Raw genomic sequence first — 57671 nt, 5'->3', positions numbered from 1 at the left:
ACGCCCCTCCTCCATGGCATGCCGCGCAGTGAAGTACGGCAAGCTGCCAATACCCACATGCTGCAACACCGCATCCAGCCGCACCCCGGTATGGTTCGCCGCGTAACGCCCACGCACCCCTACGGTCACGGTTTTGCTGCCCTGGCGGAATTTCCAGCGGGAATCTCCCGGGGTCTCACCCAGGTAAATGCAACTGTGCTCCAGCAAATCATGGGGATGCAGGGGCGTACCCTGCTCGGCCAAATAGTCCGGCGTCGCACACAACAAATGCTCGATGGGCAACAACTGCCGGCCCACCAGGCCCGGCGGCGGGCTGTCGGTGATGCGGATGCTCAGGTCGACGTTGTCATCAATCAGGTCGACATGCCGATCCTCCAGGATCAGTTGCACATCCACTTTGGGGTAGCGTCGCAAAAACTCCGGCATGTGCGGATGCACCACAAACCGCCCCACCGCCTTCGGCACGCTGACCCGCACCAGGCCCTCGGCTTCATGGGTGAATTGACCGCTGATTTCCATCACCGAACGCGCCGCGCTCACCATCTCGCGGCAGCGCTTGAACACTTCCTCGCCCCCCTCGCTCAAGCGCAACTTGCGTGTGGTGCGTTGCAACAGCCGAGTGGCCAGGGCTTGTTCCAGGCGCGAGATGCTGCGGCTCACTGCCGAGGGTGAAACGCTCAGTTGCCGCGCGGCCTCGGAGAAGCTGCCGGTTTCCACCACCTTGACGAAAATCGCCATTTCACCCAGCAGCGGCAAAGGAAGATTGATGCTCATGACGCACAGGTCCATTGATATTTGAACGGATTATCACCCATCTACGCACTATTTATACTGCCGTTAGAACCCTGATGCGGATGTAACCCGATGACCGAGCGCCTGTTCTTTACCCACGACCACCTGACAGCCGAACTTGAAGTGCTCGCCTGCACACCGCACGAGGATCGGTTCGCAGTCACCTTGCATTCGACGATCTTTCATCCCCAAGGTGGCGGGCAGCCCTCCGACACCGGTTGGCTCGGTGAAAGCAACGTACTGCATGTGACCCAGGAAGCCGACCGCCTCGTTCACTACGTGGACAAGCCAGTTGCGCTGGGGACCGTCACCGCACGGGTCGACGAACGACGCCGCGCCCTCTACACCCGCCTGCATTCTGCCGGGCACCTGATCGGTAATGCCGGGGAAAACCTGGGCTGGATGCCGATCAAGGCGCATCACTGGCCGGGCGAAGGCAAAATCACATTTATCCGCGGGGAAACAGCACAAGCCATAGATGCCGGGCTAATTCAGCAGCAGATCGATCAATGGGTCGCCGCTGACTATTCGCGTTACATGACGTTGGAAGACGGTAAGCGGGAGGTCGGGTTCGGCGCGTTGCCGGCGTATGCCTGCGGCGGCACACACGTGCAATGGCTGAGCGAATTGGGCCAGGTAACGATCCTGGCCCTGTCGGAGAAAAAAGGCACGCTGTCGGTGCGCTACAGCCTGGATTAAACCGCACTCGCCCCCGCTCGCCCCGCCGCCACCACAAATGTCTTGAGGGTCGATACCGTGGCGGTGGGGTCTCGCGGGTCGCTAATCACCCGGAAGCTCGTCAACATCTTCTGCTCCTCCAGCGCCACCGACACGTAGCCGCGCTGACGGCTGTCGAAGAACTTCACATGGGGGTTGAGCGGCAGGATCTGGGTGAAGGCGTCAAACGGCGGGCCATCGGACGTCACTGAAGTGCCGACGAATTCGGTCGCGACAACGGGTGAGTCCAGGTCACTGGCGTCAGCGTGCAGATCCGTGGTCCAGAACGAGTGGATATCGCCGCCCCAGAACACCGGGTTTTTCACCTGTCGATGCTGGATCGACGCCAGCATGCGCTCGCGGTTGGCCATATAGCCGTCCCACCCATCGGTCCAGCGCCCAGGCTTGTGGTTGGTCAGATCGCGTTGAGTCAGCGGTGCCACTAACAGGTCCTGGGCGATGACATTCCACTGCGCCTTTGATTCGGCGAACCCCCGGTCCAGCCAGGCCTCCTGCTCCCAGCCGAGCATCGTGCGGTTGGGCGCGCGCAAGTCGGTGCAGGTAGTGTCGGCGACATGCCCCTGGTGACTGCCGTTGGGGAGAATGCACGGCTGTTCCGAGCGATATTGGCGCCCGTCCAGTACATGGAAGCGCGCCAGTCGGCCGTAGTCCAGGCGCCGATAGATGCGCATATCCGGTCCTCTCGGCACGCTGCCCGCGCGCAGTGGCATATGCTCGTAAAAGGCTTGGTAGGCTGCCGCCCGTTGCTGCAGGAATTGCTTCACCGATACTTTCGGGTCCTGGGACCAGCGATTGGCGTAGTCGTTCTGTACCTCGTGGTCATCCCAGGTCGCCACGCTGGGCGCGGCGGCGTGCAAGGCCTGCAGGTCCGGGTCGGTTTTGTACAACGCGTAACGGTTGCGATAGTCGCTCAGGCTCACTGCGTTGCCACTGCCGTGCGGGCGAATGATCTTGCCGGAGTCAGCCGCGTAGGAACTGTCGTAGATGTAGTCGCCAAGGAAAAACACCAAGTCGGGCTGCTCTGCCGCAAGGTGACGGTAGGCGCTGAAATACCCGCGCTCCCAATGCGAGCACGATACAAACCCCACCCTCGCCGATGCCATTGCATGCAATGGCGGCGCGGTGCATACCCGCCCCACCGGGCTCTGTGCCCCGAGCCCTTCGAACTGGTACCAATATGGCCTGCCTGAATCCAGCCCGGCCACCTCGATATGCACCGAATGGGCAAACCGTTCGGTCGCCATCACCTCGCCTTGCTTGACGATGCGCGTCATCGCCGCATCACTGGCCACCCGCCAACGCACTGGCACCGTACGGCTCAACCCACCGCCTCCATCCACGGCGTTGAACAGCGGCGCCAGGCGCGTCCAGATCACAAAACCATCCGGCAATGGGTCGCCCGATGCCACACCGAGGGTAAACGGATAATCCACACCGGCACTGCGCGCAAAAGGGCTGAGGATCGAAAACGCCGTCGCTACCGCAATGCCGGAGAGCACCCGACGGCGGCCATGGTCCACTGCGCCGCTCACAACCGGCGCGCCCAGTCGTCACGCACCGTGGCAAACCCGAGCAAGTCCTCATACACGCCATTTTTGAGAAACGCCTGACGCAGGCAGCCTTCATAACGCAGGCCGATTTTTTCCATGACCCGTGCCGATTCCTTGTTGCGACCAAAACACTGGCTGCCCACCCGCTGCAACCCCAGTTCGGTGAAGCCGAAGTCCGTCATTGCGCTCGCTGCTTCAGCGGCATAACCCTGATTGCGACAGTGCGCCGCCACCCAACCGCCAAGGTGGCCGTAGTGATGTCGAGCGTTGAGACGCAGGCTGATGATCCCCACCAATTCGCCGGTTGCATGCACATGCATGCCCAGGCTCAGCAACTCGCCTGCACGATATTTTTCTGCGATGGCGGCAATAAAAACCTGCGCCGTTTCCAAGGTGTAGGGCTCTGGAATATTGGCGGTGTTATCTGCGATTTTCGGCCCGTTGGCGAGTGTAAAGAGTACCTCGGCCTGGTCCGGCTCCAGTGCCCGCAGCAGTAAACGCGGTGTGGACAAGTGAGGCAGTTCAGTCGACATGCGGGGCGGCTCTCAAAATAAATGCATCAAGAGTGTACGGCCTTCGTGTCAATTTCATTACGTCATGAAAATGCACGGCACCCCTTCTGAAAGATGCGTCCTAGAGCCTTTAAACCGTAAATTATTCTTAACCAATCGGTCATTTTTGGTTGGTAGCGTGTCGCCCCTAATTCAATGACGGGGCAACAGAATGAGAACCTGGGATGAACCCAAGAAACGCAAGGCACACATCGAGTTGATTCCGATGATCGACGTGATGATGTTCCTCCTGGTGTTTTTCGTACTGGTGAGTCTGAACGTGATTCCGGCACTCGGCATGAAGACACAGTTGCCCAGCGCCAGCACCTCGCAACAGCTCAAGCCGCAGAACAAATTCATCCTGACGCTGGGCCTGGAAGGCCAGTTGCAGCTCGACGGTAAAGACCTCACGGTCGACGCCTTGGTACCCACCCTGAAGGCTGCGGAAAAGCCCGACACCAAGTCGACAATCATCGTCAACAGCGACAAAGGCGTTGAGGTTTCGCGCCTGGTGGAAGTGATGGACACCCTGCGCCAGGGTGGCTTTACCTCCGTCTCCATCGCCACGCGTAAGTCCTGACCATGTATGTATTGTTTCGTACCCGTCAGCTGCTGGGCAGTGTCCCGGCCCTGATCGCCCTGGTGCTGATTGCCCTGGGTATCCAGTCCCAGCCGCTGAAAATCCAGCCTCAGTACGATGAGTCGGCGGTTGAACTTGCCTTAGTCGAACCAGAGCCCGAAGTGGTGCCTGACCCCGTAGTGGAACAAGAGCCGCCACCGCCGGTGATTGAGGATGAAGAGGCCGAGCCGGCCCCTCCGCCACCGCCGCCCAAGCCGCTGCCCAAACCTGAACCCAAGCCCAAGCCGGTGCCCAAACCCAAACCCGTGGTAGCCGCCAAGCCGACACCTGCACCCGCGCCAGTGGCCCCCGTCGCCGCCAAGCCGGTGCAGGCCGCCGTCGCCCCGACACCCGCACCGCCCGCGCCACCGGCACCGCCCAAAGTGGATGGCCAGGCGCTGGAGGGCGGTTACCTCAAAGGTCTGCGCAACGAACTGGACACTTACAAGCAATACCCCACCGGGCGCCAGGCGTCCCTCGAGCGCCCCAGTGGCGAGGTGGTGGTCTGGTTGATGGTGGATCGACAAGGCCGTGTCCTCGACTCCGGGATCCAGACCCCGGCGCCGAGCATGCTGCTCAATCGGGCCGCTACCAATAGCCTGCGCCGCATCAAGCAGGTCAAGCCGTTCCCCGAACAAGCCTTCGGTGGACGCAACGAGCAACGCTTCACCGCCACCTTCAACTACAGCGTGCAATAAGCACCCCGACACCAGGACGACAGTGATGAGGTTCACACGGATTCATCTGGCACTCGTTGCCGCGACGAGCATGACTCAAGGAATGGTCATGGCAGCTTCCAGCGACAGTGACGTCGGGACGATTGGCGTACAGGGCAAGGCGACCTCCGGGGGCGGTTACATGGTCCCGGAAGAAAGCATCAAGGGCCGCTCGACCATCACCAAGGAAGCGTTGGACAAGCAGACCGCTACCGGCAATGCCATCGACAAGCTCAAGTACACGCCGGGGTTGAATATCTCCAGCGAGGACAACACCGGGCTCTCGGGTTTCCGCTTCACCCTGCGCGGCATGAACTCCGACCAGGTCGGTATGTCAGTAGACGGCATGCCGATCAACGACTCCGGCAACTACGCGCTGTACTCCAACCTGCTGGGCGACCCGGAAAACATCGATCAGATCTTCGTCACCCAGGGTTCCTCGGAAGCGGACGGCCCGCATATCGGTTCCAGCGGCGGCAACATCGGTATCGTGACGATCCGCCCGACCAAGGAGACCGGTGCGTTCGTCAAACAGGTGGTGGGCAGCAACGCCACGCGCAAGACCTTCGCCCGCCTCAATACAGGTGAGGTCAATGGCCTGAGCAACTGGCTCTCGGTGTCCCACACCGAAGGTGATATGTGGCGTGGCTCGGGTGCCGTGCGTGCCGACAAAGTGGAGTGGAACAGCTTCTTCGACGCCGGTAACGGCAACACCGCGAACCTGATCCTCAAGTACCACGAGCAGGACAACAACAGTTACAGCCAACTGACCAAGGCGCAGTTCCAGCAGTACGGCCGCAAATACGACCCGTATGCCGCGACGCCGGCCCTGGACAACAACGGCAAGGTCAACAACTACTACGCCCTGGCGCAGAACCCGTTTCAGACCTTCACCGGCGTACTCAATACCCAGTTCAAGCTGGCCGACAACCTGTCGCTTTCAGTCATCCCGTATTACTACTGGGGTAACGGCAGCGGTGTAGGTTCCTCTTCGTACGCGCTGAACCGTGGTTCCAACCAGGGCGGCATTTTCGATTTGGGTAACCTGCCGACCGCCGCCCAGTACAACGCCGACGGTTCCTCGACCACCGGCGTGTACTACCGCCCTTCGCGCACCCAGACCTGGCGTCCGGGCATCACCACCAAGCTGAACTGGGACCTGGGCGACCACAGCCTGCAATTCGGCTACTGGTACGAACGCGCGCGCCAGAGCCAGACCCAACCGTTCATTGCCCTCAAGAACAACGGCAAGCCGAGCGACACCTGGCCGGACGGCACGTCCGTGGTCGACGCCAACGGCAACACCGTGCAGGGCCGCGACCGCTTCACCGTGACCCCGGCACAAAAAGTCTGGGCCCAGGACACCTGGTTCATCAATTCGGACTGGACCCTGGTGGCCGGCCTGGCCTACATGAACGTCGAGCGCGACGGCACCAACAACGGCAGCCTCACCGAGCAACCGGAAAAGCGTAACCAGACCTACAACAAGCTGCTGCCCAACGCGGGCCTGAAATACCAGCTCGATGAGCGTGACCAGTTGTTCTACAGCCTGTCGCGCAACATGCGCGTGCCGCAGAACTACGTGCTGTACGACAAAGGTGCCAACTCGATCGACTCCAAGCCGGAAACCAGCTGGAACCATGAGCTGGGCTGGCGCTACACCGCCGACGACATGACCCTGGCCGCCACCCTGTTCTACATGGAGTTCAAGAACCGCCAGGTGTCGTCCAAGGACATCAACGGCGACTTCGCCGACATCAACGCCGGTACCGTCACCAACAAGGGTCTGGAATTGGAATGGAGCGGCCTGCTGCCTAACCATTTCAACTACTACACCTCCTACACCTACACCAAGGCCGAGCAACAAGATGACCTGACCGTCTACAACGCCGGCAAAGCCATCGTGCTGCCCACCAGCGGCAAGCAGTTCGCCAACGTGCCGAAAAACATGCTGGCCGCCAACATCGGCTATGACGACGGGCGCTTCTACGGCACCTTCGGCGGCAAATACACCAGCCGCTTGTTCGGCGACCTGACCAACGACGAAGCCATCTCCGGCCGCACCGTGTTCAACCTCGGCGCCGGTATCTACCTGCCGGTGGACAAGAAAGTGGTCAAGGACGCGACCCTGCGCCTGAACGTCGACAACCTGTTCGACAAGAAGTACCTGGACGGTGTGTACACCACCAAGACCAACGCGGCGAGCTACAGCGGCTTCCGCGATGGCGACCCGGCCTACATCGTTGGCCTGGACCGTACCGTCACGGTTTCCCTGGAAGCGAATTTCTAACTGCGAGGCTATAGATCATGGACATGAACCTGCTTCACGCCATCACCTTTTATGTGATGTACGCCGCCATGGCGATTGCGATCTTTATCGCCATCGAACGCGGCATTTACTTCGCCTATGTGCGTCGCCAGGCACGCGCCTTGACCGAAGTGCTGGGTGCCAATGTGCACAGCGAACGTGACCTGCCTGAGGCCCTGACCCGCCGCGACAGCCTGCCGCTGAACATGGTGCTGCCGATCCTGGCGCAGAAAGCCGCCCATGGTTCGCGCAAGGACCTGGATGACGAAATCGACACCCAGTACCTCAAGACCCGCGCGCCGCTGTCCCGCAGCCTGTGGATCATCGAGACCATCACCACCGCCGCGCCGTTGCTGGGCCTGCTGGGTACCATCCTCGGCATCATTGACACCTTCAAGGCCCTGGCGTCGGCCGGCGTATCCGACCCAGGCCAGATCTCCGGTGGTATCGGTACGGCCTTGTTCGCTACCGGCCTGGGTATCGCCATTGCGCTGTTTTGCGTGGTATTCCACAACTTCTTCCAGGACAGCCTGGAGCGCATCAACGACCAGTTGAAGATCCTGCTGATCCGCGCCGCTACCGGCGCCCGTGTTCAGGGTGAAGTACCGCATTTGGTACCGACACCGCTGCACACCCGCACAGCATGACTTTCAGGGCGGACGCTGGATGCGTCCGCTGTTTTTTTGCCCGATGAGACGCCCATGCACCTATCAATGAAATTGCGTATCGCAGGCCTCGCCGGTTTGCTCCTCAGTCCGCTTGCCCAAGCGGACTTTTCAATTCCAGGGTTTGAACTGGTGCACACCGTACCGGTGGATACCACGTTGGGCACTGCTGATTTGCGTCAGCCTGGCCCGGTCTGGATAGAGTTGTTCGACGGTGCCACAAGCACCATTGATATCGGCCAGTTCTACGCCGCCGACCATCCCGGCTCGGTGATGGAGCAAGTGATCCAGCACCTGGAAGCCGCCGGCAAACGCGGTGTGAAGATTCGCTTCCTGCTCGAAGAAAAAGGCATCAAGTTGTCGGAGGCGTCCACCCTGGAGCGCTTGCGCGCCATCCCCAACCTGACCTTCCGCGTGTTGCCCTATGGGCAATTGAGCGGCGGCATCATCCACGCCAAATACCTGGTGGTCGATGGTAAACAGGCGTTTGTCGGCAGCCAGAATTTCGATTGGCGCTCCCTGGAACATATCCACGAAACAGGCCTGCGCATCAGCGACTCGACCGTGGTGAGCCAGGTCCAGGCGATCTTCAACCAGGACTGGACAGCCCAGGCGGCCCTCACCGACAACAAACCCGTGCCGCTGCCCGTCACCGGCCAGGCGCCTGCGCGCACCGGCAACTATCTGGTGGCCAGCCCGCAGCGCTACAACCCGCCGGGCGTGGGTGACTCCCAACTGGAGCTGCCGCGCCTGCTGGGCGAGGCAAAAAAGCAAGTGCGCGTGCAACTGCTGGACTATGCGCCGCTGTCCTACGGCCCGGATCGCACTCGCCCTTACTACGCGGTGATTGACAACGCTGTACGCGCCGCCGCTGCACGTGGGGTGTCAATCAAATTGATGGTGTCCAACTGGAACACCGACACACTGGAACTGCCCTACCTGAAAAGCCTGGCCGTACTGCCGAACGTTGAGATCAGGATCGTCACCCTGCCCGAAGCCAAACAAGGCTTTATCCCCTATGCACGAGTGATCCACAGCAAGACGATGGAAATCGACGGGCAGGTGGCGTGGGTGGGTACCAGCAACTGGCTCGGTGGCTATTTCGACAATTCGCGCAACCTGGAAGTGGTGATGCACGACAACGCGATGGCCAAGCGTATCGGCGAGTTGCATGAGCAGTTGTGGGATGGGCCGTATGCCAAGGCGCTCGATGCAGCGGCACAGTACCCAGACCCGCACCCTGGCAAGCCTTGACCTGAAATGTGATTCAACACCCAAAACAAATCCCCTGCGGGAGGGGGCAAGCCCCCTCCCGCATTTGAGTCTTTATTGTCCTGACACCTGAGTACGATATTTCCCACACCAAGGCCTCCCTATAGCAACCTTGGTGATGGTAGTGTGTAGAAATGTTTCTGACTTATTGATCAGAAACCTCTTACTCACTATCTGCAAAGGAATGCCTCTAACAATGCACTTCCCACTCAAAAAACTGGCTGCCGCCACGCTGTTCGCCGCCAGCCTCTGCGCCGTCGCCAGCCCGGCATTCGCCAACCTCAGCGCCGAACAGAGCGCGACGATCATCAAGCATTTCAACGAAGCGCCGACCACCGATTTCCGTGGTTTCCTCGGCACCCTGTCCAAGGGTGACCTGGCGAAAACCGATGATGTCGGCCCAGCCATTGATACGTTCCTGGCCAACAAACCCCTGAGCGCCGACCAGCAGAACGAGATCAATCGTCTGCTCGGCATTTACACGCGGGTGAAGTACGGCAAGGCCGCCCTGGAAACCCTGCGCGAGCTGGTGGAAATCCCGACGTTCAATGTGGATGGCCTGCCGCAGTACAAGAACCCGGAATTCCTCAAGATCGCCGACAAGATCCAAAGCCTGGCCAAAGCGTTCAATCTGAACTTCCGTAACGTCGACAACCGCGTCTATGAAATCACCCTGGAAGGCAGCGGTGACGAAGTGGTGGGCATCCACGCCCACGCCGACGTGGTGCCCGTAACGCCGGAAAACTGGGTGCTCAAGGACGGCACCAAGCTCGACCCATTCAAGGTCACGCTGATCGGCGACCGCATGTATGGTCGTGGCACCGAGGATGACAAGAACGGCATCGTAGTGGCGATGTACGCCATGAAGGTGATCAAGGAAGAAAAGCTGCCGCTGGCGCGTCACTTCAAGTTGTTGGTGGACACCACCGAGGAGACCTCTGGCGACGCAATTCCTTACTACTTCGAACACAACCCAACCCCGCAATACAACCTGGCGCTGGATGGCGGCTACCCGGTAGTGATTGCCGAGAAAGGCTACGGCACGGTGATGGCGACCTTCCCGGTACGCAAAGGTGAAGGCAAAGGCGCGGAAATCGTTTCGATGACCGGTGGCATGGCCACCAACCAGATTCCTTCGGTATCGGTGGCCACTCTGGTCAGCGACAAACCGGCAGAACTGGCGGCCAGCCTGGAAAAAGCCGGCGTTGAATACGCCAAGCAGAATGGCGGTGACTTCGAAGTGGCCGCCAAAGTGGTCGGCAACGAGGTCAAGCTGACGGTGACCGGCGTTTCCGCTCACTCCTCTGAACCGGAATCCGGTGTGAACCCGGTGGCGCGCATGCTGGTGCTGATCCACAGCCTGGACGGCAAGATTGCCCTCAAACACAACCACATTACCGACGCTGCACGGTATGCCGCCGACAACTGGGGCCTGGATTACCTGGGCGGCAAATTGGGCGTGGGCTTCTCCGACGCCTTCATGGGGCCGCTGACCACCTCGCTGACATTTGTCGGCCAGGATGCCAAAGCCTTCAAACTGGCGGTGAACCTGCGCGTGCCGAAGGGCAAGACCCCGGAAGTGCTCAAAGCCGAAATCGCCGACAAGCTCAGCGCCTGGGATAAGCAATCCAAGGTCAAGGTGGACTTTACCTACTCGGTGGCCGAGCCGATGTACCGCAACCCTGAAGGCGAATGGGTGAAAGCCTTGCTTGCCGTGGCCAGCGAAAACCTGGGCATGGAACACAAGTTCGGCACTTCGGCCGGCGCAACCTCCGTGCACGAATTGCCTAATGGCGTGCAATTCGGCCTGGCGCGCCCGGAAGTCAAATACACCGGGCACACGGACGGCGAGTTCAAGAGCGTCGACCAGTTCCTGCTCGACCTGCAGATCGTCACCGAAATGATGGGCCGCGTCGGGCAACTGCCCAAGCTCTGAGGCGATTTGAGCCCGCCGCAACGGCGGGCTCAACGCATCAGGATATCTTCGAAGAACCCACCGATTGGCAGCGTGGGATGACAGAGCTGGATCTCCAGTACCCACACCATTTCGCTGGGCGTGATCGCCAGGTCAGCCAGTTCCTTGTTCCCGAACAACGCATGGGGAAAATCCGCAATGCGGTGGCCTGCCAGGTTACGTGATAGCCGCCAGCCTTTCGCCACGGCGCGGTCTTCGGCAAAGTCATACAGTTCAACACCGGTCATGCCTCGCAGCCAGGCTTCGCGGGTTTCATCGAAGACTTCATGCAGCACCTTACGGCAGTCCAGGTGCAAGGGTGCCTCGCCGAAGACGAAAGTATCGCCGTAGTCCCCTTCGTAGCCGTCCCAGACCGGGCCAAGGTCCACTACCACAATGTCGTTGGGGCGTAATGTACGTGACGGATCGATCCCTTCCCGCGGCGGACGCACCGTATCATCGCCAAAGCGGATGTAGGTGGGGTGCCAGGTATGTGAGGCGCCCATGGCCTGCAATTGCCGGGCGGCCATTTCGAGGGCGGCCCCTGTGGTCATGCCAACCTTCAGTTGGCTGGCAATCGATGCCAGCGCACGTACGCTTTTCTCACGTGCCGCCAGCATGCCATCGAGCGAATACCGCGGCCCGACTTTTTCCCAGGTTTCATCCAATGAGTTAAGCAATGTGTCGACGCTCGACGGGCCACTGGGCACAAAAGCTTCCGCGACAAAACGATGGGCCGGCAAGCCCGCCTCGAGGCAACCCGCGCGCGCCTGGTTGATCATCCCGCCGTTGCCGCAGGCATACACCTGCGCCTCTTCCCAGCGGTGCCCATGGCTCAGCGCAACGTCCTGCACCCTGCCCTCCGATGCCAGCACCGGGTGCCAGTGGAAACGGGGACAGTCGATGACCGATTGGTCCAGGAAGGCGCGGTCGTAAAAATCTGCCGCCTGTGCGCCACCCCAGTAAAACGTCACCTCGACACCACGTTTCAAGGCGGTCAGCAGGATCGGCTTGATCCCCGCATAGCCAGTGCCGGTGGCGAACAAGACGACAGGCGCCACGTCATCGTCCTGCCAGGTGCAGGCACCAAAAGGCCCTTCCACGTGCAATAGATCGCCGACGTCAAGGTCGCCGAGCAGGGTTTCGGAAAACAGCCCGCCGCTCACCCGACGAATCTGAAACACCAGGCGTCCATCGCCATCGGCCGGCAGGTTGGCGATCGAAAAGCAGCGCGAGTCACCGTCGACCAGACGGAACTTGAGGTACTGGCCCGCCCGCGCCACCAAAGGCATATCCGGCATCACGACCAACTCGATGATGTCGGGGCTGAGTGCGCGCTTGCTCAGCACTGTCGCCTCAACAACCAACGCGGGCGCGTCCAGCGACCAGCCGGGAATCTCCAAGCGCATATCGGCACAGGCATGGCTCTGGCACAGCAGCATTTCATTGGCCGCCAGGGGATAGCTGGGAGAAGGAGTGCCCGGCGCCAGGCGCTTGGCACGGTACTGCCCCTGGGCGACCACGACCTTGCACGAACCGCACGCTCCACGCCGGCAGGAGAACGGCACAGGCAGGCCGCTGGCGAGCATCGCGTCGAGCAACAGTTCGTCACCGGCTTCAAAGGTTTTCCCCGATGGGGAGAGTTCGATGACATGGCGTGTGTTCATAAGGACCTCGGGGGGAGTGAGGCTTGATTGTTGCGCTAGACTAGGCCCATTAAAACCTCCAGTTTTGGATAGTTCAGATGGTCCAGATGCGCAAATGGCGCCCGTTGCTCAAATTGGATGAGAGCACTCAACAAGCTTCCTATCGCAAGATCGCCGACGGCCTCGTGGCTGCGATCGTCGAGGGGCGCCTGCCTCCAGGCACACTGTTGCCGGGCACGCGGGAAATGGCGCAGATACTCAACGTCAACCGCAAGACGGTCATCCTGGCCTACGAAGAAGCCCTGACCAAAGGCTGGCTGATCAGCGAGCCGCGACGCGGGACGTTCGTCAATGCGCAACTGGCGCCCACTCCAGCGCCCAATCGCGCACAACAGTCCTTTGCCCCGCCATTGCTGGCGCAGGCGGTCGTCCCGTATTTCACCCAGAACGCCCAGGTGATCGCCCTGCAACATCGGCATGACGCACTGTTTTTCGATAACGGCGCCTGCGACCACCGCTTGCTGCCGCAAGCTGTGTTGCATCGCTACTACCGCAACGCCCTGCGCAACAGCTTTGCATCCAATTCGGTGCGTTATGGTAGCGAGGGCACCGGCTATGAATTGCGGTGCGCGCTGGCGGAAATGCTGCGCAACAACCGTGGGCTGACGGCAAACGCGGAGAATATCTGCCTGACCCCAGGCACACAGGTGTCCCTGTTCCTGACCGCCAGCCTGCTGATCAAACCCGGTGACGTGGTGCTGGTGGAACGCCTGAGCTACCCACCGGCGTGGGAGATTTTCCGCAAGCTGGGTGCGCAATTAGTCATGGTCGATATGGATGAGGAAGGCTGTCGCACGGACCACATCGAACGGTTATGCCATAGGCACGACGTCAGAATGATTTACCTCACGCCGCACCATCAGTTCCCCACCACCGTGAGCCTGCACGCAGCGCGCAGACAGCACCTGCTGGCGCTGGCGGAGCTGCACGACTTTTGCGTGATCGAAGAAGACTACGACCACGAATACCATTTCAACGGGCGACCATACCTGCCGCTGGCCAGTGATAACGCGCAACGGCACGTGATCTATATTGGCTCGTTATCCAAGGCACTGGGCTCAACCTTTCGTTGCAGCTATGTGGTTGCCCCCGCCAGCGTGATTGAAGTGCTCCAGAGGAGCGCGGCGTTGGTGGTGGGGGACAGCGACGCGGTCGCGCAGAAGATGCTGGCGGACCTGATCAATCAGGGGGAATTGAAGAAACACCTGCGCCGCGTTTCAAAAGAATACGCAGCGCGTCGGGAAGTGCTGCAGAGCTGCCTGCAACAGTCATTTGGTGATCGGATCCGGGTACGCGAGCCTGAAGGTGGCCTGGCGCTCTGGGTGCGTTTCCAGGATGAAACCGATGTGGATCAACTGGTAAAGGCCGCTCAAGGCCAGGGCGTGATAGTACGCAGCGCGCGTCAGTTTTCGCCGATGAACCTGCCAGAAAATGCCTTGCGCCTTGGTTTTGCCTCACTTGATCGGGATGAGATCCGTCAGGCCACGCTGCGCCTGGCACGGGCGCTGAACACACACAAATAAAAACGCCGATCATCACTGATCGGCGTTTTTTCAGAGGGGAAGCAGGAAACGCGACATCTTTTCCACCCGGGCCAGTTCAGGAAACTCAAGCAGCAACGCCCGGTTTCCCCGGCCAATGTGCGCCATCACCGCCCGGGTGATGTACTCACGCACCATGCCGGTCGAGACGTAATACATGGCCCAGGCTTGTTCAGGCGTACAGAGGCCAATCTGTTCTTCAATTTCCTTGTAGGCGTTGTCCTCGTCCGATTTCACATCGTCCGCGTAATCACGTTGGCCCATGATTCCTCCCCTTCTCCGCAGCTTCCGTGCAAAGCCCCTTGGTCAATCAACCGATCACGTACCGCTTTTCACCTTGGTCCACACACGCGTGCGAATTCGCTCCAACTTCAATGGCAGTGGTTCAAGGGGAACCAGCGTGGCGATGGTCTCTTTGGAAGGATAAATCCAGGGATCGTCACGCAGTTTCTGCTCCACAAGGTGAGTCGCGTCCTTGTTGGCGTTCGGATACAACGTGTGGTTTGAGCTTTTAGCAATCACGTCGGGCTCAAGCATGTAGTTGATGAATTCCAGCCCTTGCTTGGCGTGGGGCGCATCCTTGAGCAACACAAAATTTTCCGACCATACCAGCCCGCCCTCACGCGGCAGGCTGTAGGCAATTTTGCGACCGGTGTTGTTTTTCTCGTTGATGGCCTTGGCAGTCAGCGCGCCACTCGCCCAACTCACCACCACACAAATATTGCCGTCGGCAAAGTCGGCATCGGTTCTGGAGGAGTCGAAGTAAAGAACGTAAGGGCGGATCTTCAGCAGCAGCGCCTGGGCCTTCTGGTAGTCCTCAGGGTTCTGGCTGTTGCTCGGCAGCCCGAGGTAATGCAAAGCGATGGAAATAATTTCGCTTGGCGAGTCCATCATCGCCACGCCACACGACTTCAGCTTGCTGATGTTTTCTTCTTTGAAGATCAGATCCCAACTGTCCACCGGGGCGTCATCACCCAGTGCAGCCTTGACTTTATCGACGTCGTAGCCGATGCCGGTAGTGCCCCACAGATAAGGCACGGCGTATTGATTACCCGGATCATTCGTTGCGAGAAGCGCCAGCATCTCCGGGTCGATATGGGCAAAGTTGCTCAACTGGCTGCGGTCCAGCGGCGCGAGGACGCCCGCCTGGATCAGGCTCGGCAGTACATTGGAGGTGGCAACGACGACGTCGTAGCCGGTGCGCCCGGCCATGACTTTGCTCTGCATGATCTCGGCGCTGTCGAAGGCATCCAGGTGCATCTTGATGCCGGTCTTCTGCTCGAACTCCTTCGGCGTTTGCGGTGCGATCAGCCCGAACCAGTTGTACAGGTTGACCCGCGCTTCAGCCGCTGCCGCTGGCATGTTCGCCCCCATGCAGACCAGCGAGGCCAGGAATATGGCGCGCAAATGTGATTGACTCATTTAACTATCCTTGTCAAAACGACAGGCCCTCATGGCCTTCATCCGCTGGGGGTGAATATACCCGGCACCCTTGATTAGTAAATACCTACAAATACTTAGCGCTGACCCTCGAACGCCTAACCCTAAAGGGGTAGACCATGTCACTCGATCTTCACAACCTGGCCTGGCACCGGTCGGCTGGGAAACTGATCATGCAACTCAATCGTCCAGCGTTCTGGAGTTCGCTGGTTCGCGTATTGAATGAATACGTGCAAATCGACAATTGGGTTGTACTCGTGTTCGGTGACCAACAAGTCCAGGTCATCAGCGTGCCGGAGGTGGCCGATGCGGAAGAGGTCGACGCCCTGACACAACGTTATGTGAAGGGTTTGTTCCTGCTGGACCCGTTTTATATCGCCAACCGTGAAAATCCGCAGAGCGGTTTTTTTCATTTGTCAGACATTGCGCCAGAGCATTTCCTGACCACCGAGTACTACCACCGCTATTTCGAGCAATACATTTCCGTGGACGAAGCGCAGTACAACGTCCAGTTGGATGCGGACAGAACACTCTGTATTTCATTGGGCAGTCATGTCCGGTTTGGACCGGAGCAAATAACCACACTGGATATCATCAAGCCTTGGGTGATGGCCTTGATGCATCAACGCATGTGCTTTGAGACTGAGCTTGAAAAGAATCTCAGCGAACCACCGCCTTGGTCGGAAGCGATTATTCAGCTGGGGACGCAAATCACAACACGGGAGAAGGACGTACTTACATTGCTGCTGAGTGGTTTCTCCAATAAGGAGATCGCCGGGAAACTGGCCCTGTCGGCAGAAACCATCAAGGTGCACCGGCGCAACCTCTACAACAAATTGAACATCAAATCGCAATCCGAACTCTTCGCACGGTTCTTCATGCCAAAGCAGGAGCACCATGCGGCGAACTCAAGCTTGCTGCTTCCGATTGCCGAAAAATAAAACGCGCACACAAAAACGCCGATCATCACTGATCGGCGTTTTCATTAAATATGGAGCGGGAAACGAGACTCGAACTCGCGACCCCGACCTTGGCAAGGTCGTGCTCTACCAACTGAGCTATTCCCGCAAATGGCGTCCCCTAGGGGACTCGAACCCCTGTTACCGCCGTGAAAGGGCGGTGTCCTAGGCCACTAGACGAAGGGGACACGCTACTGAAACACATGGTGTGTATTCCAGTGCCCAGAGGCCTTGTCCGTAGACTGGCCCTGGTTTCACTCAATGCCGCCCTAAGGCAACACTGCTTAAATTGGAGCGGGAAACGAGACTCGAACTCGCGACCCCGACCTTGGCAAGGTCGTGCTCTACCAACTGAGCTATTCCCGCAAATGGCGTCCCCTAGGGGACTCGAACCCCTGTTACCGCCGTGAAAGGGCGGTGTCCTAGGCCACTAGACGAAGGGGACACGCTACTGAAACACATGGTGTGTATTCCAGTGCCCAGAGGCTTTGTCCGCAGACTTGGCCCTGGTTTCACTCAATGCCGCCCGAAGGCAGCACTGCTTAAAATCTGGAGCGGGAAACGAGACTCGAACTCGCGACCCCGACCTTGGCAAGGTCGTGCTCTACCAACTGAGCTATTCCCGCAATGGCGTCCCCTAGGGGACTCGAACCCCTGTTACCGCCGTGAAAGGGCGGTGTCCTAGGCCACTAGACGAAGGGGACACACGTACAACATTCACTCCCTAGCGCGTTTCGCAGTGTGCTTTACGCGTTAAGTGGCGCGCATTCTATGGATGGATTGAAAGGTCGTCAACCCCCAAGGATAAATTTATTAAAATCAATGACTTCGCCCTGCTTTCCAGGCCTGCAGGCGGATTTTGCTCGTCTGGGTCTTGGCGCCTATATTCTGGCGCCCGACAAGACGTTATAGTTCGCCCCAGCAGATGATAGCAATGTGCATCTATGCAAAAACATTTTACCTATATAGAAGCATCTACCCGAGCAACTGGTCGATCAGTCCTATCCGCCAGATAGCGCAGTCACTACACTCCATTAAGTAAACCCAATAAAGAGGCCACACCGGTGACACCACTCATGATCACCCTGCTGGTAATAGCCGGGATCGTAATACTGATCGCCATTGGCTACATGAACCATGTGGTGGAAAACAACAAGCTGGAAAAGAAGCGCACCGAGATCGAGCTCAATGATCGGTTGCGTCGCTGCGGTGAAATCACCGAGACCTTCCCTGGCCAGTTGATGACCCCGGCGCTTAAATTGTTGCTGACCCGCCTGGAACTCAACGTCAACCAGCGCCTGCTGCACCTCAACAAATCCAGCGCACCGATCAAGGCACGCATCACCGAGCTGAATGCGCTGATCGCCCAGGGGGAATCGATCCCCGTGACCAACCCGCCCGCGCCGATCCAGACCGAAGCCAAGGCCAAGGACGTGCGGTTCCTGCTTGAAGCCTTGCACGGTCAAGTCACCCGTGCCGCCCAGGACGGTTTCCTGCCCACCAATGAAGCCAAGCACTGGATCAAGGAAATTCGCCATATCCTGGTGCTGCTGCATATCGAGTTTTTCAACAACCTGGGCCAGCACGCCCTGCAGCAAGGCCAGCCCGGCCAAGCGCGCCTGGCGTTCGAGCGCGGCGTGCAATACCTGCGCAAGCAGCCGGAACCGGTGATCTACAGTGCACAGTTGCAACTGCTGGAATCGCAGTTGGCCCGTGCCAACTCCACAGTGCTCACCAATAGCCAACCCGCCGAAGACGAGGTCAATGAATTGACCGAAGGCCTGAAAGTCGTCGACGCCGACGCCGAGTGGAAAAAGAAAGCCATCTACGACTGATGGTCTTCCAAGTGGGTGAGCCTGTAGTGAGCAGGCTTGCCCGGCTCACTGCGATAATTCCTCCTACTCACGGCCTCCAGTAGCCCCACCGTCATCGAATGCCATCAATTTGCACCTATCCCCCTACTCCCGACTAGCGTAAAAAAGCCCTCCTCACTCCACGAAATGAGAGGCTCGCTATGCCCGTTGCCGTGATTGATGGACAACCGCTGCACTATCTCGACCAAGGCACCGGCCCGGCTGTCCTGCTGGGCTCCAGTTACCTGTGGGACCGTCACATGTGGGCGCCGCAGATCGAGGCCCTATCGCAACAGTACCGTGTGATCGTCCCTGAGCTGTGGGGTCATGGTGAATCGGGGCCGTTACCGGCTCACACCCACTCTCTGGATGATTTGGCGCGCCAGGCCCTGGCCCTGCTGGACCAGTTGGACATCGACCAGATCAACCTGATAGGCCTGTCGGTCGGCGGCATGTGGGGCGCACGCCTGGCATTGAGCGCACCGGCGCGGGTCAACAGCCTGATGCTGATGGACACCTACCTGGGTGCAGAGCCCGAGGCCACGCGCCAGTATTATTTCTCGCTGTTCAAGATGATCGAAGACGCTGGCGCCATCCCTGAGCCATTGCTGGATGTGATCGCACCGATCTTCTTCCGTCCGGGTATCGACCGGGAATCAGCGCTGTATCAGGATTTTCGCCAGGCGCTGAAGGGGTTTTCCAAGGAGCGCCTGCTGCAAAGCATTGTGCCTCTGGGCCGGCAGATCTTCAGTCGCACCGACCTGCTGGAGCAACTGCCACAGTTGGACGCCGACACGACCTTGATCCTGTGCGGCGAGCAGGACAAACCCCGACCACCTGCAGAGTCTCGGGAAATGGCTGGGCTGATCGGGTGCGACCTGATCCTGATTCCAGACGCCGGGCATATCTCTGCCCGGGAAAATCCGGACTTTGTCAACGAGGCACTGCTGACCTTCCTCGCCAACAACGCCTGATCGCCCTCCTCCTTGATCGCGGCCTTCGCGCTGCGATCAAAGGCGGAAATGCCCGACCATCCCCTTGAGTTCCGCACCCAATTGCGCCAGCTGAATGCTGGAAGCTGCGCTGCCTTGCATGCTCAGCGCCGATTGATCGGCACTGGCGCGGATACTGGTGACACTACGGTTGATCTCTTCAGCGACCGAACTCTGCTCCTCGGCGGCGGCGGCAATCTGCTGGTTCATCTGCTGAATCAATGACACCGCCACGGCGATACTCCCCAGCGCACTTTCAGTTTCCAGGGCATCGCTGACGGCCAGCTTCACCAGCTCGCCGCTCTGCTGGATCTGCTGCACCGACGACTGCGCCGCGTTGCGCAGCGTGCTGACCAGCCGCTCGATTTCCTCGGTCGATTGCTGAGTGCGCTTGGCCAATGCCCGTACTTCATCGGCCACCACCGCGAAGCCACGGCCCTGCTCACCCGCGCGTGCCGCTTCGATAGCGGCGTTGAGGGCAAGCAAATTGGTTTGCTCGGCGACACTTTTGATCACACTCAATACGGTGCCGATATTCTGGATTTCGGTGCTCAGGCTTTCGATGCTGGCGCTGGCACTGGTGCTGGAGGCGGCGAGCAACTCGATACGCTGCAAGCTCTGGCGTACCACCTGCTGGCCGCTGTCGACCTTGTCATCCGCCGTCTGCGCCGCTTGAGCGGCCTCTTCGGCGTTGCGAGCCACATCGTGTACCGTGGCGGTCATCTGGTTCATCGCCGTGGCAACCTGCTCGGTCTCCTCTTTTTGACTGCTGACTTCGACATTGGTCTGTTCCGTCACGCTGGACAGTGAATGCGCCGAGCTGGCCAGCTGTTCGATACCTGCCTGCAGGCCGCTGACCATATGGCTCAAGCCACTGCCCATCTGCTGCATGGCTTGCATCAGTTGGCCCATTTCATCACGGCGGCTGACCTCCATGCGCCCGCTCAGATCGCCAGAGGCAATCTGCTGCGCCACCGCGATCACACTGCGCAGCGGCGCAACAATCAGGCGCGTAATGACCCAGGCCGCAATCAAGCCCACCAACAGCGCCAGCGCCGACGAGCCGATAATCAGCATTGCGCTTTTCTTCAATTGCTCCTGCATCGACTGGTCTTCGGCGGCATATGCCTGGTTGACCCGGCTGACCACTTGGTCGGCCCTGTCGTGCAACTGCTTATAGACCAGCTTTTCCTGGGCCAGCAGGCCGGTGTATTCGCCGAGCTTCTCGCTGAACGCGGCGATATGCCCGGACACTTCGTTGAGGACGGTCTGATAACCCGCATCCTTGACCGCAGTTTTCAGTTGTTCGACCTGAGCCAGGGCCTGGTCCGCCTGTTCGATCTTGCCCTGTTCGGCATTGTCGGCATCCGCCCTGCGGCTTTGGTCCAGGCGCACCCGCGCTTCGTTCATGGCTTGCAGCATCAACCTGGACACTTGGCTGACCTGACCCGCCTGCTCGATAAACTCGGCGCCTTCCTTGCCTTGGCTTTCCTTGAGGCCATAGGTACCGTCGTCCGTCAGTCCCGACTGCAATACATCAAGGTTATTGGCCACACTGGAGACCGACCAACTGGCCATTTCCAGGGCCAGATCCTTGGTCTGGGTCAGCTCGACAAATTCATCGAACGCCTTGCGATAAGCGGCCAACGCCTGCTCGACGTCAGTCATCTCCGGCACATTGGCAGCGGAGCCGGCTTTGAGGGCGGCCGCCTGGGCCGTCAAGGCGTCGACACTTTCATGCAGGGCGTCGACTGCCTTGGGGTCGGCGTGCAGTGCGTAGTCCTGTTCGATCAGGCGCACCTTTAACAAGCCGCTATTGAGCGAAGACATCGCCTTGAGGCCCTCGAAACGCTGACCCACGGTTTGCAGGGACCACACACCAATTGCCGCCACGAGCGCAGTCAGCAGTAGCACCAAGGTGAAACCCAAGCCCAGTTTTTTTGCCATACCGAGGTTGGCGAAACGTCGTTGCACGGCCGAAATCATCGCACTTGAGTCCTCTTGCAATGGCAGATGCCATCAAGCGTGGTTTTCATGCGGCGAGATTCGCAACCACTCGCCAACGACACAAGATGCTGGCGTCGGAATAATGGCAAAAAGCTACACGCTCGTCGTTTTCAGAATGGTCGAGGTCGATCTGGCACCCACGGCACGGAACAACGCCAGCGCCCGCTGATCTGCAGCATAGGCCACATTGATGCGCAGCCAGTCACTGTGCTCACCGCCCGGGTTGAACAACGCTCCCGGAGACAGGAGCACACCGAGGCGTCGCGCGCAGGCCTGCAGATGGGAATGATCCGTCGCGCCTGGCCGTGCCCACAGGAACATACCGCCGGAGGGCACGGCAAACACCTGCCATTCTTCGTCTTCCAATACCTGCAAGGTTGAGGCCATCTGCGTGTTCAGGCGCTTGCGCAGGCGTTGCACCCACTTACGATACGTACCGTTGGCCAGCAGCGTGGCAACCACTGTTTCAGCAAACCGCGACGTGCCGATGCCGGTCAGCGTCTTGAGGCTGGCTAATTGTGCAATAACCGTAGCGCTGGCACTGAGATAGCCCACTCGCAGGGCACTGCTCAGGGTCTTGGAAAAACTTGAAACGTAGATCACCCGGTCATCATGGGGCAGCGCCGCAAGCCGTGTGCAACTGGCGTGCTGCAGGTCGCCATAGATGTCTTCCTCGATGATCAGGAAATCGCCGCTGCACGCCAATTGCAGCAAGCGCTCGGCAACCTCACGGCACAGGCTGGTACCGGTAGGATTGTGATACAGGCTGTTGATGAACAGGCACTTGGGCCGATGGTTACGCAGCAGCGCTTCCAGCACCGGGATATCCGGGCCGCCGTGGGTGCGTGGCACTTCCAGCAGCGTAACGCCATGGAACGCCAACTGACGATAAAGGTTGCCATAACCCGGCGTCTCGACCACCACCGTATCACCCGCCTTCAACAAGGTGCGTATGAGCAGGTCCTGGGCATGGCTGGCACCATCGGTGGTGAGAATACGGTCAAGGCTGCTGGCGACCTGGATCCGGGTCAGGCGCTTGAGCAGTTGCTCACGCAGCGCCGGCAGCCCCAGGGGCGGGGTGTGATTGAACAGGCCATGGGTGTCGATACGGCTGACTTCACGTACCGCATAAGTGATGTCATCGCTTTCGCGCCAGGTGTCCGGTAGCCAGCCACACCCCAGTTTCAACTCACCCAGCGGTCCGTCGGTAAAGGCGCCCCAGCCTAGCTCCGCACCTTCATACCAATGGTTTTCATGCAAGACCGCAGGCGGGGCCACCACGAATCCCGAGCCCTGCTTCGAGACCAACAGCCCCTGGGCCACCAGCCGATCGAATGCCTCGACCACGCTGGACTGGCTCAGCAGATTATCGAGGGCCAACTGCCGGATAGACGGTAATCGAGTGCCGGGCGTTACTCCACTTCTGCGAATCCATTCCGTCACCGCGCTGACGATTTGCTGCACCACCGGTACAAGGGCTTGTCGATCGATCCCTAAATCCATGCGCCACTCACTTCAACTGTCTGTTATTCAACCCAAAACAGTTAAGCACAGAAGCCCTCTTTGCCTTGCCATGCATTCTTATTAAAGTATTGATTTTATTGACTTATTTACCTTATGACACACATTCAGCCAAGGCCATTTGCCAGCCCTGGAAAAACCTCACACCCCATCAAACCTTTTCGAGTACCGGCTCGCATGGATTCCTAGATTGCGGTTGCACCACCGTCCACCGCCAATGCCTGGCCCGTGGTGAAGGCAGCACCGTCGCTGCATAGGTACAACACCGCGCTGGCGATTTCCTCGACCTTGCCAATGCGCCCGACCGGGTGCATGGCGGCAGCGAACTCTGCCTTACGCGGGTCCGCTTCGTAGGCACGGCGGAACATGTCGGTATCGATCACCGCCGGGCACACGGCGTTGACGCGGATTTTCTTTTTCGCATACTCGATCGCGGCCGACTTGGTCAGGCCGATGACCGCATGCTTGGACGCGGCATAGATGCTCATCTTAGGGGCCGCCCCCAACCCCGCGACCGATGCAGTGTTGACGATCGCCCCGCCGCCCTGCGCCAGCAACAACGGCAATTGATACTTCATGCACAGCCAGACGCCCTTGACGTTGACCCCCATGATGGCGTCGAACTCGTCCAGACTGCCGTCCGCCAGCTTGCCCTTCTCGATCTCGATCCCGGCGTTGTTGAAGGCATAATCCAGGCGGCCATAGGCGGCGACGGTCTCTGCCATCAATTGCTGCACATCGGTTTCCAGGGTGACGTTGCAACGCACGAACAGCGCCTCGCCACCGGCCTGACGGATCAACGCGACGGTGCCCTCACCGCCGTCCACGTCGAGGTCCGCAACCACGACTTTCAAGCCTTCGGCGGCGAACGCCAGTGCGGTGGCGCGGCCAATACCGGCGGCGGCGCCGGTCACCAGGGCGACTTGGCCGGAAAACGTCATGCTCATGAGGATGTCCTTTGGGAGAAATAGCGGTGGCTCGAGTCTAGCCAACGCCCTGTGCGACGCGTCAGCACTATCAGAAGGCCGGTTGGCGCTGCATGAATGACAGTGATACTTGACCCAGGCTGACTATCAGCCATGCCTATCGCCGTGCATTCGCGCCACTCGGACAACCTTGCTCACTGGCCATTGAGGGTCTATCACTCAAGGTTCATTTCTAAAGAGTGCTTGTCATGACTGCCCAGACCAACCGCCAATTCCTGCTCGCCAAACGTCCGGTCGGTGCCGCCACGCGAGACACCTTCACCTACCAGGAAGTGCCAGTAGGCACGCCTGAAGACGGGCAAGTGTTGGTGCGCAATGAGTACCTGTCCCTGGACCCGGCGATGCGTGGCTGGATGAACGAAGGCAAGTCCTACATTCCGCCCGTCGGTATCGGCGAAGTAATGCGGGCGCTGGGCGTAGGCAAGGTGACTGCTTCGAACAACCCGAAATTCGCGGTGGGGGACTACGTGAATGGTGCCCTGGGGGTGCAGGATTATTTCCTTGGCGAACCGCGTGGCTTCTACAAAGTCGATCCGACACTCGCCCCTCTGCCCCGCTACCTCTCGGCCCTCGGCATGACCGGCATGACCGCCTACTTCGCCTTGCTGGACACCGGCGCGCCCAAGGCCGGCGAAACGGTGGTGATCTCCGGCGCGGCCGGTGCGGTTGGCAGCATTGCCGGGCAGATTGCCAAGCTCAAAGGCTGTCGCGTGGTAGGCATTGCCGGCGGTGCCGACAAGTGCAAATTCCTGGTGGATGAACTGAGCTTCGACGCAGCAATCGACTACAAAAACGAAGACGTGCCCGCCGCGCTCAAGCGCGAGTGCCCCAAAGGGGTGGATGTGTATTTCGATAACGTTGGCGGCGACATTCTCGACGCCGTGCTCAGCCGCCTGGCATTGAAGGCCCGCGTGGTGATCTGCGGTGCGATCAGCCAGTACAACAACAAGGAAGCGGTGAAAGGCCCGGCCAATTACCTGTCATTGCTGGTCAACCGCGCGCGCATGGAGGGTTTTGTGGTGATGGATCACGCGGCCAACTTTGCCGCCGCCGGACAAGAAATGGGCGGTTGGATGGCGCAGGGCAAGCTCAAGAGCAAGGAAGATATCGTGGAGGGGCTGGAGACGTTCCCGGAGACGCTGATGAAGCTGTTCAACGGTGAGAACTTTGGGAAGTTGGTACTGAAGGTGTAGGAGCCAGCTTGCTCGCGAAAAACGCAAAGGCACTGCGTTCATCAGAAGGCCCGCGTTATCGTCAGCGGCCTTCGCGAGCAAGCTTGCTCCTGCAGGGGTCTATCAGGCGATCTCGGCAACCACCGCCGCCAACGCCTTGGCCGGATCAGCCGCCTGGCTGATCGGACGACCGATCACCAAGTAGTCGGAACCCGCATCCAGAGCCTGACGTGGGGTCAGGATACGGCGCTGGTCGTCCTGGGCACTGCCCGCCGGGCGAATCCCTGGAGTGACCAGTTGCAGCGATGGGTGCGCGGTCTTCAGGGCCTGGGCTTCCAGCGCCGAACAGACCAGACCGTCCAGGCCAGCCTTCTGCGCCAAGGCGGCCAGACGCAGAACCTGCTCCTGAGGCTCGATATCCAGGCCGATACCGGCTAGGTCTTCGCGCTCCATGCTGGTCAGCACGGTCACACCGATCAACAGTGGCTTGGGGCCGCTGCGCTGTTCCAGCACTTCACGGCAGGCCGTCATCATGCGCAGGCCGCCGGAGCAGTGCACATTGACCATCCACACGCCCATTTCCGCAGCGGCCTTGACCGCCATCGCGGTCGTGTTGGGGATGTCGTGGAATTTCAGGTCGAGGAACACTTCGAACCCTTTGTCACGCAGTGTGCCGACAATTTCCGCGGCGCAACTGGTGAACAGCTCCTTGCCGACCTTGACCCGGCAAAGCTTCGGGTCCAACTGGTCAGCCAGCTTCAGTGCGGCGTCACGGGTGGGGTAATCCAGGGCGACGATGATAGGAGTCTGGCAGACGGACATTGGAATGGGCTCTCAGGCAAGTCGAAATCGGCGCGGATTGTAGCGCAAGCGGCGCCTTTGCGGGATCCGATGATCGGTAAATACTGATCAGCCGTCCATTTCCCGGCATTCGGCGTGATTATGTCGAACCCGATACATTCCCGACATGCCCCCTACACGCCCCACGACTAGCCTCGCCCACATGACCGCCCGTCCAGCACTTCCAGCCATGGAGCTGGGCGCCTATGCTGACAGCACTAACCAGGCAGATGATCGCACCCATGCATACCCCTACCGTCTCTGTAAATGAAGAGCAAAAAGGCGCGGTGATCGCCGAAGACAAGCGCTGGAGCACCCGTGCGCTGATCGTCGATGATGACGTGCCGATTCGTGAACTGCTGATCGATTACCTGGCGCGCTTCAATATTCTCGCCATCGGCGTGACCGACGGCAGTGCCATGCGCCAGGCCATGCAGGCCGAAACCTTTGACGTGGTCGTGCTCGACCTGATGCTGCCGGGTGAAGACGGCCTGTCGCTGTGTCGCTGGCTGCGCGCCGAATCGGATATCCCGATCCTGATGCTCACTGCTCGCTGCGAGCCTACCGACCGCATCATCGGCCTGGAACTGGGCGCCGACGACTATATGTCCAAACCGTTCGAGCCGCGGGAACTGGTGGCGCGCATCCAGACCATCCTGCGTCGTGTACGGGATGACCGCACCGAGCAACGCGCCAACATCCGCTTTGACAATTGGCGACTGAACAGCGTGTTGCGGCAACTGGTGGCCGACGATGGCTTGGTGGTGCCACTGTCCAACGCCGAGTTCCGGCTGCTGTGGGTATTTATCGAACGCCCGCGCCGTGTGCTCAGCCGCGAACAATTGCTGGACGCCGCCCGCGGACGTTCCATCGAAGCCTTTGACCGCAGCATCGACCTGCTGGTCTCGCGCCTGCGGCAAAAACTCGGGGATGACCCGAAAGCCCCGCAACTGATCAAAACCGTACGGGGCGAAGGTTATCTCTTCGACGCTCGGGATATCGGTTGATGCGCGCCACCTTCAATACGTTGTTCGGCAGGCTGTTCGGTGTATTGCTGGTGGCTATTGTACTGGCGCATGTGCTGGCCTTCTTCTGGTTTCACCACTACGGCCCGCCGCCACCGCCGCCCCAGGAAACCTTCGTCGAACAGCCGGACGGCACGATGAAGCCTCTGCCCAAACACCATCGCCCCTGGTTCGGTGGCCCGGTGGTGCCGCTGACGTTCCAGTTCATCTCGCTGATCATTGCCGCCTGGTACGGTGCCAAGCTGCTGAGCCGGCCGATCCAGCGCCTGAGCGCGGCGGCCGAACGCTTGAGCGTCGACCTCGACAGCCCGCCTCTCAACGAGTCCGGGCCACGCGAGGCACGCCAGGCCGCATCGACCTTCAACATGATGCAAAAACGCATCCGCGAGCAGGTCAGTCAACGCGCGCGCATGCTCGCTGCGGTCTCCCATGACCTGCGCACCCCGTTGTCACGCCTCAAACTGCGCCTGGAACAGATCGAAGACACCAAACTGCAAGGTCAGATGCGCCAGGACCTGGACGACATGATCGGCATGCTCGACGCCACCCTGAGCTACCTGCACGAACAACGTACCAGCGAAACCCGGCATTGGCTCGACGTCCAGGCACTGGTCGAATCCCTCAGCGAAAACGCCCAGGATCAAGGCTCCGACGTGCAGTTCGCCGGCACCTGTGCGCCCTTGCAGGTACAGCCAATGGCCCTGCGTTCATGCCTCAACAACCTGATCGACAACGCCCTGCGCTATGCCGGCACCGCACGCGTGGAGTTGGCGGACAGCCGCGAGGCCCTGGTGATCCGTGTGATCGACCACGGCCCCGGGATTGCAGCCGATAAGCGCGAGGCGGTATTCGAACCGTTCTTTCGCCTGGAGGGCTCACGCAACCGCAACTCCGGCGGGGTCGGCCTGGGTATGACGATTGCCAGGGAAGCGGTGGAACGTCTCGGCGGCCACCTCAGCCTGGAAGACACGCCAGGCGGTGGCTTGACCGCCGTGATGTGGTTGCCGAGGGTTTAAAGCCGGTTATCTTCACGGCGCCCCTGAGCCTGGGTCGCGCTCCAATCCGTCAGCAGGCTGTAGGCCACCGCCAATAAGGTCGGGCCGATAAACAAACCGATGAAACCAAACGCAATCAAGCCGCCGAAAACACCCAGCAGCACGATCACCAGCGGCAGGTTGCCACCCCGGCTGATCAGGTACGGCTTGAGTACGTTGTCTACGCCGCTGATGATGAACGTGCCCCACACACCGAGGAACACCGCGTAGGTGTAATCGCCCTTCCAGGCCAGCCAGGCCGTAGCCGGAATCCACACCAACGGCGGCCCCATGGGAATCAGGCTGAGCAGGAACGTGACGATGCCCAGCACCAGTGCTCCAGGCACGCCGGCGATCAGGAAACCGATCAGTGCCAGCAGGGCCTGGGCCGCCGCGGTACCGATCACGCCGTTGACCACCCGTTGCACGGTGCCCGCCACCAGTTCGATGTAGTAGCCGGCCCGCTCGCCGATCAAACGTTCCAACAGACGATGCACGAACACCGCCAACCGTGGCCCATCACGGTAAAAGAAGAACACGAACACCAGGCTCAGGGTCAGCTCAAGGATGCCGCCGCCGATCTGCGCGCTGCGCGCCAGCAGCCAGTTGCCGACCTGGCCCAGGTAAGGCTTGATGCTGACCATCAGCGCCGCACCCTGCTGGTCGATACTGTCCCACGTCGTCACCAGGCGCTCGCCGACAAAGGGGATCGAACTCAGCCAAGTCGGCGCAGCCGGCAGGCCATCGACCTGGATATCCTTGATCAGGCCCACGGCATCACGCACATGATCGGCCAGATTGAAACCCAACCATACCAGCGGCACCGCCACCAGCAGCATCCAGCCCAAGGTCAGGATGCCCGCGGCCAGGGATTCCCGCCCTCCCAGCCAGCGGGTGAGCAAACGCATCAGCGGCCAACTGGCAAACGCCAGCACCGCGCCCCAGAACAGCGCCGACCAGAATGGCGCCATCACCCAGAAGCTGGCACCAAACAGCACCAGCAGCAGGATTTGCACCAGCAGGCGATCATTATTGGGCATTGGGTATCTCGAAAATAAGGCTGTAGGAAGAGAGCTTAGGCGAACGGCGCGGGTCCGTTCGCCTGGTTACGGTCAGCGTATCAGATGCAGGTGCAAACCCTTGGCGTCACCGCTGCCGGTTTCCATGCGCGCGGCGCGCACACCGCTGTCGATCAGGCCCTGACGCCAGGCTTCGGCCGTGGGCCCGGTCAGACTGACACGCAACGTGGCGTCCAGGTTCAAGCCACGGGAGATCAAGGTCATCCAGGCGGGATCGGGATCCCCGCCCAAGGCCGGGAAATCCAACTCGCCGGTGCTTTTCAGTTCGCGAAGCAAGGTCGCCGACGTGGGCAGCAAGTCACCCAGGGGAGCGTTGGCATCCAACTGTTCCACATGCAGGTAGGCACGGCGGTTGCCACGGGTGATGCCGTAAAGCGCCACCAGGGAATTGTCCTGCGGCGCGGCCAGACGCAACAACAGGTATTCCTGCTGGCCATCGGCACCGACCAGCTTGGCGTTGCCGAATACTTCATTGGCCCACAGGCTGCTTTCGCCGCAATCACGGGCCTGGCACCAGAACAACAGCTGCGCGCCTTTGGCCTGCAACGCTTCGCGGGTCGCGGTAAACGCGGCGCTGGACGTGTGCTCGGCGGGCAACTCATAGGTAATCGCAGTGGCTTGGCCGCGCGCTGTGGCTTGGCCCTCGTAGCGCAACTGGCCGCTGATCTTGCGGATTGCCCCCATGGGGTAGATGCGCTCCTTGGCTTCAGCGGGGCGGTAATCGACGATCTGCGCGTCGACCTGGCGGGACACTGCTGGCAGATCCTGACTGCCCGGCACATCGGCGGCGAACACCAAAGGGCTGAAACAGCACAGCCCGAGGGCACGTATACAGCCTTCACGCAGGCTCATCGGATGATTGAGCCCTGGCCATTGGAGGTTGCAGCAGTTTCAAGATGGTTCATGGTTGACTCCCTTTCAATCCGCCCAGCCTCGGCAGTTGACCCCGCCAAGTCAAGGCGTGGAGAAGAACCGATTGAAACAGTCTGCAACAAGAACAGCGCCGGGCTCGTCATTCAGGTGTAAATGATGGCCGCCGGGCAGCGTGGTCACTGTGAAGGGTAGCTGAGAAAGCAATTCGGAATGTTTCGCCAACATGCCATCCGCCGCGACCACCAGCTGTGTAGGACACGCCACACGCCGCACAAAAGCCATCGCCTGTTCATCGGTCAGGCGAATCGGTGAGGCCAGGGTCAGTCGACTGTCGGTGCGCCAGGTGTAACCGTCCGGCACGGGCATCAAACCGCGCTGGGCCAGCAGTTCGGCGGCTTCGCGACTGACCGCGACCACACCTTTCATCCGCGCTTCCACCGCTCGATCAAGGGTGCTGTAGACCGGCTTGCGCTTGTCCTGCAGGTTCAATTGCGCCTGCAAGGCCATGCCCAATCGCTCGGCGGCGCTCTCACCGGCGGCGGTCGGCGGGATCACACCGTCGATCAATCCAAGGTGAGTCACCCGCTCCGGCAAAGCGCCCGCCAACACCAGCGAGACGATCGCGCCGAGGGAATGGCCAAGTAATGCAAAACGTTTCCAACCCAGTTGTTCGGCGACTTGCAGCACATCGAAGACGTAATCCCACAAGGCATAACCGGCCCCCGCAGGACGATGCGCCGAATGCCCATGCCCCGCCATATCCAGCGCGACCATGCGTACGCCCTGCAGTTTCGGCGCCAGCCGCGCAAAGCTGTTGGCGTTGTCCAGCCAGCCATGCAGGGCGATCACCGGCAGGCCGTCTTCGGGCCCGGAAAGGTGCGCCGCCAACTCGATGTGCGGCAAGCTGAGGCGCACTTCTTCGACCGGCGTACTCATGCGCAGCTGCGCTCGCGAGCTTCCCAGCGGGAGAACAGGTTCTTGATCAAGGTCGCGGTGTCCTGCGGACGTTCAAGGGGAAACATATGCCCGCCGGGCATCGTGAGCATTTCGCCCATAGGCAGGCGGCCTACGCCGCTGGCATGGTGCCGCATCACTACCCGGCTCTGGCGCCCACGTACCACCGCCAGCGGCACTTTCAACTGCCGCACCTGGCCCGGGCTGGTGTGCGGTACGCCACGATAAATACTGATTTCGGTGGCAGGGTCGAAGCGCAGGCGCAGGCGATCGCCTACCTGTTGCAGGCCATGTTGCAGATAAGCATCAAAACATTCGGGGTCGAACCCGCGAAACAGGGTTTTGCCGGCGAAGTAGCTCCGCGCGGCCTCCAGGTCGGCGAACTCTTCACGCCGGCCCAGGGTGCGCCCGGCCGGGGTCAGGCGGTCGATAAAACCAAAGCGTTTGGCGGCGCGGATCACCCAGCGGTCGGCACGGGTCAGCACCGGCGAATCCAGCATCACCACACCGCGATATAACTGCGGACAACGCATGGCCGCGTGCAGATGCAACACGCCACCGAGGGAGTGCCCGACGCCCCACACCGGCTCCGACTGCAGCTCCAGATGGTGGATCAACTCATCCACCAGGTTGCGCCAATTATCATCCACCGGAAACCGCGGGTCGTGACCGTGCTGCGGCAAATGAGCCACCTCGTATTCCGGGGCCAGCGCGGCAAACAACTTGCCGTAGGTGGCCGAAGGGAAGCCATTGGCGTGGGCAAAAAATACGTGTTGCGACATACCGGACTCATCTACAGAAACAGAGGTGGATTGTCACCAGCCCCACGCCGTACAGCAATGACTGTAACTGCCAGGAATGATGACACTCACGCCATGCCTATCGCACGGGCGGGTTCTCGCCCAGCGGCACCACAGCCATGGTCAGGCGCGAGACGCAGTTGGTCTTGCCGTCATCGGCAGTCAGGCGGATGTCCCATACCTGAGTGGTACGGCCGATATGGATCGCCCGCGCCACCGCCGTCACGCGCCCGCTGCGCACGCCACGCAAGTGGTTGGCATTGATCTCCAGGCCCACGCAATAGAATTTGCTCGGATCGATGCACAGGTACGCCGCCATGGAACCGATACTCTCCGCCAGCACCACCGATGCGCCGCCGTGCAGCAGACCATAAGGCTGATGAGTCCGGTGATCGACCACCATGCTGGCAGTGAGTGACTCGTCGTCGAAACTTTCGAAACGAATATCCAGCAATTCACCGATGGTGTTTTTCTGAATGGCGTTGAGTTGCTCGATATTGGGTTGGGTGCGCCACAAGCTCATGGGGGTATCCTTATTGATTTTATTACGCCCCTAATCCTGCCACAGAATGGACTCACTGCGCTCGCTCCAGGCATGCAGTTGAGCGCCATAGGTCGATTCGATCACATTGCGTTTTATCTTCAGGGTCGGGGTCAGAAAACCGTTTTCTACCGCCCAACTGTCTTTGACCACCACCAGCTGGCGCAGACGCTCATGCTTATCCAGCGCCTGGTTGACCTGTTCCAGCCAGCACTCCAGATCTCCCCTCAGTGCCTGCCGGTCCTCGCCCGCCGCCAGCACGCATAAACCTATCGGCGCGCTCAGCCCTTCGCCGACCACGCACACCTGCTCGATGCGCGCATGTTCGGCCAGGCGGTTTTCAATCGGCGCCGGGGCCACGTACTTGCCCTTGCTGGTCTTGAAGATTTCCTTGAGCCGCCCGGTCAGGCGCAGGCGGCCGGCCGCATCCTGTAACCCCTTGTCACCCGTGCGCAGGAACCCGTCATCGGTGAGGGTCTCAGCGGTTTTCTGCGGGTCCTTGAAGTAGCCGAGCATGGTCGCGCCGCTGCGCACCTGCACTTCGCCCAACGGGTCGATGCGCACTTCCACCCCCGGGCATGGCAGGCCGATCCAGCCAAGCGTCTGTTGCCCGGGGCGGCACACATGGGAATAGCCACAGCTTTCAGTCATGCCATACACCTCCAGCACATCCAGCCCCAGACGCTGATACCAGCGCAGCAGGGCCTCAGGCACCGGCGCTGCGCCGGATAACGCAATACGCAGCGCGTCCAGGCCCAACCCCGCGAGCACCTTGCGGCCCACATGCCGACCAATAAACGGCAGGCGCAACAGCCTGTCCAGGCGCTTTTGCGAGACCTTTGCGTACACGCCCATCTGCAGTTTGGTCCAGATCCGTGGGACCCCGAACAACGCCGTCGGCCGCGCCCGGCGCAGGTCAGTCAGAAAGGTATCGAGGCTTTCAGCGAAAAACACCGTTTGCCCGGTATAGATCGACGCCAGCTCGACGAACATCCGCTCTGCCACATGGCACAACGGCAGGTACGACAGCAGCCGGTCGCCCTCCCCCAGGCCAAACAACTCGGTGCCTCGGGTGGCGGCAAAGCCCAGGGCGCCGAATGTTTGCATCACGCCCTTGGGCAACCCAGTGGTGCCGGAGGTGTAGACGATAGTGGCCAGGCTGGAGGCTTCGGCCTCGGGGTTATCCTGAATGGGTGAGCAGGCCTGCAGGTCGGCCCAAGTGAAATCGAAGTCGCCGGCCGGGCCCAGCGGCAGACGGATGGTCGACAACCCGGCCGGGATGCCGGGCGCCATGGCCGGCCAGTCATCCAACTTGCCGATCAGCGCCAGCGCCGCCTCGGAATGGGTCAGCACATGGGCAACGGAGTCGGCGGTGAGGTTGGGGTATAACGGGACCGAGACATGCCCGGCCATCCAGATCGCCAGGTCGGCGATGATCCAGTGCGCACAGTTTTTCGAGATCAGCGCGATATGCGAGCCCGGGGGCAGTTGCCGAGCACGCAGCCACTGCGCGGCGCAACGGGCCTGATGGCCGACGTCGCCCCAGGTGAGGGTCTGCACCTCGCCCCCACCGATGGGCTGCACAAGAAAGGGTTTGCGCGGATGCCGCGCTTCACGTTCGAAGAAGACCTGCAACGGCAAACGAAAAGCGACGGGCATGGGACGCGCTCCTTTATGTGATCCGATGATAGCCAACCAAGCACTTGCTTGGTTGGCTATATAGCACACACAGCAGCGATCACTTTTCCTACGGGTTCTTCACGCTGACCAGGCTCATCAGCCCCGCCAGCGGAAAATCACCCTCCAGCTCCGCCAGGCTGGCGGTGTGCATCGGTTGCGGTTGGCGCTGATGGCCATGCTGCAAAAAGCTGATCAGGCAACCCACCAAAGGCTGGTGACTGACCAGCAGCACGTTGTCCTCGGTGTCGAGTTTTTCCAACACCTGCAGCGGGTTGCCTTCGGGTGTCAGCCACGGCACCGTGCGGATATCGGGCGTGAAACCCAACGCGTCGCGAACCAGCAGCGCTGTCTGCTGCGCCCGCACATAAGGGCTGGCGATGATCGCGCCGAGGGGCTGGCCGATCAGGTGCGCAGCGCTGCGCAACACTTCGGCGCGACCATGCTCGGTGAGGTTGCGCTCGGCGTCGGTGCGCGCAAACCCTTCGGCCTCACCGTGCCGCAAGATCCACAGTTTCACAGTTTGGGCTCTTCATCACGCACCGGATGCGGCGCCGGCGGCACGCTGTGGGCGGCCTCGCCTTCCGGAGCGCGCGGCGTCGGCCAATCAGCGAATGGCCAGGGCTTCTGCTCGGTATGGAAGCTGCCGAAACGGCCGATCTGCGCCAGGAACTGACTGAGGCTGTCACCGAAGTTCATCAGGCCCAGGTTCGGCGCGCTGTAGACCAGGCGATAGATCAGTTGCACCAGCACCAGCGCGCCGAGCAGGAATTGCGCCACCTGCCACACCAGGGCAAACACCAGCATCCACACAATACGCAGGACGATGGACTCGTACTTGGGCACTTCTTTCGGATCGTTCATGACGCGTTCCTCAGTTGAAACCACTGGTGGAAATAAAGTCGACATCGGTTTTCGGCTCAGCCCGCATCAGCAGCTCGATCACCTGGTTCAAGGTGCGCCCTTCAAACAGGATCGCATGCAGCCCCGCGACCAGCGGCATGTACACGCCGACTTCCTGGGCCTTGGCCTTCAGCACTTTGAGCGTGTTGACGCCCTCGGCCACTTCGCCCAGGCGCGTAACGGCATCCTCCAGGCTCAGGCCCTGGCCCAAGGCAAAACCGACCTGATAGTTACGGCTTTTGGGCGACGAGCAGGTGACGATCAAGTCCCCTACGCCGGCCAGGCCCAGGAACGTCATCGGGTTGGCGCCCTGGTTCACCGCGAAGCGGGTCATCTCGGCCAGTGCACGGGTAATCAGCATGCTTTTGGTGTTCTCGCCCATGCCCAAAGCGACCGCCATGCCTGCGATAATCGCGTAGACGTTTTTAAGCGCACCGCCCAGCTCGACGCCAAAGCGATCGCCACTGGCATAAACGCGGAACGTACGGCCATGCAGCACGGCCTGCACGCGCTCGCACAACGCTTCGTCTTCACTGGCGACCACGGTGGCGGTCAGCGCATGCTCGGCGACTTCCCGCGCCAGGTTCGGCCCGGACAGCACGCCGATGCGCGCCTGGGGAGCGATCTCTTCGAGGATTTCGCTCATCAGCTTGAAGGTGTGCGCCTCGATACCCTTGGTCAAGCTGACCAGCAGCTTGCCCGCCAAGCGTTCGGCATGGGGTGCCAGTACCGAGCGCAAGGCGCTCGAGGGCAGCGCGACGAAGCACAGGTCGCAGGCGGTGAGGGTTTCCAGCAGGTCCGTGACCGGCTCCACCGCCGGATGAATCTTGATGCCTTTAAGGTAACGGGGGTTTTCCCGATGCACGCGAATAGCTTCGGCCTGCTCGGGATCGCGCATCCACTGGCGCACCGCATGGCCGTTTTCAGCCAGCAGGTTAGCCACGGCGGTACCAAAACTTCCGCCTCCCAGGACCGCAATAGGGCGCTGTTCAGTCATATGCAATCCGTTAATCCATACCAGTGGCGATAGCGGCATTATACGGAGCGACCCGCTTGCGGCCAGCCCCCGCGTCAATTCACATGCTTGTCGGAAAATGCCACATGTACGTGAAGTAATTGCGAGTTCGACGACTGGCAAATGGCCCCACCTCAGTTAACATGGGCGGCTATTCGTCATTATCAAGGCCGTGCCGTGTATCTGGGCCCTCCTCCTCGCTCATCCCTGTTGTTGATGCTGTTGTGCAGCGCCCCTGCGCTGGCCGACGATCTATTCCTGGACAGCCAGCCGCTGCCGCAGGTATTGACCGCCACGCGCCTTAAACAATCAGCCGCCGCCGTACCCGGCAGCATGACGGTGATCGACAGCGAGCTGATCAAGGCCAGCGGTGCACGGGACCTCGCCGAATTGCTGCGTCTGGTACCCGGGATGATGGTCGGCTATACCACCGGCAACCAGGCGGCGGTGAACTACCACGGCACCAGCGCCCGTGATGCACGGCGCATGCAGGTGTTGATCGACGGGCGTTCGGTGTACCGCGCCGGCCTTGCCACCGTGGACTGGAGCGATATCCCGGTAGCGATGGAAGACATCGAGCGTATCGAGGTGTTCCGCGGCCCCAACACCGTCAGCTATGGTGCCAATGCGCTGATGGCCGTGGTCAACATCCTCACGCGCTCACCGGCCAACAGCCACGGTTCACGGGTGAAAGTCATCCGAGGCGCACGCGGGATCGACGATTTCTACGCCAGCCAGGGCGTCGGATGGGAGACCGGCGACCTGCGCCTGTCGTTGTCCGGGCAACAGGATAATGGATTTGACAGCGATGCCGCCGGTGCCGATCGCCGTGACAGCCGCCGCCTCAGCCGCTTCAGCCTGGCCGTGAGCCAGACCCTGAACGCCCAGCAAAGCATCGACTGGCAATTGAATGCCAAGGAAGGGACCAACCAGCGTCCCTATACCTACGCCCCGGTATTCGCCGGGATTACTGAAGGCGGTACCAATTCCGACGTCACAGCCAAGGACTACGCCACCTCATTGCGCTGGAACTTCGATTTCAATCCCGAACACAGCCTGTACATCCAGGGATCCGCCCAGCAGTGGGACCGCCAGCAGATCTGGAAGGCCTGCGATGCCAAGGTGTCGTTCAGCCCTGAGCTGACCCAGCTATGGCAGCTCAACCCCGACTATGCCGAACTCTTGGCGCGGCACATGGACACTTTCAGCCAGGGCACTGCGCCACCTGGCAGCGCTGCCGAACAAGCCTTGGGCAATCAGGTGCTGGACCAGTGGCGCAATGGCGCCAACCAGAGCGTGTGCGGGGATATCGACCAGAGCACCCGGGAAAGCCGCTATGACCTGGAGATTCAGGACACCTTGAGCCTGTCCGACACCCTGCGCCTGGTCAGCGGCATCAACTATCGCTACGACCGTGCCGACTCCGACACCTATTTCAACGGCACCCTGGACGACACCACCTGGCGCCTGTTCGGTCATCTGGAGTGGCGCGCCAGCGAACACTGGCTGCTGCAAGGTGGAGCAATGTATGAAGACACTCACTTGAGCGGCAACTCGCTGACGCCCCGGGTGGCGGTCAACTACCTGATCAACCCGCGCCACGGCCTGCGAGCGGTGTACTCCGAAGCGATCCGCTCGCCGGACATGTTCGAGAACAACGTCAACTGGAGCTACCGCGTCACCAACCTGAGCGCCCCGGCCTATGGGCAGAATTCCGGGCAATATTTTGTGGTGACGCGCGGCCCGGGCAACCTCGATAAAGAGTTGATGCGCTCGCGAGAGCTGGGCTACAACGGCTTCTTTGCCGACCTCGGGCTGAATGTCGACGTGAAACTGTTCTACGACGAAATCACTGACATGATCAGCTCACCGCTGCGCAATAACCAGTACATTGCCAGCAACGCCAACAGCTCGCGGTTCACCGGTGCCGAGTCACAGTTCGATTGGCGCATGAGCAACGCCGACCGCCTGCGGCTCACCTATGCTTACGTCGACGCCAGCGCCAGCAACCCCTCCGACGAGGCACAAACCGCACGTAACAGCGGCTCGGCCGGCTGGCTGCGTGAATGGGGCCACGGCTGGTCCAGCGCGCTGTTCTACTATGGCGACGACGCACTCAACCGATATCGCTTTGAACGGGTCGACCTGCGTGTGGCCAAGCGCATTGCCCTGGGCAAAGCCAACGTGGAGCTGGCTGGCATGCTGCAACAACGCCTCGATAACCAGCCCACCACCTGGGCCGATAACAACTACGACAGTCGCCATGTCCTCTACTTCAGCGCGGAGCTGGAGTTCTGACATGGCCGACCAGTCACGGATGACCCTCTTCTTCTCACGGCTGAGGCGACGCGGCCTGGGCCTGCTGCTGGCGTGCCTGCTGCTGACAACGCCGGCCTGGAGCGCCGACATCCTGCTGACCGCCGCCGAAGACAGTGCCGGGGTTCAAGCGTTCGCCCAGGCTCTGGCGCGGCAACGCCCTGAAGACAACGTGACCTTCACCCCGCTCAAAGACATGCCGGCGCCGAACCTGCTGCCCGCCGCAACTCGCTTGATCCTGCTTGACCTGCCTGGCCTCGACTGGCGCCTCAAGGACACCCAGGGCCCTTCCACCCTGGTACTGCGTATCAGCCGCCTGCAAGCCCGGCAGCGCCTGGGCACCACTCACCCGGCCAAAATTAGCCTGTTGTGGAGCGACCCACCCCTGGAGCGCCAGTTGAATCTGATCGCCCATATTTTGCCCCAGGCACGACGTATCGGCGTGCTCTACGGCATCGACAGCGAATTCCTGCTCCGCGAATTGGCCCAGTACGCAGCGCCCATGGGCCTGGAGATCGTGCCGCAGCTCTGGGACAACATTAATGACAGCCGGCCACTGCAGAACCTGTTCAAGAACAGCGATGTACTGCTGGGTCTCGACGACCCGCAACTGTACAACCCGAAAACCGTGAAAAACCTGTTGCTCAGCAGCTATGCCCAGCAACTGCCGCTGGTGGGGCCCAACGCCGGCTTCGTCAAGGCCGGCAGCCTGGCCAGCACCTACAGCGACCAGAGCGACTGGCTGGATGTACTTGACCGATTGCTGGACCACTCACCGGCCAACTGGCCGCGTTCGCTGTATCCGGAACACTTCAAAGTCGTGGGCAACCCGCAAGTCGCGCGCTCACTGGGCATCGAACAGGTTGACGAAGCCGACGTCGCCGCCCGATTGGCCGAAGGAGAAAAACGCCCATGACCTTGCGTCGTCGCTGGGATATCCATACCCGCACCCAGCTCATCACCTTGGGCCCGGCATTGCTGCTGACCTTGCTGTTGATCAGTTTCTTTACCTTCGTGCGTATCCAGGACCTGCGTCAGGAACTGGACCATACCGGCCAACTGATCGCCAACCAGCTCGCGCCGGCGACCGAGTACGGGGTGATTTCCGGCAACAACGACGTGCTCGACAGCCTGCTGCGCGCCACCTTGGCCACGCCCCATGTGCGTTTCCTGGAGATTCAGGACAGTGCCGAAAACATCCTGGTATACGTTGAGCAGCCGACGGAAAAACACGACCGCTCGCTGTCGGTGAAGGTGTTCCAGGCGCCGATCCGCCTGCAGCATATCCAGCTGGGCACTGACTTTTTCCAGGACAACCTCAACGAACCCAAGGCGCCACGGGCGGATTACCTTGGCCGGGTGATCGTCGGCATGTCCAACGATGCCTTCAGCCAGCGTCAGCAGGAGATCCTGTTCAAGGCCGGCATCCTCGCCCTCTTCGCCCTGCTGTTTACCTTCCTGCTTGCGCGACGCCTGGCCGCCAGTCTGTCGCAGCCGATCAGTGCCATGGGCCACGCGGTCAAAGCCATCCAGCAAGGTGAATACAAGACCCCCCTGCCGATTGTCGATGATTCCGAGCTGGGCGACCTGTCACGCCATATCAACAACCTCGCCGAAGGCCTCAACCAGGCCAGCCGCGAACAACAGCAGGCCATGGCGCAGTTGATCCAGACCCGCGAAGAGGCCGAGCGTGCGAACAACGCCAAATCGGACTTCCTGGCGATGATGAGCCACGAATTGCGCACCCCCATGAACGGTGTGCTGGGCATGCTGCAACTGCTGGAAACCACCGAAATGACCGAGGAGCAGACCGAGTATGCGGCGCTGGCCTCCGAGTCCACCGAGCACCTGCTCAAGGTGATCAACGACATCCTCGACTTCTCGCGCATTGAACGCGCCGCGCTGGAGCTGGAACATATCCCGTTCAACCTGGCAGACCTGATCAGCAGTTGCGCACAGGCCTTCCAGCACAGCGCCCAGCAGCGCGGCCTGGCATTGGAGCTGCCGATCCCTGCGGGCATGGACTCGCTGCGGGTGCAGGGTGACCCGACGCGCATCCGGCAAATCCTGGTGAACCTGATCGGCAACGCGCTGAAATTCACCGAACACGGCACCGTGACCGTCGAACCCCATTGGCAGACCCTTGATCATGAATTGGTGTGGTTCACCTGCACCGTGCGCGACAGCGGCATCGGGATCTCACCCGAGCGTCTGGAAATGATGTTCGACGCGTTCCAGCAAGCCGACAGTTCCATTTCAAGGCGTTACGGCGGCACCGGCCTTGGCTTGCCTATCGCCCGTACGCTGGCCGAACGGATGGGTGGCACCTTGCGCGCCCAGAGTGAGGAAGGCCGAGGCTCGGTGTTTACCCTGGAAATTCCATTGGCCATCGATCAGAAAAGCCTGCCGGCGATCACCCCTGACGCCAACGGCAAAGCCAGCGCCGGGGACGGACAACATGTGTTGCTGGTGGAGGACAACCCCGTCAACCGCACCGTGGTCGAAGCCATGCTGCGCAGCCTGGGTTTTGAAGTCAGCCTGGCCACCGACGGCGCCGAGGCGATCCGCAGTGCCGAGAGCCTGATCTTCACCGCGATCCTGATGGACTGCCGCTTGCCGCTGATCGACGGCTACGAGGCGACCCGACAGATTCGCCAGTTGCCCGGCTGCGCCGACCTGCCAATCATCGCCCTGACGGCCAACGCCTTGCAGGGCGACAGGGAGGCCTGCCTGGCTGCCGGAATGAACGATTACCTCTCCAAGCCATTCAAACGCACGGATTTGCAGCAAATCCTGCAGCGCTGGGTGCAATAGCGCCGCGCCATCAGCCAACTGCGACTGGCGTGAAACACGAAAGTGCGGCAGTCTTAGGCACCCAAACGGGCTGATAAACAGGCTCGGTTTAAAATTTCAGTGAACAAGTGTACATTGAGTGCCTTGACGCTGTGACTTTCACTACAACGCAATAGTCTATGTGTAGGCTGCCGCTATGAGGCATGAACGCTTCATTCGGTTCGGGAAGATTTACCCTGCCCTGCCGCATGGGATTATTGAGGAGCTCGCATGACCAAACAAAACGCCTTTACTCGGGAAGACCTGCTGCGCTGCAGTCGCGGTGAGCTGTTCGGCCCAGGTAACGCGCAACTGCCCGCCCCGAACATGCTGATGGTGGATCGCATCACCCATATCAGCGAAGAGGGCGGCAAGTACGGCAAAGGTGAATTGGTCGCCGAGCTGGATATCACCCCGGACCTGTGGTTCTTCGCCTGTCACTTCGAAGGTGACCCGGTCATGCCGGGCTGCCTGGGCCTCGATGCCATGTGGCAACTGGTCGGCTTCTACCTGGGCTGGCAAGGCTTGCCAGGCCGCGGTCGCGCCCTGGGTTCGGGTGAAGTGAAGTTCTTTGGCCAGGTCCTGCCGACCGCCAAGAAAGTCACCTACAACATTCAAATCAAGCGCGTCCTCAAGGGCAAGCTGAACCTGGCCATCGCCGACGGTTCGGTGACTGTCGACGGACGCGAGATCTATACTGCCGAAGGCCTTCGGGTCGGCGTATTCACTTCCACTGACAACTTTTAAGGGTTATCCGCATGCGCCGCGTCGTTATCACTGGTCTGGGCATTGTTTCTTGCCTGGGCAATGACAAAGAGACCGTCACCGCTAACCTGCGTGCAAGTCGCCCTGGCATCCGCTTCAACCCGGAATACGCCGAAATGGGTCTGCGTAGCCAGGTTTCCGGCTCCATCGACCTGCCTCTCGAAGAACTGATCGATCGCAAGATCTATCGCTTCGTCGGCCACGCTGCCGCCTACGCCTACCTGGCCATGAAAGACGCGATCGCCGACTCGGGCCTCAGCGAAGACCAGGTTTCGAACGTACGCACCGGCCTGATCGCCGGCTCCGGCGGCGCATCGACCCTGAACCAGATGGAAGCGCTGGATATCCTGCGCGAAAAAGGCGTGAAGCGCGTTGGCCCGTACCGTGTCACACGGACCATGGGCAGCACCGTTTCCGCCTGCCTGGCCACGCCATTCCAGATCAAGGGCGTGAACTACTCGATCTCGTCCGCCTGCGCCACCAGTGCTCACTGCATCGGTACTGCCGTTGAGCAGATCCAGCTGGGCAAGCAGGACATCGTGTTCGCCGGCGGCGGTGAAGAAGAACATTGGAGCCAGTCGTTCCTGTTCGACGCCATGGGCGCGCTGTCCACCCAGTACAACGAAACCCCGGAAAAAGCCTCCCGCGCCTACGACGCCAAGCGTGACGGTTTCGTCATCGCCGGCGGTGGCGGCATGGTGGTGGTCGAGGAGCTGGAACACGCTCTGGCCCGTGGCGCGAAGATCTACGCGGAAATCGTCGGTTACGGCGCCACTTCCGACGGCTACGACATGGTTGCCCCAAGCGGTGAAGGCGCCATCCGTTGCATGCAGATGGCCATGTCCACCGTAGACACCCCAATCGACTACCTGAACACCCACGGCACTTCGACTCCGGTCGGCGACGCCAAGGAAATGGAAGGCGTGCGCGCGGTATTCGGCGACAAGGCCCCGGCCATCAGCTCTACCAAGAGCCTGTCCGGTCACTCCCTGGGCGCCGCCGGCGTTCACGAAGCGATTTACTGCCTGCTGATGATGGAAGGCAACTTCATGGCCGGCTCGGCCAACATCGACGAGATCGACCCAGTCGTCGCCGATATGCCGATCCTGACCAAGACCGTTGAAAACGCCAAGATCGACACCGTGATGAGCAACAGCTTCGGTTTCGGTGGCACCAATGCCACCCTGGTACTGAAACGCTGGCAGGGTCAGTAAGCCCCGCACATTGATCACATGAAAAGCCCCGACTGATCGGGGCTGATGATGGTCACCCCCACACCCTGCGAAGGCTACGCTTTCGCAGGGTGTTTTTTATGGGGGACTAAAAACTCTGGCGGGCAAGCTCCCTTCCTCGTAAAACGCCCTACCGGCACGACGTCAGGCCCGACTGGAAAAAACGCGGAACACTCAAGTGCTCGTATGCTCTATAACTGCATGTCCTTCATCCTGCGACCCTGTGAGGTTTGCCATGCCCGTTATCGTAAACACACTGAATACCGACAACTTCCGTCATAGCCTCAACATCGATAACCACGAGTTATTTACCGACCTGCCCAAAAGCCTGGGCGGCGACAATTCGGCGCCCTCCCCCCACGATTATTTCGACGCAGCCTTGGCATCGTGCAAAGCCCTGACACTCAAGCTTTACGCGCAGAAAAAAGGCATCCCACTCACCGGCGTCACCGTGGAAGTCACCCACGACGCCAGTGAAGAGCAAAAGGGCAAATATCAGCTCAACGTCAAACTCACCCTCAAGGGCGTACTCACCGACGAGCAACGCAATGAACTGCACCGCGTGGCCGATCACTGCCCGGTGCACAAGTTGATGACCACCGCCGAGATCAACATTGACACCCAGTTGTCGGAAGGCGCCTTCAGCCAATAGCGCCAACCTCCCATCGAGCGGGTTATGCTCAGCACCATCCAACCCGCTCAGACTGGGATGCACCATGACCCCCCTCACCGTGATCCACCCTCGCTCCGAAGATGTCGAAGGCCAACCCATCCTGCGCCCACTGCCATCGAGGGAATGCCGCAGCGTCGGGCCTTTTGTGTTTTTCGACCATATGTTGCTCACGCACTATGCGCCGGGCAGCGGCATGAACATCCGCCAACACCCGCACATCGGGCTGTCGACCCTCACCTACCTGTTTGAAGGCGCGTTGCAGCACAAGGACAGCCTGGGGTCCGATCAAGTGGTACAGGCCGGGGATGTCAGCTGGATGACCGCCGGCAGCGCGATTGCCCACGTCGAGCGTACGCCCGAGGCGCTCAAGGCCAGCGGATTCAGCCTGCATGGTCTGCAAGTGTGGTTGGCCTCGCCCAAGGACCACGAGACCGGACCGGGGCATTACAGCCATCACCCGGCGGCAAGCCTGCCATTGAGCGACAACCTGGGTGTACAGATCCGCCTGATCGCCGGCAGTGGTTTCTGCCTCAACTCGCCGGTGCCCGTCTTGTCGCCAACCTTGTATGCCGAAGTGAGGATGCAGACAGCCACCACCTTGCTGATCCCGGATGAACACGAGGAGCGCGCGGTGTATGTACTGGAAGGTGATGCGAAACTCGACGACGAATCGCTGCAAGTACACAGCCTGACGGTGTTGCCGAGCGGCCAGGAGATGACGTTGTCTGCCGAGTCCGAATGCCACCTGGTGGTGTTTGGCGGCGCGCCGCTGGATGGGCCGCGGCGGATCAATTGGAATTTTGTGGCGAGCGATCCGTTGAGGATCGAACAGGCTCGACAGCGCTGGGCGGCCGGGGATTGGCCGACAGTGCCAGGGGAGTCCGAGAGAATTGAATTGCCTGTGAGGTAGGCATCGGGGCGCTTATACAAATGACGGCCCTGATACGCTGCTTGCCGTTGCGTTTTTGATCGTGCTTTCGATCTTGGACGCCCCGTTAAACCACGCTGGCCGAACGCAGGCTTGAATCCGTGGATAACCCGGCAGGACGCCGGGTTAGCCGCCGTTACCGCAGCAATGGATATGTACGCGCCCCGCAGTTGTGTGTGTACCCACACCCCGACAAGGTCGGACAGCCCTGCAGATTTACCGCTGGAACACTTCGTCCAGCAGGTTATGCATCGACAGGAAAGCCCGGGCAGCGGTCTTCGCGTCGTACATCATCTTGCCCGGCACATTGGCGTGGGGGTCGGTGAACGAATGCACCGCGCCGCCGTAGCTCAACAGCTGCCAATCCACCCCGGCCGCGTTCATTTCATCTTCGAACGCGGGTAGCTGCTCTTTCGGCACCAACGGGTCAGATGCACCGTGCAACACCAATACCGAGCCCTTGATGTTCTTCGCATCCGCTGGGTTCGGCGTATCGAGGGTGCCGTGGAACGACACGGCCGCCTTCAAAGGCGCACCAGTGCGTGCCAGCTCCAGGGAGCAGCAACCACCGAAGCAGAAACCGAAAGTCGCCAGTTTCGACGTATCCACCGCGGCTTCGGTCTGCGCTTTCAGTTGCTCAAGGGCCGCCTGCATGCGCTTGTTCAGCAGCGGGCGATCATTCTTCAATGGCATCATCGCCGCGCCGGCTTCGTCGCCGTTCGACGGACGCACGGCTTGCCCGTACAAGTCAGCGATCAAGACCACGTAGCCTTTGCCGGCAACGGCTTTAGCGATCTCTTCAGCACCCGCACTCACCCCCATCCAGTTCGGCGCCATCAACAGGCCTGGCAACGGCCCCTTATGGCTGGCATCGAATGCCAGGCGGCTTTCATAAGACTGGCCATCAATCTGATAGACCACGGAACGCACAGTGACTTGGCTCATCATTTACTCCAGTTGAGATGCAGGAGAACGAAAAAACCCGCCGAAGCGGGTTTTTCTACAACGGTGTTAAACCGACAGTTCAACCAGCAGCTTGTTCAGTCGGCGCACATAGGCTGCCGGGTCTTTCAAGCTGTCACCAGCAGCCAAGGCTGCTTGGTCGAAGAGGATGTGCGACAAGTCGCCAAAACGCTCTTCGCTCTGCTCGCCGTCGAGCTTCCCGATCAGCGGGTGAGCCGGGTTGAATTCGAAGATCGGCTTGGAATCCGGAACCTTCTGACCGCTGGCCTCGAGGATCTGACGCATCTGCAGGCCCAGGTCCTGCTCGCCGATGGCCAGAATCGCAGGGGAGTCGGTCAGACGGTGGGAAACCCGCACTTCGCTGACGGTATCGCCCAGGGCAGTCTTGATTCGCTCAACCAGGCCTTCTTTGGCCTTCGCGACTTCCTCGGCCTCTTTCTTCTCTTCTTCGGAGTCCAGGTTACCCAGATCCAGGTCACCACGGGCCACATCGACGAAGGTCTTGCCGTCGAACTCGCTGAGGTAGCTCATCAGCCACTCATCGATACGGTCGGTCAGCAGCAACACTTCGATGCCTTTCTTGCGGAAGACTTCCAAGTGCGGGCTGTTCTTGACCTGGGCGTAGGTTTCGCCGGTCAGGTAGTAGATCTTGTCCTGACCTTCCTTGGCGCGTGCCAGGTACTCGGCCAGGGATACCACTTGCTCGCCGTCTTCACCCTGGGTGGAAGCAAAGCGCAGCAGGCCGGCGATTTTTTCCTTGTTGGCGAAATCTTCAGCCGGACCTTCCTTCATGACCTGGCCGAAGTTTTTCCAGAAGCCCTTGTACTTCTCAGGCTCGTTCTTCGCCAGTTTTTCCAGCATGTCGAGCACACGCTTGGTCAGCGCCGACTTCATGGAATCGATGATCGGGTCTTTCTGCAGGATTTCCCGCGACACGTTCAGCGACAGATCATTGGAATCGACCACGCCTTTGATGAAACGCAGGTACAGCGGCAGGAAGGACTCCGCCTGATCCATGACGAACACACGCTGCACGTAGAGCTTGAGGCCTTTCGGCGCTTCACGCTGGTACAGGTCGAACGGAGCACGGGCCGGCACGTAGAGCAACGAGCTGTATTCCAGCTTGCCTTCGACCTTGTTGTGGCTCCAGCTCAGTGGGTTCTCGTAATCGTGGGCGATGTGCTTGTAGAACTCCTGGTATTCCTCGTCCTTCACTTCGGTACGAGGACGGGTCCACAAGGCGCTGGCACGGTTGACCACTTCCCATTCCTGGGCAGGCTTCTCTTCACCTTCGACAGCTGCTTGTTCTTTCGGCAGCTCGATCGGCAGAGCGATGTGGTCGGAGTACTTCTTGATGATATTGCGCAGGCGATAGCCGTCAGCAAACTCGTCTTCACCCGACTTGAGGTGCAAGACAATGCGAGTGCCGCGATCCGCCTTCTCGATGGTGGCAATTTCAAACTCGCCCTCACCTTTGGAGGACCAGTGCACGCCTTCGCTCGCATCGAGACCGGCGCGACGGCTGAACACTTCAACCTTGTCGGCGACGATGAAGGCCGAGTAGAAGCCCACACCGAACTGGCCGATCAGGTGCGAATCTTTCTTCTGGTCGCCCGACAGGTTCTTCATGAAGTCGGCGGTGCCGGATTTGGCGATGGTCCCCAGGTGAGTGACCGCATCGTCACGGCTCATGCCGATACCGTTGTCTTCGAGGGTGACGGTCTTGGCGTCCTTGTCGAAGCTCACACGGATTTTCAGTTCGGCGCCACCTTCCAGCAACTCCGGCTTGGACAGGGCTTCGAAACGTAATTTGTCGACGGCGTCAGAGGCGTTCGAGATCAATTCGCGAAGGAAAATTTCCTTGTTGGAATACAGCGAATGGATCATGAGGTGCAGCAGCTGCTTCACCTCGGTCTGGAAGCCCAGGGTTTCCTTTTGAGTTTCCACACTCATGGTCATCAAACTCCAATTGGATGGCAGTGGCCGCGCCCTTGAGGGTTGGCGGCGGGTTGTCATCAAAGTTGGGGGCTAAGACCAGGATTTCAAGAGCGCTCCACTTCCTCGATCTTGAAATGTGCCCGAGCGGTGGCAATCGGCTCGGCCGGCGTGCTTTGCCAGGCCGTGATCGCCACATTCGCCACACGTCGGCCCTGGCGCCACACCTGGCACTTGGCGTAAGTGTCGCGAAACTGGCCTGCGCGCAGATAATCCAGGGAAAAGTCGATGATTTTCGGCACGCCTGGCGCACCGGTGAATACCAACAGATGCAATGCGGCCGACAGCTCCATAAAGCCGGCAATCACCCCACCGTGCAGCGCCGGTAATATCGGGTTACCAATGTTGTCCTTGTTGGCGGGCAAGCGAAACAGCAACTCGTCTCCCAACCGCGTGCATTCAATGCCGATCAACTTGGCATAGGGAATCAGGTCGAGCAGCGCTTCGTAATCGCCGCGCGCGTGCGCCTGTTCGATACGCGTCTTGAATCGGTGCGTCATGCCTGCTCTCCCTTGATCGCACTGCCCAGCCCTTGTGTGCCCTTGAGGCGCTTGCCCATGCGCATGAAAGTACCGACTACATGGGCGATTGGCTGCTGCGGGTCGTCCTGATACGCGAAGCCACGGGTGAAAATCACGTCGGTGGTCACCCGGTAGCACTGGGCAAAGCCATACACAGGCTTATGCGGCTCGGCGGGATGCATGTAGTCAACACGCAGGTCCAGAGTCGGGCACACCTCGAACTCGGGCAATACGCACAGCGTGGCCAAGCCGCAGGCAGTGTCCATCAAAGATGTGAGCGCACCGCCATGTATCACGCCAGTGCGGGGATCACCGACGATGTGCGGGCCGTAGGGCAGTATCAGGGTCATGCCTTCCTCGCTGGCAGCATGCACGCTCACACCGAGCACTTGGCAATGGCGCAGCGCTGAAACAAAGCGGGTAGCGCGTGCCGACAAAGGGTTTTCGGTCATTGGGTTCAGACTCTTATTAATGTGGATACGGCGGATGAAGATTCGCGATGAAAGTTCCTTGGAGAAAAGCTTTATATATCTGTGGGATAAAAGGAACTAATGGTGGCCCCTTAGGCTCGAAAGGCCAGTAGATATCTTCAATAAGGAGAAACACCCCATGCGCAAGACTTTAGCTATTTCCATGATGCTGGCCGCTGCTCTCGGCCTCGCTGCCTGCGACAAGAAATCCGAAGACAAAGCCCAAGATGCTGCTGCCCATTCTGAGCAAGCTCAGAAAGACATGGCTAAAGCACAGGATAAAGTGAACGACGCCGCGAAAGAAAACGCCGAAGCTGCCAAAGCTCAGGCTGAATCGAACGCCGCCGCCGCGAAAGAAGCAGCACCTGCCGCACCTGCAGAACCCGCCAAGCAATAATCGCTTGGTTTGAATCAGCAGTGCAGCAATAAAGAAAGCCCGCTTTTATAGCGGGCTTTACTTTGTCTGCTGTTTTTTCCTAGCGGTACGCAGTTGAGTCGCGACTACCGGTTAAGACACTGCCTCTTTAGCGACTTCAGGCGTCGCCGTATCGGTCTGGGTATAGACCATCACCTGCAACACGTCTGAATGAAACTCCCGGCGGTACAAGACCAGCACTACCCCGCTGCTCATCAACATGAACAACCAGGGGCTGACAAACCAGGCCAGCATGGTCATACCGAAGTAATAAGAACGCAGGCCGAAGTTGAACTGGTTGGCAGCCATGGAAATCACCCTTGCCGCCCGCAAGGCAAATGCCCTGCGCTCCTGCTCCGACACATCCCGCTCACCGATCATCGGCGCCGATCCTACCAATACCGCTGCAAAATTGTACTGGCGCATGCACCAACTGAAGGTGAAGAACGCGTAGACAAACACCAGCGCCAGACACAACAGCTTGATTTCCGACATGCCCTGGGATGCCTGCTGCACCATCGGAATGTCGGCCAACATCGACACCGCGCGCTCCGAGGCGCCCAGCACGGTAAGAATCCCGGCGAGAATGATCAGGGTACTCGAGGCAAAGAACGAAGCATTGCGCTCCAGATTGCCGATCACGCTGGCATCGGCAATGCGGTTGTCCCGCAGCAGCATGCGGCGCATCCAATCTTCACGATACAGATGCAGCACGCTGGCCAGACACGCGGTGTCACGGGCCTTCCAGGTGGCGTATCGGGTATAGCCGCCCCAGCACAGGATGAACCAGAGGGCGGCAAGCAAGTGGATCTGATTGGTTTCGATGAACGACATGCGGGTCCTGTTAAACGAGAGAATGTGAAGAGCTCGGTCAAATGTGCAAACGAGCCCGCCCGCCACACTTACCGAGTTTCAACTCTAGAAGGTGTTGCCTCAAACGCATAAAAAAATGCCCCGTATCGATTGATACGGGGCATTTCAGTGCAGCGCGAAACCTGTGGGTCAGGCGATGGCTTCGCTGCGCTTGCCGAGCATGCGGTCAATCACCACAGCCACGACCAGGATCATCACCGACGGCACCAGCCACGCCAGACCTTGCTCACTCAGCGGCAGGTGCGCCAGTTGGGCGGGCATCCAATCCGCCAGGCCCGCGCCTTTAAGCGCGTCGATGCAGCCAAAGATGAAGGACACCAGCATCACCGGGCCAACGATACGTCCCTGCTCCTGCCAGAAGCCTTTGCAGAAGCTCAGCGCCACCAGCACGATACACGGCGGGTAGATCGCGGTGAGCACAGGGATCGAGAACGCAATCAGCTTGGTCAGGCCCAGATTCGACACGAACAGCGAGAACAGCGCCAGGATCACGACCAGCGTCTTATAGGACAACGGCAGGATTTTGCTGAAGTACTCGGCGCAGGCGCAGGTCAGGCCCACAGCAGTGACCAGGCAGGCCAGCGAGATCAGCACCGCAAGGAAGCCACTGCCCAAGGAACCGAAGGTGTATTGCACGTAAGCGTGCAGCACCGCAGCACCGTTGCTCGCACCAGCGGCGACGGCATGGCTGCCCGCCCCCAGGCGGAACAGGCTGATGTACACCAGCGCCAGGCCCACTCCGGCAATCAACCCGGCAATGATCGCATAGCGGGTGATCAACTGCGGCGACTGCACCCCACGGGAGCGGATGGCATTGACGATGACGATACCGAACACCAGCGCCCCCAAGGTATCCATGGTCAGGTAACCATTGATGAAACCTTGGGAAAACGGTGCAGCGACGTATTCCGGCGTAGCGACGCCCACATCACCTGCCGGCAAGGCAAACGCGGCGATGCCGAGAATGGCCAGCGCGATGATTTTCAGCGGTGCCAGGAAACGACCCACGGTGTCCAGCAGTCGGCCTGGGTACAGGGAAACGAAGAACACCACCAGGAAATACACCGAGCTGTAGAGGAACAACGCCAGCGGGCTTTCGCCAGTCAACGGTGCCAGGCCTACTTCGAACGAAACGGTCGCGGTGCGCGGGGTAGCGAACAGCGGACCTACCGCCAGATACGCCGCCGCCGCGAGCAAGCCACCGGCGATCTTGCCGATTGGGCTGCTCAGCGCGTCCATGCCGCCGCCGACCTTGGCCAGGGCGATCACGGTGACCACCGGCAAACCCACCGCTGTGATCAGGAAGCCGAGAGCGGCGACCCAGACCCCAGGCCCGGATTGCAAGCCGACGATAGGCGGGAAGATGATGTTGCCCGCGCCCACGAACAGGGCAAAGGTCATAAAGCCCAGCGCCAGGATATCCTGGCTTTTCAACACTTTCATTTGAGGAAATACCACACTGCTGAATCGGAATTTAGAGAGGGCTTCCCTATGGATGAGGGAAATGCTGCCGGCCCTTATGGGAGCCGACCGGCCTAGCGCGCAGCTTCCTTTTGGGATACGGACGCATAAAGAGGCGGCTAGAGTACAGAATTAGGCTGACAAGCGCACTGTTGCGGGGCGGACTGTCCGATAAGCGACATTCAAATGTCGCGTTCTTGTAAGAACAGCGGCAGGTGGCAAGCTTCAAGCGGCAAGGAAGAGCGCAGTCTCAGGCTTTGCAGCTTGAAAGCTTGCAACTGCCCTTAAACGCACAAAGGCCACCCGAAGGTGGCCTTTGTGTGGTGAAGCGTCAGCTAAGCGCGAGGCTTACTTGACAGCCCAACCGGTCAGCTCAGCCAGGGCTTTGCCGATGTCTGCCAGCGAACGCACGGTTTTTACACCTGCGTCTTGCAGTGCAGCGAATTTCTCGTCTGCAGTGCCTTTGCCGCCGGAGATGATTGCGCCAGCATGGCCCATGCGCTTGCCAGCAGGGGCAGTCACACCAGCGATGTAGGAAACAACCGGCTTGGTCACGTGTGCCTTGATGTAGGCAGCCGCTTCTTCTTCAGCCGAACCGCCGATCTCACCGATCATCACGATCGCTTCGGTCTTCGGGTCTTCCTGGAACAGCTTCAGGATGTCGATGAAGTTGGAGCCCGGGATCGGGTCACCACCGATGCCGACGCAAGTCGACTGACCGAAACCGGCGTCAGTAGTCTGCTTGACAGCTTCGTAGGTCAGGGTGCCGGAACGGGAAACGATACCGACTTTACCTGGCAAGTGAATGTGACCTGGCATGATGCCGATCTTGCATTCGCCTGGAGTGATCACGCCTGGGCAGTTAGGGCCGATCAGGACTACGCCCAGCTCGTCGCACTTAACTTTAGCGTCCAGCATGTCCAGGGTAGGAATGCCTTCGGTGATGCAGACGATCAGCTTGATGCCGCCGAATGCCGCTTCCAGGATGGAGTCCTTGCAGAAAGGAGCTGGAACGTAGATCACGCTGGCGGTGGCGCCAGTGGCAGCTACAGCGTCTTTCACGGTGTTGAACACTGGCAGGCCCAGGTGCTCGGTACCGCCTTTGCCCGGAGTTACGCCGCCAACCATCTTGGTGCCGTATTCGATGGCTTGCTGGGTGTGGAAACTACCTTGCGAACCGGTAATACCCTGGCAGATAACTTTGGTGTCTTTATTGATCAGGACGCTCATTATTTGCCCTCCGCAGCTTTGACAACTTGTTGAGCAGCGTCGGTCAGGCTGGTAGCCGCGATGATGTTCAAACCGCTTTCTGCCAGTACTTTAGCGCCCAGTTCAGCGTTGTTACCTTCGAGGCGAACAACAACCGGGATTTTAACGCCAACTTCTTTCACTGCACCGATGATGCCTTCGGCAATCATGTCGCAACGAACGATGCCGCCGAAGATGTTGACCAATACTGCAGCGACGTTGGAGTCGGACAGGATGATCTTGAACGCTTCGGTAACGCGCTCCTTGGTGGCACCGCCGCCTACGTCGAGGAAGTTGGCTGGTTTGCCGCCATGCAGGTTGACGATGTCCATGGTACCCATGGCCAGGCCGGCACCGTTGACCATGCAGCCGATGTTACCTTCCAGGGCTACGTAGTTCAGTTCGAACTTGGCAGCGTGCGCTTCGCGCGGATCGTCTTGCGACGGATCGTGGAAAGTCTTCAGCTTAGGCTGACGGTACATGGCGTTGGCGTCGATGTTGATCTTGGCATCCAGGCAGTGCAGATCGCCGTCAGCCTTGATCACCAGCGGGTTCACTTCCAGCAGGGCCAGATCGTGATCCTGGAACAGTTTGGCCAGACCTACGAAGATCTTGGCGAACTGGGCAACTTGCTTGCCTTCCAGGCCCAGCTGGAAAGCCAGCTCACGACCCTGGAATGGCTGAGCGCCAACCAGTGGATCGATAGTGGCTTTCAGAATTTTTTCTGGGGTTTCGTGAGCGATTTTCTCGATGTCCACGCCACCTTCGGTGGAAGCCATGAACACGATGCGACGGCTCGAACGGTCAACGACAGCGCCCAGGTACAGCTCTTTAGCGATATCAGTGCACGATTCAACCAGGATCTTGGTGACTGGCTGGCCATTGGCATCAGTCTGGTAAGTCACCAGACGCTTGCCCAGCCACTGCTGTGCGAAGGCCTTGGCGTCTTCTTTGCTGCGAACCAGCTTAACGCCGCCCGCTTTACCGCGACCACCGGCGTGAACCTGGGCTTTGACAACCCATTCAGTGCCGCCAATTTTGTCGCAAGCTTCTGCTGCTGCTTCCGGGGTGTCTACTGCGTAGCCCTTGGAAACTGGCAGGCCGTATTCAGCGAACAGCTGCTTACCCTGATACTCGTGAAGATTCATGCTTTTTACCGTCTTCGTTAGGTACTGCGCATTCGGCGCTGCGCTCATTATGAGTGCCGCGCCACCTGTGACTGCTGCTTGCACAGCTTGCAGGGCTCAAGGCCCGTAAAGCTGTGCAAGGCTGCGTCCAGCGGATATTCCGCGGTGAGTCTTGCGCGCAAGGCTCACGACGGGCAACTCCGCCGTGGTTTCTTATTATCTCGCTTAACGCTTCTTCTTGTTGGCGATGTGGATGGCGCCGCCATTCACAGCCAACGCTGCTTCGTGCAACGCTTCGGACAGGGTCGGATGGGAGAAGACCATCATGCCCAGGTCCTCGGCACTGGTGCCGAATTCCATACCGATCGCGCCTTGCTGAACCAGTTCTGCAGCGCTCGGGCCGATCACGTGGACGCCCAATACGCGGTCAGTCTTGGCATCAGCGATGACTTTGACGAAACCACCGGTGTCGTTGGCTGCCATGGCACGGCCGGAAGCGGCAAACGGGAAGGTGCCGACGTTAACTTCAACGCCTTCAGCTTTCAACTGCTGTTCGTTCTTGCCGACCCATGCAATTTCCGGGTGGGTGTAGATAACCGATGGGATCAGGTCGTAGTTCATCTGGGTCTTGTGGCCCTTGATGCGCTCGACAACCATGATGCCTTCTTCGGAAGCCTTGTGCGCCAGCATCATGCCGCGAACCACGTCACCGATGGCGTAGACGCCAGGCACGGTGGTAGCGCAGTGATCATCAACGTGGATGAAGCCACGCTCGTCGATGTTCACGCCGCTGTCAGCCGCCAGCAGGTCGGTGGTCACCGGACGGCGACCCACGGCCACGATCAGCTTGTCGAAAGTGATGGTCTTTTCGCCATCCTTGTCGGTGTAGTTGACAACAACTTCTTCGCCGTTGACTTTCGAACCGGTCACGCGAGCGCCCAGCTTGATGTCCAGACCTTGTTTGGTCAGGGTTTTCAGCGCTTCTTTGGACACTGCAGTGTCGGCAGCCAGCAGGAACGTGTCGAGGGCTTCCAGCACAGTCACTTCAGCACCCAGGCGGGACCATACCGAACCCAGTTCCAGGCCGATCACGCCAGCGCCGATCACGCCCAGGCGCTTAGGCACAGCTTGGAATTCCAGAGCGCCGGTCGAATCGACGATCACTTTCTGGTCAACCGGAGCCGGTGGAATGTCGATTGGACGCGAACCTGGAGCCAGGATCACGTTCTCGGCTTCGATAACTTCTACCGAGCCGTCCGGCTTGGTGATTTCAACTTTCTTGCCAGCCAGCAACTTGCCGTGGCCTTGCAGGGAAGTCACGCCGTTGGCCTTGAACAAGGTGGCAACGCCGGAAGTCAGGCCTTTGACGATGTTGGCTTTACGGCCGACCATCGCTGGCACGTCCATGGTCACGCCAGCGTGATTGATACCGTGGATCGCGAAACCATCTTGGGCTTCGTGGAATTTCCAGGAGCTGTCCAGCAGCGCCTTGGAAGGAATGCAACCCACGTTCAGGCAAGTACCGCCCAGTGCCAGTTTGCCTTCCTTGTCGGTGTATTTTTCGATGCAAGCAGTCGAGAGGCCCAGTTGTGCGGCCTTGATGGCGGCCACATAGCCGCCAGGACCTGCACCAATCACTACCACGTCAAATTTCTGTGTCATAAAAAGGTTCCCATTTTAGCTGCAAGCTACAAGCTGCAAGTCACAAGTTGAAAGCACCGATCGCCCGCTTTGAGCCTGGAGCTTGCAGCTTGAAACTTGCAGCTGCTTTTTAGATATCCAGAAGCAGACGAGCCGGGTCTTCCAGCAGGTTCTTGATGGTCACCAGGAACGTCACGGCTTCTTTACCATCGATCAGGCGGTGATCGTACGACAGCGCCAGGTACATCATCGGGCGGATCACGACTTGGCCGTTGATGGCCATCGGACGCTGGATGATGTTGTGCATGCCCAGGATCGCAGCTTGCGGCGGGTTGACAATCGGGGTCGACATCATCGAACCGAAGGTACCACCGTTGGTGATGGTGAAGGTACCACCGGTCATCTCGTCGATGGACAGCTTGCCGTCACGGGCTTTCTTACCGAAGGTGGCGATGCCGCCTTCGATTTCAGCCAGGCTCATCAGTTCGGCGTTACGCAGAACCGGCACTACCAGGCCACGGTCGCTGGAAACGGCAACACCGATGTCCGCGTAGCCGTGGTAAACGATGTCGCTGCCGTCGATCGACGCGTTGACCGCCGGGAAGCGCTTGAGCGCTTCGGTGGCCGCTTTCACGAAGAACGACATGAAGCCCAGGCGTACGCCGTTGTGGGACTTCTCGAACAGGTCCTTGTACTTCGAACGCAGGGCCATGACTTCGGTCATGTCGACTTCGTTGAACGTGGTCAGCATCGCCATGTTCGACTGTGCTTCAACCAGACGCTTGGCCACGGTGGCGCGCACGCGGGTCATCGGTACGCGCTTCTCGGTGCGATCGCCGGCAGCGAACACTGGAGCAGCGGCGGCCGGGGCAGCAGCCTTGGCAGGTGCGGCAGCCGGAGCGTTCTTCTTGGCTTCAACAGCAGCAACCACGTCTTCCTTGGTCACACGGCCGTCTTTGCCGGTGCCTTTGAGGGAAGCCAGGTTGATGCCGTTTTCTTCAGCCAGCTGACGCGCAGCCGGTGCAGCGATCGGGTCTTCAGCACCGGCAGCCGGAGCGGCAGCTGGAGCCGAGGCGGCAGGTGCAGCGGCGGCGGCAGGAGCAGGTGCAGCAGCGCCGCCCTCTTCGATCGAGCCCAGGACCTGGTTCGACAGGACGGTAGCGCCCTCTTCAGCAACGATCGCGCCCAGCACGCCGTCAGCTTCAGCCAACACTTCCAGAACGACTTTGTCGGTCTCGATGTCGACGATCAGGTCGTCACGCTTTACAGCGTCGCCTGGTTTCTTGTGCCAGGTGGCAACGGTGCCATCGGCAACCGATTCCGGGAATGACGGGGCTTTGATTTCGATAGCCATTATCTGTGGGTCCTTAAAATTCGGTTTCAGTCAGCGCGAAGGCGTTAAACAGTGAAAGCATCTTGCAGCAGTTTTTCCTGCTGCTCGGCGTGCATCGACGCATAACCACACGCAGGCGCAGCAGAAGCATCGCGACCGGCGTATTCCAGGCCCAGGGCCTTGTTGTGGTTACCGATGCTGCGACGCAGGTGATGCTGGCTGCTGTACCACGCGCCCTGGTTCATCGGCTCTTCCTGGCACCACACCACATTGGTGAGGTTGGTGTAAGGCGCGATGGCCTCCATCAGGTCGTCTTCCGGGAACGGGTAAAGCTGCTCGATACGCACGATGGCGATGTCTTCGCGGCCTTCGGCACGGCGCTTTTCCAGCAGATCGTAGTAAACCTTGCCGCTGCACAGGATCAGGCGAGTGACCTTGGCGGCGTCCAGGGTGTCGATTTCTGGAATCACGGTCTGGAACGAACCATCGGCCAGATCTTCCAGGGTCGAGATGGCCAATTTGTGACGCAACAGCGATTTCGGGGTCAGCACTACCAGCGGCTTGCGCAGCGGGCGGATCACCTGGCGACGCAGCAAGTGGTAGATCTGGGCCGGGGTAGTCGGCACGCACACCTGAATGTTGTGCTCGGCGCACAGCTGCAGGTAACGCTCCAGACGGGCCGAAGAGTGCTCCGGACCCTGACCTTCATAACCGTGTGGCAGCAACATGGTCAGACCGCACAGGCGGCCCCACTTGTGCTCACCGCTGGTGATGAACTGGTCGATCACCACCTGG

52 protein-coding genes and 6 tRNA genes (2 of these 58 cut by a window edge) are annotated in these 57671 nt (G+C 60.0%); 22 read left to right on the top strand and 36 right to left on the bottom strand.

From position 1 onward, the window contains the following. A protein-coding gene (locus M5B97_RS04730) for a LysR family transcriptional regulator (protein ID WP_123716831.1) crosses the window boundary here: on the bottom strand, positions 1 to 774 show its 5' portion. The gene continues 159 nt to the left of window position 1, outside the view; the window shows 774 of its 933 coding nt (coding positions 1-774); it begins with the start codon at positions 772 to 774; its stop codon lies off the left edge, out of view. Between the two features lie 90 nt (positions 775 to 864). Between M5B97_RS04730 and M5B97_RS04725 the strand changes: the two genes are divergently transcribed. After that, positions 865 to 1491, top strand: coding sequence for an alanyl-tRNA editing protein (locus M5B97_RS04725; protein WP_248730875.1), 627 nt, complete (start codon positions 865 to 867; stop codon positions 1489 to 1491). Here M5B97_RS04725 and M5B97_RS04720 read toward each other — a convergent pair. Together M5B97_RS04720 and M5B97_RS04715 are read right to left on the bottom strand one after the other, a co-directional pair. Further along, positions 1488 to 3062, bottom strand: a complete 1575-nt coding sequence (locus M5B97_RS04720) for an alkaline phosphatase D family protein (protein WP_248730874.1) — start codon at positions 3060 to 3062, stop codon at positions 1488 to 1490. The genes M5B97_RS04725 and M5B97_RS04720 overlap by 4 nt on opposite strands. Next, a complete protein-coding gene (locus M5B97_RS04715; protein WP_248730873.1) occupies positions 3059 to 3613 on the bottom strand; it encodes a GNAT family protein in 555 nt (184 codons plus the stop codon). The genes M5B97_RS04720 and M5B97_RS04715 overlap by 4 nt, the downstream gene beginning before the upstream one ends. 190 nt (positions 3614 to 3803) lie before the next feature. On the opposite strand from M5B97_RS04715, the gene M5B97_RS04710 reads away from it, so the two are divergent. From M5B97_RS04710 to M5B97_RS04685, 6 genes are all read left to right on the top strand, one after another. Beyond that, the gene (locus M5B97_RS04710; protein WP_134659972.1) at positions 3804 to 4211 is read left to right on the top strand and encodes a biopolymer transporter ExbD; all 408 of its coding nucleotides are present in this window, start codon (positions 3804 to 3806) and stop codon (positions 4209 to 4211) included. Positions 4212 to 4213: 2 nt separating this feature from the next. Next, on the top strand, positions 4214 to 4948 hold the full coding sequence (locus tag M5B97_RS04705) for an energy transducer TonB (protein WP_248730872.1): 735 nt from the start codon (positions 4214 to 4216) through the stop codon (positions 4946 to 4948). Between the two features lie 25 nt (positions 4949 to 4973). Next, entirely contained in the window at positions 4974 to 7256 is a 2283-nt protein-coding gene (locus tag M5B97_RS04700) for a TonB-dependent receptor (protein ID WP_248730871.1), read from the top strand. Between the two features lie 17 nt (positions 7257 to 7273). Then, complete coding sequence (locus M5B97_RS04695; protein WP_248730870.1) at positions 7274 to 7921, top strand: MotA/TolQ/ExbB proton channel family protein; 648 nt, start codon at positions 7274 to 7276, stop codon at positions 7919 to 7921. Positions 7922 to 7975: 54 nt separating this feature from the next. Then, the gene (locus M5B97_RS04690; protein WP_248730869.1) at positions 7976 to 9193 is read left to right on the top strand and encodes a phospholipase D-like domain-containing protein; all 1218 of its coding nucleotides are present in this window, start codon (positions 7976 to 7978) and stop codon (positions 9191 to 9193) included. Between the two features lie 214 nt (positions 9194 to 9407). After that, entirely contained in the window at positions 9408 to 11147 is a 1740-nt protein-coding gene (locus M5B97_RS04685) for a dipeptidase (RefSeq protein WP_248730868.1), read from the top strand. Between the two features lie 29 nt (positions 11148 to 11176). Here the strand turns inward: M5B97_RS04685 and M5B97_RS04680 are convergent, their stop codons facing one another. Further along, the gene (locus M5B97_RS04680; RefSeq protein WP_248730867.1) at positions 11177 to 12832 is read right to left on the bottom strand and encodes a M24 family metallopeptidase; all 1656 of its coding nucleotides are present in this window, start codon (positions 12830 to 12832) and stop codon (positions 11177 to 11179) included. 77 nt (positions 12833 to 12909) lie between these two features. On the opposite strand from M5B97_RS04680, the gene M5B97_RS04675 reads away from it, so the two are divergent. Beyond that, positions 12910 to 14394, top strand: coding sequence for a PLP-dependent aminotransferase family protein (locus tag M5B97_RS04675; RefSeq protein ID WP_248730866.1), 1485 nt, complete (start codon positions 12910 to 12912; stop codon positions 14392 to 14394). A 30-nt stretch (positions 14395 to 14424) separates the two neighbouring features. On the opposite strand, the gene M5B97_RS04670 is transcribed toward M5B97_RS04675, so the two are convergent. Then, entirely contained in the window at positions 14425 to 14676 is a 252-nt protein-coding gene (locus M5B97_RS04670) for a hypothetical protein (protein WP_123716822.1), read from the bottom strand. Between the two features lie 54 nt (positions 14677 to 14730). After that, positions 14731 to 15834, bottom strand: coding sequence for a polyamine ABC transporter substrate-binding protein (locus M5B97_RS04665; protein ID WP_248730865.1), 1104 nt, complete (start codon positions 15832 to 15834; stop codon positions 14731 to 14733). Between the two features lie 137 nt (positions 15835 to 15971). On the opposite strand from M5B97_RS04665, the gene M5B97_RS04660 reads away from it, so the two are divergent. Beyond that, entirely contained in the window at positions 15972 to 16793 is an 822-nt protein-coding gene (locus M5B97_RS04660; protein ID WP_248730864.1) for a LuxR C-terminal-related transcriptional regulator, read from the top strand. A gap of 51 nt (positions 16794 to 16844) precedes the next feature. On the opposite strand, the gene M5B97_RS04655 is transcribed toward M5B97_RS04660, so the two are convergent. The 6 genes from M5B97_RS04655 to M5B97_RS04630 all read right to left on the bottom strand — a co-directional run bounded on the left by M5B97_RS04655 (position 16845) and on the right by M5B97_RS04630 (position 17515). Then, positions 16845 to 16920, bottom strand: a tRNA-Gly gene (locus tag M5B97_RS04655). A gap of 3 nt (positions 16921 to 16923) precedes the next feature. Further along, positions 16924 to 16999 (bottom strand) — tRNA-Glu (locus tag M5B97_RS04650). A 102-nt stretch (positions 17000 to 17101) separates the two neighbouring features. Continuing rightward, positions 17102 to 17177: transfer RNA gene (locus tag M5B97_RS04645), tRNA-Gly, on the bottom strand. A 3-nt stretch (positions 17178 to 17180) separates the two neighbouring features. Continuing rightward, positions 17181 to 17256: transfer RNA gene (locus M5B97_RS04640), tRNA-Glu, on the bottom strand. Positions 17257 to 17361: 105 nt separating this feature from the next. Beyond that, positions 17362 to 17437 (bottom strand) — tRNA-Gly (locus tag M5B97_RS04635). 2 nt (positions 17438 to 17439) lie between these two features. Next, positions 17440 to 17515: transfer RNA gene (locus tag M5B97_RS04630), tRNA-Glu, on the bottom strand. A gap of 372 nt (positions 17516 to 17887) precedes the next feature. Here M5B97_RS04630 and M5B97_RS04625 point away from each other — a divergent pair. Both M5B97_RS04625 and M5B97_RS04620 read left to right on the top strand, forming a co-directional pair. Further along, positions 17888 to 18646, top strand: a complete 759-nt coding sequence (locus M5B97_RS04625) for a hypothetical protein (RefSeq protein ID WP_123716819.1) — start codon at positions 17888 to 17890, stop codon at positions 18644 to 18646. Between the two features lie 179 nt (positions 18647 to 18825). Continuing rightward, entirely contained in the window at positions 18826 to 19638 is an 813-nt protein-coding gene (locus M5B97_RS04620) for an alpha/beta fold hydrolase (protein WP_248730863.1), read from the top strand. Positions 19639 to 19674: 36 nt separating this feature from the next. Here the strand turns inward: M5B97_RS04620 and M5B97_RS04615 are convergent, their stop codons facing one another. The 3 genes from M5B97_RS04615 to M5B97_RS04605 form a co-directional block, all read right to left on the bottom strand. Next, positions 19675 to 21642: a methyl-accepting chemotaxis protein gene (locus M5B97_RS04615; protein ID WP_248730862.1), complete on the bottom strand. Its 1968-nt coding sequence runs from the start codon at positions 21640 to 21642 to the stop codon at positions 19675 to 19677. A gap of 114 nt (positions 21643 to 21756) precedes the next feature. Then, positions 21757 to 23166 (bottom strand): PLP-dependent aminotransferase family protein, encoded by a 1410-nt coding sequence (locus M5B97_RS04610; protein ID WP_134659953.1) that lies wholly within the window; start codon positions 23164 to 23166, stop codon positions 21757 to 21759. Positions 23167 to 23369: 203 nt separating this feature from the next. Beyond that, positions 23370 to 24131, bottom strand: a complete 762-nt coding sequence (locus M5B97_RS04605; RefSeq protein ID WP_123716815.1) for an SDR family oxidoreductase — start codon at positions 24129 to 24131, stop codon at positions 23370 to 23372. Positions 24132 to 24358: 227 nt separating this feature from the next. Here M5B97_RS04605 and M5B97_RS04600 point away from each other — a divergent pair, with 227 nt between their 5' ends. Then, complete coding sequence (locus M5B97_RS04600) at positions 24359 to 25363, top strand: NADP-dependent oxidoreductase (protein ID WP_248730861.1); 1005 nt, start codon at positions 24359 to 24361, stop codon at positions 25361 to 25363. Positions 25364 to 25465: 102 nt separating this feature from the next. On the opposite strand, the gene pyrF is transcribed toward M5B97_RS04600, so the two are convergent. Continuing rightward, positions 25466 to 26164 (bottom strand): orotidine-5'-phosphate decarboxylase, encoded by a 699-nt coding sequence (gene pyrF / locus M5B97_RS04595; RefSeq protein WP_017734306.1) that lies wholly within the window; start codon positions 26162 to 26164, stop codon positions 25466 to 25468. 248 nt (positions 26165 to 26412) lie between these two features. Here pyrF and M5B97_RS04590 point away from each other — a divergent pair, with 248 nt between their 5' ends. Continuing rightward, a complete protein-coding gene (locus M5B97_RS04590) occupies positions 26413 to 27189 on the top strand; it encodes a response regulator (RefSeq protein WP_123716813.1) in 777 nt (258 codons plus the stop codon). Beyond that, the gene (locus M5B97_RS04585) at positions 27189 to 28223 is read left to right on the top strand and encodes an ATP-binding protein (protein WP_123716812.1); all 1035 of its coding nucleotides are present in this window, start codon (positions 27189 to 27191) and stop codon (positions 28221 to 28223) included. Before M5B97_RS04590 ends, M5B97_RS04585 begins: the two co-directional genes overlap by 1 nt. Here M5B97_RS04585 and M5B97_RS04580 read toward each other — a convergent pair. From M5B97_RS04580 to M5B97_RS04540, 9 genes are all read right to left on the bottom strand, one after another. Continuing rightward, a complete protein-coding gene (locus M5B97_RS04580; RefSeq protein ID WP_248730860.1) occupies positions 28220 to 29281 on the bottom strand; it encodes an AI-2E family transporter in 1062 nt (353 codons plus the stop codon). The genes M5B97_RS04585 and M5B97_RS04580 overlap by 4 nt on opposite strands. Positions 29282 to 29353: 72 nt before the next feature. Continuing rightward, positions 29354 to 30172 (bottom strand): DUF4892 domain-containing protein, encoded by an 819-nt coding sequence (locus tag M5B97_RS04575; protein ID WP_248730859.1) that lies wholly within the window; start codon positions 30170 to 30172, stop codon positions 29354 to 29356. 102 nt (positions 30173 to 30274) lie between these two features. Beyond that, positions 30275 to 31129: an alpha/beta fold hydrolase gene (locus tag M5B97_RS04570; protein ID WP_134659947.1), complete on the bottom strand. Its 855-nt coding sequence runs from the start codon at positions 31127 to 31129 to the stop codon at positions 30275 to 30277. Then, entirely contained in the window at positions 31126 to 31929 is an 804-nt protein-coding gene (locus M5B97_RS04565; RefSeq protein WP_248730858.1) for an alpha/beta hydrolase, read from the bottom strand. The genes M5B97_RS04570 and M5B97_RS04565 overlap by 4 nt, the downstream gene beginning before the upstream one ends. Positions 31930 to 32026: 97 nt before the next feature. Continuing rightward, a complete protein-coding gene (locus M5B97_RS04560; protein WP_134659943.1) occupies positions 32027 to 32470 on the bottom strand; it encodes a hotdog fold thioesterase in 444 nt (147 codons plus the stop codon). A gap of 30 nt (positions 32471 to 32500) precedes the next feature. Beyond that, positions 32501 to 34147: an AMP-binding protein gene (locus tag M5B97_RS04555; RefSeq protein WP_248730857.1), complete on the bottom strand. Its 1647-nt coding sequence runs from the start codon at positions 34145 to 34147 to the stop codon at positions 32501 to 32503. 88 nt (positions 34148 to 34235) lie between these two features. Beyond that, positions 34236 to 34685 (bottom strand): phosphohistidine phosphatase SixA, encoded by a 450-nt coding sequence (gene sixA, locus M5B97_RS04550; RefSeq protein WP_248730856.1) that lies wholly within the window; start codon positions 34683 to 34685, stop codon positions 34236 to 34238. Beyond that, entirely contained in the window at positions 34682 to 35029 is a 348-nt protein-coding gene (locus tag M5B97_RS04545; RefSeq protein ID WP_248730855.1) for a DUF4389 domain-containing protein, read from the bottom strand. Before M5B97_RS04545 ends, sixA begins: the two co-directional genes overlap by 4 nt. Before the next feature lie 10 nt (positions 35030 to 35039). Further along, a complete protein-coding gene (locus M5B97_RS04540; RefSeq protein ID WP_123716803.1) occupies positions 35040 to 36065 on the bottom strand; it encodes an NAD(P)H-dependent glycerol-3-phosphate dehydrogenase in 1026 nt (341 codons plus the stop codon). Positions 36066 to 36260: 195 nt separating this feature from the next. Between M5B97_RS04540 and M5B97_RS04535 the strand changes: the two genes are divergently transcribed. The 7 genes from M5B97_RS04535 to M5B97_RS04505 all read left to right on the top strand — a co-directional run bounded on the left by M5B97_RS04535 (position 36261) and on the right by M5B97_RS04505 (position 44811). Next, a complete protein-coding gene (locus M5B97_RS04535; protein WP_349292526.1) occupies positions 36261 to 38381 on the top strand; it encodes a TonB-dependent receptor in 2121 nt (706 codons plus the stop codon). Between the two features lies 1 nt (position 38382). Next, entirely contained in the window at positions 38383 to 39315 is a 933-nt protein-coding gene (locus tag M5B97_RS04530; RefSeq protein WP_134659935.1) for an ABC transporter substrate binding protein, read from the top strand. Then, on the top strand, positions 39312 to 41213 hold the full coding sequence (locus tag M5B97_RS04525) for an ATP-binding protein (protein ID WP_134659932.1): 1902 nt from the start codon (positions 39312 to 39314) through the stop codon (positions 41211 to 41213). The genes M5B97_RS04530 and M5B97_RS04525 overlap by 4 nt, the downstream gene beginning before the upstream one ends. 249 nt (positions 41214 to 41462) lie before the next feature. Beyond that, positions 41463 to 41978: a 3-hydroxyacyl-[acyl-carrier-protein] dehydratase FabA gene (fabA, locus tag M5B97_RS04520; RefSeq protein WP_003210552.1), complete on the top strand. Its 516-nt coding sequence runs from the start codon at positions 41463 to 41465 to the stop codon at positions 41976 to 41978. An 11-nt stretch (positions 41979 to 41989) separates the two neighbouring features. Continuing rightward, positions 41990 to 43210 carry a beta-ketoacyl-ACP synthase I gene (fabB, locus tag M5B97_RS04515; RefSeq protein ID WP_016979549.1) on the top strand — a complete coding sequence of 407 codons (1221 nt, stop codon included), beginning with the start codon at positions 41990 to 41992 and terminating at the stop codon, positions 43208 to 43210. A 253-nt stretch (positions 43211 to 43463) separates the two neighbouring features. Further along, positions 43464 to 43880, top strand: a complete 417-nt coding sequence (locus M5B97_RS04510) for an OsmC family protein (RefSeq protein ID WP_248730854.1) — start codon at positions 43464 to 43466, stop codon at positions 43878 to 43880. 64 nt (positions 43881 to 43944) lie between these two features. Beyond that, complete coding sequence (locus M5B97_RS04505; protein WP_123716798.1) at positions 43945 to 44811, top strand: pirin family protein; 867 nt, start codon at positions 43945 to 43947, stop codon at positions 44809 to 44811. Positions 44812 to 45045: 234 nt separating this feature from the next. Here M5B97_RS04505 and M5B97_RS04500 read toward each other — a convergent pair whose 3' ends face one another. From M5B97_RS04500 to M5B97_RS04485, 4 genes are all read right to left on the bottom strand, one after another. Beyond that, on the bottom strand, positions 45046 to 45774 hold the full coding sequence (locus M5B97_RS04500) for a dienelactone hydrolase family protein (protein WP_248730853.1): 729 nt from the start codon (positions 45772 to 45774) through the stop codon (positions 45046 to 45048). A 66-nt stretch (positions 45775 to 45840) separates the two neighbouring features. Next, the gene (gene htpG / locus M5B97_RS04495) at positions 45841 to 47745 is read right to left on the bottom strand and encodes a molecular chaperone HtpG (RefSeq protein WP_248730852.1); all 1905 of its coding nucleotides are present in this window, start codon (positions 47743 to 47745) and stop codon (positions 45841 to 45843) included. 89 nt (positions 47746 to 47834) lie between these two features. Beyond that, entirely contained in the window at positions 47835 to 48287 is a 453-nt protein-coding gene (locus M5B97_RS04490; RefSeq protein WP_134659922.1) for a PaaI family thioesterase, read from the bottom strand. Further along, positions 48284 to 48760 carry a PaaI family thioesterase gene (locus tag M5B97_RS04485; protein WP_134659920.1) on the bottom strand — a complete coding sequence of 159 codons (477 nt, stop codon included), beginning with the start codon at positions 48758 to 48760 and terminating at the stop codon, positions 48284 to 48286. Before M5B97_RS04485 ends, M5B97_RS04490 begins: the two co-directional genes overlap by 4 nt. A 157-nt stretch (positions 48761 to 48917) precedes the next feature. Between M5B97_RS04485 and M5B97_RS04480 the strand changes: the two genes are divergently transcribed. Beyond that, positions 48918 to 49175, top strand: a complete 258-nt coding sequence (locus M5B97_RS04480; protein WP_123716794.1) for a hypothetical protein — start codon at positions 48918 to 48920, stop codon at positions 49173 to 49175. Positions 49176 to 49286: 111 nt separating this feature from the next. Here M5B97_RS04480 and M5B97_RS04475 read toward each other — a convergent pair whose 3' ends face one another. From M5B97_RS04475 to M5B97_RS04445, 7 genes are all read right to left on the bottom strand, one after another. Further along, positions 49287 to 50027 (bottom strand): DUF599 family protein, encoded by a 741-nt coding sequence (locus tag M5B97_RS04475; protein WP_248730851.1) that lies wholly within the window; start codon positions 50025 to 50027, stop codon positions 49287 to 49289. Positions 50028 to 50195: 168 nt separating this feature from the next. Further along, positions 50196 to 51509, bottom strand: a complete 1314-nt coding sequence (gene brnQ, locus M5B97_RS04470; RefSeq protein ID WP_123716792.1) for a branched-chain amino acid transport system II carrier protein — start codon at positions 51507 to 51509, stop codon at positions 50196 to 50198. Positions 51510 to 51875: 366 nt separating this feature from the next. Continuing rightward, the gene (gene sucD / locus M5B97_RS04465; protein WP_003172813.1) at positions 51876 to 52757 is read right to left on the bottom strand and encodes a succinate--CoA ligase subunit alpha; all 882 of its coding nucleotides are present in this window, start codon (positions 52755 to 52757) and stop codon (positions 51876 to 51878) included. Continuing rightward, complete coding sequence (gene sucC / locus M5B97_RS04460) at positions 52757 to 53923, bottom strand: ADP-forming succinate--CoA ligase subunit beta (RefSeq protein ID WP_003233235.1); 1167 nt, start codon at positions 53921 to 53923, stop codon at positions 52757 to 52759. Before sucC ends, sucD begins: the two co-directional genes overlap by 1 nt. 204 nt (positions 53924 to 54127) lie before the next feature. Beyond that, positions 54128 to 55564, bottom strand: a complete 1437-nt coding sequence (gene lpdA, locus M5B97_RS04455; protein WP_123716791.1) for a dihydrolipoyl dehydrogenase — start codon at positions 55562 to 55564, stop codon at positions 54128 to 54130. Positions 55565 to 55673: 109 nt separating this feature from the next. Next, on the bottom strand, positions 55674 to 56897 hold the full coding sequence (gene odhB / locus M5B97_RS04450; RefSeq protein WP_134659916.1) for a 2-oxoglutarate dehydrogenase complex dihydrolipoyllysine-residue succinyltransferase: 1224 nt from the start codon (positions 56895 to 56897) through the stop codon (positions 55674 to 55676). 44 nt (positions 56898 to 56941) lie between these two features. Then, positions 56942 to 57671, bottom strand: partial view of a 2-oxoglutarate dehydrogenase E1 component gene (locus M5B97_RS04445; RefSeq protein WP_134659914.1) — the final stretch only. 2102 nt of this gene lie beyond the right edge of the window; only the last 730 of its 2832 coding nucleotides appear in the window; the start codon falls outside the window, past its right edge; it ends in the stop codon at positions 56942 to 56944.

This window comes from Pseudomonas sp. MWU13-2517 (assembly GCF_023242545.1).
In the GTDB taxonomy this organism is placed as follows: Bacteria; Pseudomonadota; Gammaproteobacteria; order Pseudomonadales; family Pseudomonadaceae; genus Aquipseudomonas.
Note: the sequence above shows the minus strand (reverse complement) of the source record. Positions and strands in the feature narration are given on the sequence as shown.

Bases quoted from the DNA above. Each gene is read 5' to 3' on its own strand.
- M5B97_RS04670 (WP_123716822.1), bottom strand. From the start codon at position 14,676: ATGGGCCAACGTGATTACGCGGACGATGTGAAATCGGACGAGGACAAC.
- M5B97_RS04695 (WP_248730870.1), top strand. From the start codon at position 7,274: ATGGACATGAACCTGCTTCACGCCATCACCTTTTATGTGATGTACGCC.
- M5B97_RS04580 (WP_248730860.1), bottom strand. From the start codon at position 29,281: ATGCCCAATAATGATCGCCTGCTGGTGCAAATCCTGCTGCTGGTGCTG.
- M5B97_RS04590 (WP_123716813.1), top strand. From the start codon at position 26,413: ATGATCGCACCCATGCATACCCCTACCGTCTCTGTAAATGAAGAGCAA.
- fabA (WP_003210552.1), top strand. From the start codon at position 41,463: ATGACCAAACAAAACGCCTTTACTCGGGAAGACCTGCTGCGCTGCAGT.
- M5B97_RS04625 (WP_123716819.1), top strand. From the start codon at position 17,888: ATGATCACCCTGCTGGTAATAGCCGGGATCGTAATACTGATCGCCATT.
- sucC (WP_003233235.1), bottom strand. From the start codon at position 53,923: ATGAATCTTCACGAGTATCAGGGTAAGCAGCTGTTCGCTGAATACGGC.
- M5B97_RS04555 (WP_248730857.1), bottom strand. From the start codon at position 34,147: ATGCCCGTCGCTTTTCGTTTGCCGTTGCAGGTCTTCTTCGAACGTGAA.
- M5B97_RS04615 (WP_248730862.1), bottom strand. From the start codon at position 21,642: ATGATTTCGGCCGTGCAACGACGTTTCGCCAACCTCGGTATGGCAAAA.
- M5B97_RS04715 (WP_248730873.1), bottom strand. From the start codon at position 3,613: ATGTCGACTGAACTGCCTCACTTGTCCACACCGCGTTTACTGCTGCGG.
- pyrF (WP_017734306.1), bottom strand. From the start codon at position 26,164: ATGTCCGTCTGCCAGACTCCTATCATCGTCGCCCTGGATTACCCCACC.
- lpdA (WP_123716791.1), bottom strand. From the start codon at position 55,564: ATGACACAGAAATTTGACGTGGTAGTGATTGGTGCAGGTCCTGGCGGC.
- M5B97_RS04560 (WP_134659943.1), bottom strand. From the start codon at position 32,470: ATGAGCTTGTGGCGCACCCAACCCAATATCGAGCAACTCAACGCCATT.
- odhB (WP_134659916.1), bottom strand. From the start codon at position 56,897: ATGGCTATCGAAATCAAAGCCCCGTCATTCCCGGAATCGGTTGCCGAT.
- M5B97_RS04510 (WP_248730854.1), top strand. From the start codon at position 43,464: ATGCCCGTTATCGTAAACACACTGAATACCGACAACTTCCGTCATAGC.
- M5B97_RS04725 (WP_248730875.1), top strand. From the start codon at position 865: ATGACCGAGCGCCTGTTCTTTACCCACGACCACCTGACAGCCGAACTT.
- M5B97_RS04575 (WP_248730859.1), bottom strand. From the start codon at position 30,172: ATGAGCCTGCGTGAAGGCTGTATACGTGCCCTCGGGCTGTGCTGTTTC.
- M5B97_RS04525 (WP_134659932.1), top strand. From the start codon at position 39,312: ATGACCTTGCGTCGTCGCTGGGATATCCATACCCGCACCCAGCTCATC.
- M5B97_RS04530 (WP_134659935.1), top strand. From the start codon at position 38,383: ATGGCCGACCAGTCACGGATGACCCTCTTCTTCTCACGGCTGAGGCGA.
- M5B97_RS04485 (WP_134659920.1), bottom strand. From the start codon at position 48,760: ATGACCGAAAACCCTTTGTCGGCACGCGCTACCCGCTTTGTTTCAGCG.
- M5B97_RS04620 (WP_248730863.1), top strand. From the start codon at position 18,826: ATGCCCGTTGCCGTGATTGATGGACAACCGCTGCACTATCTCGACCAA.
- M5B97_RS04605 (WP_123716815.1), bottom strand. From the start codon at position 24,131: ATGAGCATGACGTTTTCCGGCCAAGTCGCCCTGGTGACCGGCGCCGCC.
- fabB (WP_016979549.1), top strand. From the start codon at position 41,990: ATGCGCCGCGTCGTTATCACTGGTCTGGGCATTGTTTCTTGCCTGGGC.
- M5B97_RS04665 (WP_248730865.1), bottom strand. From the start codon at position 15,834: ATGAGTCAATCACATTTGCGCGCCATATTCCTGGCCTCGCTGGTCTGC.
- M5B97_RS04685 (WP_248730868.1), top strand. From the start codon at position 9,408: ATGCACTTCCCACTCAAAAAACTGGCTGCCGCCACGCTGTTCGCCGCC.
- M5B97_RS04570 (WP_134659947.1), bottom strand. From the start codon at position 31,129: ATGAGTACGCCGGTCGAAGAAGTGCGCCTCAGCTTGCCGCACATCGAG.
- M5B97_RS04585 (WP_123716812.1), top strand. From the start codon at position 27,189: ATGCGCGCCACCTTCAATACGTTGTTCGGCAGGCTGTTCGGTGTATTG.
- M5B97_RS04675 (WP_248730866.1), top strand. From the start codon at position 12,910: ATGGTCCAGATGCGCAAATGGCGCCCGTTGCTCAAATTGGATGAGAGC.
- brnQ (WP_123716792.1), bottom strand. From the start codon at position 51,509: ATGAAAGTGTTGAAAAGCCAGGATATCCTGGCGCTGGGCTTTATGACC.
- M5B97_RS04710 (WP_134659972.1), top strand. From the start codon at position 3,804: ATGAGAACCTGGGATGAACCCAAGAAACGCAAGGCACACATCGAGTTG.
- M5B97_RS04540 (WP_123716803.1), bottom strand. From the start codon at position 36,065: ATGACTGAACAGCGCCCTATTGCGGTCCTGGGAGGCGGAAGTTTTGGT.
- M5B97_RS04565 (WP_248730858.1), bottom strand. From the start codon at position 31,929: ATGTCGCAACACGTATTTTTTGCCCACGCCAATGGCTTCCCTTCGGCC.
- M5B97_RS04505 (WP_123716798.1), top strand. From the start codon at position 43,945: ATGACCCCCCTCACCGTGATCCACCCTCGCTCCGAAGATGTCGAAGGC.
- M5B97_RS04545 (WP_248730855.1), bottom strand. From the start codon at position 35,029: ATGAACGATCCGAAAGAAGTGCCCAAGTACGAGTCCATCGTCCTGCGT.
- M5B97_RS04680 (WP_248730867.1), bottom strand. From the start codon at position 12,832: ATGAACACACGCCATGTCATCGAACTCTCCCCATCGGGGAAAACCTTT.
- M5B97_RS04600 (WP_248730861.1), top strand. From the start codon at position 24,359: ATGACTGCCCAGACCAACCGCCAATTCCTGCTCGCCAAACGTCCGGTC.
- M5B97_RS04480 (WP_123716794.1), top strand. From the start codon at position 48,918: ATGCGCAAGACTTTAGCTATTTCCATGATGCTGGCCGCTGCTCTCGGC.
- htpG (WP_248730852.1), bottom strand. From the start codon at position 47,745: ATGAGTGTGGAAACTCAAAAGGAAACCCTGGGCTTCCAGACCGAGGTG.
- M5B97_RS04660 (WP_248730864.1), top strand. From the start codon at position 15,972: ATGTCACTCGATCTTCACAACCTGGCCTGGCACCGGTCGGCTGGGAAA.
- M5B97_RS04490 (WP_134659922.1), bottom strand. From the start codon at position 48,287: ATGACGCACCGATTCAAGACGCGTATCGAACAGGCGCACGCGCGCGGC.
- M5B97_RS04500 (WP_248730853.1), bottom strand. From the start codon at position 45,774: ATGAGCCAAGTCACTGTGCGTTCCGTGGTCTATCAGATTGATGGCCAG.
- M5B97_RS04610 (WP_134659953.1), bottom strand. From the start codon at position 23,166: ATGGATTTAGGGATCGATCGACAAGCCCTTGTACCGGTGGTGCAGCAA.
- sucD (WP_003172813.1), bottom strand. From the start codon at position 52,757: ATGAGCGTCCTGATCAATAAAGACACCAAAGTTATCTGCCAGGGTATT.
- M5B97_RS04700 (WP_248730871.1), top strand. From the start codon at position 4,974: ATGAGGTTCACACGGATTCATCTGGCACTCGTTGCCGCGACGAGCATG.
- M5B97_RS04705 (WP_248730872.1), top strand. From the start codon at position 4,214: ATGTATGTATTGTTTCGTACCCGTCAGCTGCTGGGCAGTGTCCCGGCC.
- M5B97_RS04690 (WP_248730869.1), top strand. From the start codon at position 7,976: ATGCACCTATCAATGAAATTGCGTATCGCAGGCCTCGCCGGTTTGCTC.
- M5B97_RS04475 (WP_248730851.1), bottom strand. From the start codon at position 50,027: ATGTCGTTCATCGAAACCAATCAGATCCACTTGCTTGCCGCCCTCTGG.